Annotated in this window: 40 protein-coding genes (2 of these 40 only partly in view); 24 read left to right on the top strand and 16 right to left on the bottom strand. The window is 43.9% G+C overall.

The window, feature by feature from the left end; translation table 11 throughout:
- Positions 1–1,838, top strand: partial view of an FAD/NAD(P)-binding protein gene (locus tag DC487_RS09765; protein ID WP_116775789.1) — the 3' portion only. The gene continues 4 nt to the left of window position 1, outside the view; 1,838 of the gene's 1,842 nt are visible here — the last part of the coding sequence; its start codon lies off the left edge, out of view; its stop codon occupies positions 1,836–1,838.
- Positions 1,810–3,243 (top strand): alanine racemase, encoded by a 1,434-nt coding sequence (locus DC487_RS09770; RefSeq protein WP_116775790.1) that lies wholly within the window; start codon positions 1,810–1,812, stop codon positions 3,241–3,243. Before DC487_RS09765 ends, DC487_RS09770 begins: the two co-directional genes overlap by 29 nt.
- 336 nt (positions 3,244–3,579) lie before the next feature.
- On the opposite strand, the gene DC487_RS09775 is transcribed toward DC487_RS09770, so the two are convergent.
- Positions 3,580–3,978, bottom strand: coding sequence for a helix-turn-helix domain-containing protein (locus tag DC487_RS09775; protein ID WP_116775791.1), 399 nt, complete (start codon positions 3,976–3,978; stop codon positions 3,580–3,582).
- A 172-nt stretch (positions 3,979–4,150) separates the two neighbouring features.
- On the opposite strand from DC487_RS09775, the gene DC487_RS17420 reads away from it, so the two are divergent.
- Positions 4,151–4,357, top strand: a complete 207-nt coding sequence (locus tag DC487_RS17420; RefSeq protein ID WP_116775792.1) for a SymE family type I addiction module toxin — start codon at positions 4,151–4,153, stop codon at positions 4,355–4,357.
- A gap of 108 nt (positions 4,358–4,465) precedes the next feature.
- A complete protein-coding gene (locus tag DC487_RS09785; protein WP_133228482.1) occupies positions 4,466–5,113 on the top strand; it encodes a hypothetical protein in 648 nt (215 codons plus the stop codon).
- Positions 5,114–5,231: 118 nt separating this feature from the next.
- Here the strand turns inward: DC487_RS09785 and gdhA are convergent, their stop codons facing one another.
- The gene (gdhA, locus tag DC487_RS09790) at positions 5,232–6,566 is read right to left on the bottom strand and encodes an NADP-specific glutamate dehydrogenase (RefSeq protein ID WP_116775794.1); all 1,335 of its coding nucleotides are present in this window, start codon (positions 6,564–6,566) and stop codon (positions 5,232–5,234) included.
- Between the two features lie 330 nt (positions 6,567–6,896).
- On the opposite strand from gdhA, the gene DC487_RS09795 reads away from it, so the two are divergent.
- From DC487_RS09795 to DC487_RS09815, 5 genes are all read left to right on the top strand, one after another.
- A complete protein-coding gene (locus DC487_RS09795; protein WP_116775795.1) occupies positions 6,897–7,493 on the top strand; it encodes an RNA polymerase sigma factor in 597 nt (198 codons plus the stop codon).
- A gap of 78 nt (positions 7,494–7,571) precedes the next feature.
- Positions 7,572–8,681, top strand: coding sequence for a FecR family protein (locus tag DC487_RS09800; protein WP_116775796.1), 1,110 nt, complete (start codon positions 7,572–7,574; stop codon positions 8,679–8,681).
- A gap of 3 nt (positions 8,682–8,684) precedes the next feature.
- Positions 8,685–11,777, top strand: a complete 3,093-nt coding sequence (locus DC487_RS09805; RefSeq protein WP_207774358.1) for a SusC/RagA family TonB-linked outer membrane protein — start codon at positions 8,685–8,687, stop codon at positions 11,775–11,777.
- A 30-nt stretch (positions 11,778–11,807) separates the two neighbouring features.
- The gene (locus DC487_RS09810; protein WP_239016356.1) at positions 11,808–13,364 is read left to right on the top strand and encodes a RagB/SusD family nutrient uptake outer membrane protein; all 1,557 of its coding nucleotides are present in this window, start codon (positions 11,808–11,810) and stop codon (positions 13,362–13,364) included.
- 88 nt (positions 13,365–13,452) lie between these two features.
- Positions 13,453–15,369 carry an alkaline phosphatase gene (locus DC487_RS09815; protein ID WP_165799064.1) on the top strand — a complete coding sequence of 639 codons (1,917 nt, stop codon included), beginning with the start codon at positions 13,453–13,455 and terminating at the stop codon, positions 15,367–15,369.
- 641 nt (positions 15,370–16,010) lie between these two features.
- On the opposite strand, the gene DC487_RS09820 is transcribed toward DC487_RS09815, so the two are convergent.
- The gene (locus tag DC487_RS09820) at positions 16,011–17,651 is read right to left on the bottom strand and encodes a DUF4980 domain-containing protein (protein WP_116775800.1); all 1,641 of its coding nucleotides are present in this window, start codon (positions 17,649–17,651) and stop codon (positions 16,011–16,013) included.
- A 398-nt stretch (positions 17,652–18,049) separates the two neighbouring features.
- On the opposite strand from DC487_RS09820, the gene DC487_RS09825 reads away from it, so the two are divergent.
- The 3 genes from DC487_RS09825 (at position 18,050) to DC487_RS09835 (ending at position 21,275) form a co-directional block, all read left to right on the top strand.
- Entirely contained in the window at positions 18,050–18,976 is a 927-nt protein-coding gene (locus DC487_RS09825; protein ID WP_116775801.1) for a family 2A encapsulin nanocompartment shell protein, read from the top strand.
- Positions 18,977–19,007: 31 nt separating this feature from the next.
- The gene (locus tag DC487_RS09830; protein ID WP_116775802.1) at positions 19,008–20,765 is read left to right on the top strand and encodes a family 2A encapsulin nanocompartment cargo protein cysteine desulfurase; all 1,758 of its coding nucleotides are present in this window, start codon (positions 19,008–19,010) and stop codon (positions 20,763–20,765) included.
- Positions 20,766–20,828: 63 nt separating this feature from the next.
- Positions 20,829–21,275 (top strand): DUF4395 domain-containing protein, encoded by a 447-nt coding sequence (locus tag DC487_RS09835; RefSeq protein ID WP_116775803.1) that lies wholly within the window; start codon positions 20,829–20,831, stop codon positions 21,273–21,275.
- Positions 21,276–21,307: 32 nt separating this feature from the next.
- Here DC487_RS09835 and DC487_RS09840 read toward each other — a convergent pair whose 3' ends face one another.
- From DC487_RS09840 to DC487_RS09870, 7 genes are all read right to left on the bottom strand, one after another.
- Entirely contained in the window at positions 21,308–22,246 is a 939-nt protein-coding gene (locus DC487_RS09840) for an alpha/beta fold hydrolase (RefSeq protein WP_116775804.1), read from the bottom strand.
- A 67-nt stretch (positions 22,247–22,313) separates the two neighbouring features.
- Positions 22,314–23,087, bottom strand: coding sequence for an alpha/beta fold hydrolase (locus DC487_RS09845; protein WP_116775805.1), 774 nt, complete (start codon positions 23,085–23,087; stop codon positions 22,314–22,316).
- Positions 23,084–23,770, bottom strand: coding sequence for a VOC family protein (locus DC487_RS09850; RefSeq protein ID WP_116775806.1), 687 nt, complete (start codon positions 23,768–23,770; stop codon positions 23,084–23,086). The genes DC487_RS09845 and DC487_RS09850 overlap by 4 nt, the downstream gene beginning before the upstream one ends.
- Positions 23,771–23,778: 8 nt before the next feature.
- Complete coding sequence (locus DC487_RS09855) at positions 23,779–24,354, bottom strand: hypothetical protein (protein ID WP_116775807.1); 576 nt, start codon at positions 24,352–24,354, stop codon at positions 23,779–23,781.
- A 62-nt stretch (positions 24,355–24,416) separates the two neighbouring features.
- Entirely contained in the window at positions 24,417–26,201 is a 1,785-nt protein-coding gene (locus tag DC487_RS09860) for an MGH1-like glycoside hydrolase domain-containing protein (protein WP_116775808.1), read from the bottom strand.
- Positions 26,202–26,346: 145 nt separating this feature from the next.
- Complete coding sequence (locus tag DC487_RS09865) at positions 26,347–27,063, bottom strand: DUF2490 domain-containing protein (protein WP_116775809.1); 717 nt, start codon at positions 27,061–27,063, stop codon at positions 26,347–26,349.
- Between the two features lie 39 nt (positions 27,064–27,102).
- Positions 27,103–28,407 carry a CitMHS family transporter gene (locus DC487_RS09870; protein ID WP_116775810.1) on the bottom strand — a complete coding sequence of 435 codons (1,305 nt, stop codon included), beginning with the start codon at positions 28,405–28,407 and terminating at the stop codon, positions 27,103–27,105.
- Positions 28,408–28,591: 184 nt separating this feature from the next.
- Here DC487_RS09870 and DC487_RS09875 point away from each other — a divergent pair, with 184 nt between their 5' ends.
- From DC487_RS09875 to DC487_RS09895, 5 genes are all read left to right on the top strand, one after another.
- Positions 28,592–29,770, top strand: coding sequence for a hypothetical protein (locus DC487_RS09875; RefSeq protein ID WP_116775811.1), 1,179 nt, complete (start codon positions 28,592–28,594; stop codon positions 29,768–29,770).
- 415 nt (positions 29,771–30,185) lie between these two features.
- Positions 30,186–33,389 (top strand): SusC/RagA family TonB-linked outer membrane protein, encoded by a 3,204-nt coding sequence (locus tag DC487_RS09880; RefSeq protein ID WP_116775812.1) that lies wholly within the window; start codon positions 30,186–30,188, stop codon positions 33,387–33,389.
- A gap of 12 nt (positions 33,390–33,401) precedes the next feature.
- Complete coding sequence (locus tag DC487_RS09885) at positions 33,402–34,856, top strand: RagB/SusD family nutrient uptake outer membrane protein (protein WP_116775813.1); 1,455 nt, start codon at positions 33,402–33,404, stop codon at positions 34,854–34,856.
- 11 nt (positions 34,857–34,867) lie between these two features.
- Complete coding sequence (locus DC487_RS17240; RefSeq protein ID WP_165799065.1) at positions 34,868–37,108, top strand: redoxin domain-containing protein; 2,241 nt, start codon at positions 34,868–34,870, stop codon at positions 37,106–37,108.
- Positions 37,105–39,264, top strand: a complete 2,160-nt coding sequence (locus DC487_RS09895) for a S9 family peptidase (RefSeq protein WP_116775814.1) — start codon at positions 37,105–37,107, stop codon at positions 39,262–39,264. Before DC487_RS17240 ends, DC487_RS09895 begins: the two co-directional genes overlap by 4 nt.
- Before the next feature lie 14 nt (positions 39,265–39,278).
- On the opposite strand, the gene DC487_RS09900 is transcribed toward DC487_RS09895, so the two are convergent.
- Complete coding sequence (locus DC487_RS09900) at positions 39,279–41,834, bottom strand: DNA-binding transcriptional activator (RefSeq protein WP_133228487.1); 2,556 nt, start codon at positions 41,832–41,834, stop codon at positions 39,279–39,281.
- A 299-nt stretch (positions 41,835–42,133) separates the two neighbouring features.
- Here DC487_RS09900 and DC487_RS09905 point away from each other — a divergent pair, with 299 nt between their 5' ends.
- From DC487_RS09905 to DC487_RS09935, 7 genes are all read left to right on the top strand, one after another.
- Positions 42,134–43,618, top strand: coding sequence for a glycoside hydrolase family 76 protein (locus tag DC487_RS09905; RefSeq protein WP_116775816.1), 1,485 nt, complete (start codon positions 42,134–42,136; stop codon positions 43,616–43,618).
- Between the two features lie 67 nt (positions 43,619–43,685).
- Positions 43,686–46,862, top strand: coding sequence for a SusC/RagA family TonB-linked outer membrane protein (locus DC487_RS09910; RefSeq protein ID WP_116775817.1), 3,177 nt, complete (start codon positions 43,686–43,688; stop codon positions 46,860–46,862).
- A 27-nt stretch (positions 46,863–46,889) separates the two neighbouring features.
- Positions 46,890–48,953 (top strand): RagB/SusD family nutrient uptake outer membrane protein, encoded by a 2,064-nt coding sequence (locus DC487_RS09915; RefSeq protein WP_116775818.1) that lies wholly within the window; start codon positions 46,890–46,892, stop codon positions 48,951–48,953.
- 4 nt (positions 48,954–48,957) lie between these two features.
- Complete coding sequence (locus DC487_RS09920; RefSeq protein WP_116775819.1) at positions 48,958–49,788, top strand: DUF3823 domain-containing protein; 831 nt, start codon at positions 48,958–48,960, stop codon at positions 49,786–49,788.
- 22 nt (positions 49,789–49,810) lie between these two features.
- Complete coding sequence (locus tag DC487_RS09925) at positions 49,811–52,006, top strand: hypothetical protein (RefSeq protein ID WP_207774360.1); 2,196 nt, start codon at positions 49,811–49,813, stop codon at positions 52,004–52,006.
- 162 nt (positions 52,007–52,168) lie between these two features.
- A complete protein-coding gene (locus tag DC487_RS09930) occupies positions 52,169–52,801 on the top strand; it encodes a hypothetical protein (RefSeq protein WP_116775820.1) in 633 nt (210 codons plus the stop codon).
- Positions 52,802–53,067: 266 nt separating this feature from the next.
- Positions 53,068–53,637: an AAA family ATPase gene (locus tag DC487_RS09935; RefSeq protein WP_116775821.1), complete on the top strand. Its 570-nt coding sequence runs from the start codon at positions 53,068–53,070 to the stop codon at positions 53,635–53,637.
- A 44-nt stretch (positions 53,638–53,681) separates the two neighbouring features.
- Here the strand turns inward: DC487_RS09935 and gloA2 are convergent, their stop codons facing one another.
- The 5 genes in view from gloA2 to DC487_RS09960 are tightly spaced (at most 37 nt apart) and all read right to left on the bottom strand, a layout consistent with a single transcriptional unit that may run on beyond the window.
- A complete protein-coding gene (gene gloA2, locus DC487_RS09940; protein WP_116775822.1) occupies positions 53,682–54,068 on the bottom strand; it encodes an SMU1112c/YaeR family gloxylase I-like metalloprotein in 387 nt (128 codons plus the stop codon).
- 37 nt (positions 54,069–54,105) lie between these two features.
- Complete coding sequence (locus tag DC487_RS09945; RefSeq protein WP_116775823.1) at positions 54,106–54,837, bottom strand: HAD family hydrolase; 732 nt, start codon at positions 54,835–54,837, stop codon at positions 54,106–54,108.
- On the bottom strand, positions 54,830–55,870 hold the full coding sequence (locus tag DC487_RS09950) for a lysylphosphatidylglycerol synthase transmembrane domain-containing protein (protein ID WP_116775824.1): 1,041 nt from the start codon (positions 55,868–55,870) through the stop codon (positions 54,830–54,832). The genes DC487_RS09945 and DC487_RS09950 overlap by 8 nt, the downstream gene beginning before the upstream one ends.
- A complete protein-coding gene (locus tag DC487_RS09955) occupies positions 55,848–56,831 on the bottom strand; it encodes a CDP-alcohol phosphatidyltransferase family protein (RefSeq protein ID WP_116775825.1) in 984 nt (327 codons plus the stop codon). Before DC487_RS09955 ends, DC487_RS09950 begins: the two co-directional genes overlap by 23 nt.
- On the bottom strand, positions 56,791–57,671 hold the 3' portion of the coding sequence (locus tag DC487_RS09960; protein ID WP_116775826.1) for an ATP-grasp domain-containing protein. The gene runs 16 nt beyond the window's last position; only the last 881 of its 897 coding nucleotides appear in the window; the start codon falls outside the window, past its right edge — the gene reads right to left on this strand; its stop codon occupies positions 56,791–56,793. Before DC487_RS09960 ends, DC487_RS09955 begins: the two co-directional genes overlap by 41 nt.

Genomic DNA, 57,671 nt, shown 5'->3' on the forward strand with positions numbered 1-57,671 from the left:
TTTGGAAAAAAGAACATCTGTCTGCCGAAGCGAAACAGGCACCGAGCCTTATTAGCCATCTAATTACCAATATTGAGGAGCTCCATAGCCATACAAATCATAAAGACGCGAAACGTATTGGCATTGTTGGTGGTGGCCCAAAGGGGATGTATGCCTTGGAGCGCTTGCTACATACCGTGCAACAAGAGGCGTATGAAGAGCCTATACATGTTATCTGGTTTAATGAAAACCCACATTTTGGCAGTGGTAACAATTATTCGGTCTATCAACCTGATGATTTGCTCATTAATTACTGTATCGGCAATATTGATGGATGGCTACGTGATGACATCAATGAGCAGGTACGCGAACAGCTTTCTCTACGAGACTGGATCGCCAAATATCAGACAACCGATTCGGAAGTAACTCCTACGGATTTTGCTTCGCGCGGGTTAGTTGGTTTTTACTTACAGGATATCTTCATGCAGCTGCAGTCATCCCTGCCTCAGCAGGTCACTATATCGCTTATTGTGGCAGCTGTGCAAGACGTGTCATACACCAATCAATTCAAGATTTCTTTAGCAAATACCGATGACACTTTGTTAGTAGATTATCTCTTATTGGCAACGGGGCATTGTTACGAAAATGTTCCACCATTTAAGATCACAGGTGATACGGCGCCATTTGAGTATATGGCTAGCGCTTATCCGGTCAATCGCTTAGATGTTTTACCAAAAGGACAGTCAGTAGCTGTTATGGGACTCGGACTTACCTTTATAGATATCTGTTTGCAGCTGACCGAAGGGCGAGGTGGTGTTTTTAATGAGTTAGGCGAATACATTCCATCTGGCGAAGAGCCTGTTATTTATCCCTTTAGCCGAAGCAATTTACCTATTCAGCCGCGCGGTCCAATATACGGAGATTCGCGTTATGCCGTTCGTGCATACACGAAGCAAGTATTGCAAACTCTAGTGGATGAAAGATCCGATCGAAAAATTGACTTTCAGCAAGAAGTATTACCAATTATTAATGAAGAAATACAGTTTGCATACTACAGCACATTACTAGAAACATCTTCCGAAGAAAAAGTAAAACAATATATCAACGGTCTACTTGCTGATGAAATTTTCTCGATAGATCAGTTATTGTTTCCAGTAATGAAGTCCTTAGGAGACCGACACCAAAGCACTAAAGCTTATCTTGATGAAAGCATCAAAAGGGCAGAGGAGGGCGAGTTGCATCATCCATACATGGCGGCGACTGCTGTATGGCGCGAACTAACGCCGCAGATTGGTGAGTTATATAACTTTGGTGGATTCACAGCAGAAAGTCACCAATATCTAGATAAACAATTGTGGAGTGCATGCTGCCGCACCAGTTTTGGGCCACCAATCGCCAATATGAAAAAGATTAGCGCATTGGCCGAAGCTGGGATTATTCAGTTTACGATTCCTCCGCAATCACAGATTAGCTACGATACCGACAAACAAAATTTTGAAATCGGAACAGAAGAAGAGCAATACACTGTATCCTTTCTGATCGATGGCCGTATTGCGCGCAGCGAAATTGTTCGAAAAAATTCTCCATTGTACGATCGCTTACTTGAACGTGGATTGATCGAGATTTTTGAGAATGGTACTTACCAGCCAGGTTGCATTGCTATCAAGCAAGATGGTAGAACTACGGCTAAAATTGATAATCAGGAGATTCCGCTTTTCTTCTATGGTACGCCGACAGAAGGCATATTATTTGATAATGACTCTCTTTCTAGGGTTCGAAACAATTTGGCTAGCCCCTGGGCAGACCGGATTCTACAATTAATCGACACACATGACACTTACGCACAGCAAGAAAGATAATAATCACCTACCGCTTACACCGATCATACACCCATGGATCAAGGGTTTGGTGGCCAATGCATCATTATTACATGATGCTGTAGCAAAATTTAGTTCGCCACTTAACGTACAATCTTTAGTACCTTTTGAGGAAAATATTCGTGCCTTCAAGTCTATATTCGATAAATACCAGCTAAAACACCGTGTTTATTTTGCGCGCAAAGCGAATAAGTGCGTTACCTATACCAAACAGGCCGCAAAACTTGGCGAAGGAGTCGATACCGCTAGTTTTGAAGAGCTCGCGCAATGTCTGGAAGCAGGCATCAATCCGGCGCAACTAATATCAACCGCTGCCGTAAAAACGCAGCGATTGATGGAATTGGCGGTAGACAACCATGTGACGATCATCATCGATAATCTGGATGAACTTGCTTTGTTGGAAAAGGTCACCGAAAGTACGGGCAAGCAGGCCAACATTAGCCTGCGTGTAGGTGGTTTTACGATGGATGACCGTACATTGCACACACGATTTGGTTTCTCCATTTCGCATGCTCAAAAGTTGATATTGGAGAACTTAGCGCATCACCCGATGCTTAACTACGTGGGTTTACATTTCCATCTGAATGGCTATTCCATTCCAGAACGTGCCGCCGCTATCGGACAATGTATCCAGCTCATTGATTTGCTCGCAGCGCAAAACGTGAAAACTTTCCACTTGGATATTGGCGGTGGTTATCTCGTAAATTATTTGTCAGATCGCTCAGAATGGGAAAACTTTCATACCGAGCTCAAGCGCGCCCTACTAAATAAGCGCTCTGAATTGACGTATCGTAATGATCCTTTAGGAATCGTGAAGATCGAAGATACGCTACATGGCGAAGCCAAAGTGTATCCGTACTACAATGAAGTGCACAAAGAAGGATTTTTAGAAAGTGTATTGGCGAGTAACGTACAAGGATATGACCAGCCCATCCATCAGTTGTTGCGAGATCGCGAGATTGAAATGCGTATCGAACCAGGAAGATCACTTTTGGATCAGACGGGTATCACCGTAGCGCGCGTAGCATTTCGCAAACATGATTCTGATGGAAACCTACTAATCGGATTGGAGATGAATCGTACTCAGATGAAGAGTTCTAGCGCCGATTTTCTATTAGATCCGATTCATCTGCCGCAGAATTCAATCGACTCTTACGATGGTGAACAAGAAACCTTTGGTTATTTGGTAGGTGCTTATTGTTTGGAACAAGAATTTATTCTACTCCGCAAAATCAAGTTTCAAGCGATGCCAGTCGTAGGGGATCTACTAGTTTTTGTGAATACCGCCGGCTATATGATGCATTTCTTCGAATCGCAAGCGCATCAATTTGCACTAGCAGAGAATGTGTTTTACGAGGAAAATGAGAGGTTTAGCTTAGATAGTTGATCGGCTTCGCAAAGACGATACCTTCGTCATTATGAGGAGGCACGACATCCCCGTCATTACGAGGAGGTACGACGAAGTAATCTTCATTATTGTATAACACCTAGCATGGCAATAGATTGCCGCAGCCTCGTTCCTCAGCTTCGCAAAGACGATATCCCCATCATTACGAGGAGGCACGACGAAGTAATCTCCCTTGTAGAATAATGTGAAGAATGATACGAGATTGCCGCAGCCTCGTTCCTCGGCTTCGCAAAGACGTTGATTTAGTCATTTACGAGGATGAACGACGAACGCCCAAGGCAGCTCCGAAGGAAACCATTCTAGTACGACACAAAGCTACTTTCTATCGACTAATTTTTCCAATCGATCGATCATTTCCTGTTGCTGATGGAGCATCCGCTCGTACAGTTCCACAATTTTATCCAATGGATTAAATTGTGGAGGCTGATAAGTGGAATGGCTAATATGTTCTCGCGTCGCAAAGGTATTCGTAATGATCTCAAGAGCCGATTCATCATCCAGATTTTGAATAGCCTCCGTAGGAACTTTCAAAATCAGCGCTACCTGACTGACAGTTTCCAACGTAATAGTCTCTTTTTGTTCTAAAATAGAAACCTTCTTTTGATTCCACTCTTCGCCCAACGCAACTGCCAAGGCATCTTGCTTGATACCCAACATTTCGCGAAAACGCTTAATATTCCTGCCTTGATGTACATTCTTTACTTGATAACTCATAAAATATCTTCTCTTAGGTAGAGTATTGCTAAACAGCAATAATTGTATGAATGTAACCAAATAGCCTTCTAAATTATACGCCTATCGGCATAATATATTCTCAAATGTAGTTGGATAGCTATTAAAATACCTTTTAATTAGTCAGCATACATACCTATGTAATCTACTATATATGAAGAGCTCCAAAGATAGCGTCCATACAAGAAAACTTACCGTAAGTCGAAAATACGTTGCAAGCCAATTACGAAATGGACGTTATGATCCTAAAATCTTGATCGCTGGCCAATGGCTTTCCTCGTGCGGCTTTAATCCGGGGCATAAAATTGTATTAAAAGTTTCTCACCAAAAGATTGTGATTGAACAAGATAATAACCTGTAACTTCACTATCCTCAATGAGTTGCATACATTTAATACATAATTAATAAATTCCCTCGTCAAATCATTAAACTAAAGGGTTGAAAATAGAGTCGAAAAGAGAAATCGATTATGATGAAAAAACTCGCGCTAATCCTATTTCTCGCAGGTATAAATTGGGGACTATTTGCCCAAAGACAGGCAATAGATATCGATATATTTGGAGACCTAACGTATCGAAGCAATGACGGTGGTTATAGGGCAACATTAAAGAAAAACATCTTTGACGATCTCGTATTTAAGGATAATCAACGCAACGAAATCACCTACGAAAAGAAATACCTAGTGAATCAGTATCCTGGTATTCTATCCAATAACAATCAGAAACGTACGATATTTCTAGACTTGATCCGTGAGAATCGTAGGAGTGAAGATTACAAAGCCAAATACAAAATTGATATACTCGACAGACTTATTATTGAAGACAATCAAGGGTATAAACTAGAAGAGAAAAAGGATATTTTCGGTTCTATAGAGCGAAACGAGACCATCAACGGTCAGAACATACGCGTTCGCAGAACCTTCGGTGATGCATATGAATATACTAAGGGCTTAGATAGAGCTACATTAAAAAAGGGCATTGCCAACAAGCGCATTTATGAAGATAGCTTTGGCAATAAACTTGAATTTGCAGCAGAAACTTGGAAGCGATTGGTAGACCGATACGACTCCGAAGAAGATGCGTTTATTTTTTTAATAGATCAGTACTTCGTTCAGTAACTAAGTAGGTATGGGTATTTGAAAGAGCCGAAGCAGCATCGACGCCCCATAAAAAGTACAAAAGGCAGATTGTTCAATAACATAATCTGCCTTTTGTAGTAAAATGGTTTTTAATTTGCTAAACAGCGCCCTGATCCATCATTGCACCAGCGACTTTGATAAATCCGCCGATATTTGCTCCTTTTAAATAGTTGGGGATACTCGTTTTGCTATCCCCGTATTGGATACAGGTTTCATGAATATTTTGCATGATCTGCTTAAGTCGTTCGTCGACCTCTTCGCGTGACCAAGATTGACCGATCGAATTTTGTGACATTTCTAAACCAGAAACCGCCACGCCGCCGGCATTGGCCGCTTTTGCTGGCCCAAATAACACGTCATTTTCTTTAAACAAATGAATCGCTTTGGTCGTAGATGGCATATTAGCACCTTCTGCCACCAATATACATCCTGATTTTATTAAGCGCTCAGCATCTTCGCCATCTAGCTCGTTTTGCGTAGCACAAGGAAGCGCAATGTCGCAGGCGAATTGCCAAGGCTTCTCGTCCGCATGAAAAGTAGCCGATGGATATTTGGAGGTGTATTTTTCCAATTCGCGGCCCAATGTAGCAATATGGGCTAATTTTTCAGCGTCAAAACCGTCTTTATCATGCAGCGTTCCCGAACTATTAGATAGCGTAATTACTTTGGCACCTAATTCGATAGATTTTTCTGCGGCATATTGCGCGACGTTGCCGGCACCTGAGATACACACAACTAGTCCGCTAATATCTTTTTTCTGATGCGAAAGCATCTCTTGTACAAAATACAAAAGACCATAACCCGTTGCTTCCGGACGAATGTAAGAACCACCCCAAGCCGTATCTTTACCCGTCAGTACACCTGTGAAATGATTGCGCAAACGCTTGTACTGACCGAAAAGAAAACCAATCTCACGGCCGCCAACACCAATATCACCAGCAGGTACATCCGTATCCGAGCCGATATGTCGGTGCAGCTCTGTCATGAAGCTTTGGCAAAAACGCATAATCTCATTGTCCGATTTTCCCTTCGGGTTAAAATCAGAACCGCCCTTGCCGCCGCCCAGTGGCAATCCAGTCAAGCTATTTTTGAAAACCTGCTCAAACGCCAGAAACTTCAATATACTGAGATTAACCGTCGGGGAGAAGCGCAAGCCGCCTTTGTATGGGCCAATAGCACTGTTCATCTGTACACGATACCCACGGTTTACTTGTACTTGGTGATTATCATCCAACCACACCACACGAAAACTAACCACGCGTTCGGGTTCTGTAATACGTTCTACAATTTTCGCCTGCAACCAATCTTGGTGATTTTCTTGCATATAAGGGATCACGTCTTCCATGACCTCATCCACTGCTTGTAAAAATTCTGGCTGGTGTTGATTTCGTTCCGCAATGCTTTGAAGCATGCTTTCGTAAGTTTCTATCATCTATAACTTTATTTCTATGTTTTTGATTTGTACGGGAGTGTACACATAGCATCATAACAATATGCTATATGCAAATTAAGATTTATTCGATAAAAACCGCAAGGATTATCGGTATTAATTTCAAATTTTTAAATAGTTTCACAGCACATCTGCCAAAATTTTATTTTCTACCTAATAAAGGCGTAGTAAAGAAAAAATTTAGGGAGAAGGATGTCGTGAGCTACTTTCTTTTTTAATAATTTGATAACATAAGCAGCGGATGATCGCCCATCGTTTTTAGATATTTTTGTCCAAAATTCCCAACCCATTAGGGATTTTAGACACATCGGTATGAAAAGCGATTACCTAGAACAACAAGATGTACAACAACTGGTGTTAGGCGATGTAAGCGCCTTCAACCGTTTGTACGCGCATTACCACAAGCAGGTACACGCGAATATTTTGAAGTTGGTGCATTCGCCAGAACTGGCCAGTGAGTTGCTCCAAGATGTATTCGTATCCCTCTGGCAGAATCGTTTTAAGTTCGAATCCCGAGAATCCGTTGGCGGTTGGCTCTTTGTGGTGAGCTATAACAAATCCTTGAATAGCATTCGCCAGAAACTCAAAGAAACCGTCGAGTACGTAGCCGACTATCCACATCTGGCCATCATGGCCGATAGCGCCAACGACGATGAAGAACTCAACCGACAGCTAGCACTCATCGATGACGCTATTGAAATACTTCCTGCCCGCAAAAAAGAAGTATTTAAGCTGTGTCGCTACGAAGGTCGCTCCAAGGCAGATGTCGCAGCCCTGTTGGGCATCAGCCAGCAATCGGTGTCCGACTACCTGAAACAATCCAACAAAGCTATCAAGATGCACGTCATGCAGCACTATACATCCTATGTTCCAGAGGTAGTCTTACTGTTCTTTCTGTTGCAATTTTAAATATTCACTTTACAATTTGTTCATCATTACTTAACCTAAATAGGCATCCCCAAAGGGGCAACGTTGGTGTATTTACTCATGATGAAACACCAGATTGGAAAACGTATTACTGCTTTATGGAAAGGACTGTTGAGCCAGAGAGAGAAAGAAAATCTATTAGCAGATCTAGAGATACACGAAAGTGATCTGAAAAGTGATCTGAAGAAATCTTTTACCGAGGATAAGGAGCAAGAACAGGTCAATCTGCTATCCGATCCGGAATATGATGCCATATTGCGCCAAGTACATGCTAAGATTGATGTGCAAGAGCAGAAACCGCGTCGCATCTTCCAGCCATGGGCAGCTGCCGCAGCTATTTTGCTGCTAATTGGCGCCGCGGGAGTGATCTTCAACTATCAAAATCTGAAAGAGCCAAGTGCTTCATTCGCACAAGCGAATGCCCAACCAACAGATACGATCACCGTACGCAATACCACGTCACAGGATCGCATCGCCCGTCTTAAAGATGGTTCTGTGGTCACCTTATCCGCCGGTGCACAGCTCGCCTACGCTCGTCACTACGGTGAGTCAGATCGCGTACTTCATTTGCAAGGCAAGGCCACATTTGAGGTGGCACACGATACGGCTCGTCCATTCGTCGTGTGGACAGATAAGTACAGTACGACCGCATTGGGTACGGTCTTTATGATCGATGCCACATCGAAGCAACAAATTGATATCGCGCTCTTATCGGGCGAAATCGTGGTGAAGAAAGCAGCTCAAGCTGGTCGCGCCATGGCAGATCAATACCTAGCAGCTGGGGATAAGTTATCCATCGATCGCCAAAATGAAAGGTTTGTATTCATCCCAGCAAAGCAAATAAAGCCTACCAGTATACCACCAACAGTAGCACCAGAAGTCATACCCGTAGAACCCACCTTGGAATTTGCTGATGCACCACTACAATCGGTTTTTGAAACCATTGCGGTACGTAAACAAGTCCAAATTAGCACAACAGACTTAGATCTCGACGGATTGACATTTACTGGTGAGTTTCTAGAATCAGAGTCCGCTGCCGCAATGATTCGGGTGATCTGCCAGATGAACAATTTACACTGCGAAGAAACAACAAATGGCTTGATCATCAGTCATAAAAATCTTATAAATCAAACAGTTCCTACCGAAATAAAAAACCAAACAACAAATTAATAGATGAAAAAGAGAAGCATTTTTAGAAATGTTCGGCTAGCTATGAGTGGAGTTGCATTCTTCCTCGCTGCCAATGCTTGGGCACAATCTACCGGCCAACTACGCGGTACGATTATGGACAATACGGGCACGTACATTCCAGGCGCCAATGTGCAACTGGTAGACGCCAGCGGAAAAGCCGTGGCTCAGGTATCTACCGATGCCAAAGGTATGTTCGTCTTGGAAGGCGTGAACGCTACAACGCAATACCGCATTCGCGTGAGTATGGTGGGCTACCAATCGTATGAGATGGCGACCAAAGCGTTGAATGCAGGCGAGAGCAGCTCTATGTTGATCCGTTTAGAGCAACAACAATCCGAATTGGATGAGATTGTCGTGGTTGGTTACGGTCAGCAGCGTCGTGGTGATTTGACCACAGCCGTAAGTTCTTTGCCCAACGTTGCCGCTCAAGTCAATCGTCCGCTCAGCAATATCGCGGATATGATGCAGGGCAATGTGGCGGGTCTTACCGTCATGTCGCCAGGAGGTGATCCCAGCGCCAATCCAAAAGTAATGGTGCGGGGTATGGGTACGCTAAATGCAGAGGAGCCATTGTATGTAGTTGATGGAATGCCATATTACGGCGGCCCGATCAACCCGAATGATATTGAGAAAGTAGATATCTTAAAAGATGCGGCTGCTGCCGCAATTTATGGTGCGCAAGCATCTTCTGGTGTGATCGTGATTACCACGAAAAGTGGTAAATCTGGTGCGCCAAGATTGAATGTAGATCTTTACCGCGGCTGGCAAACAGCAAGCAACCTACCAACAGCGCTCAACGCAGAACAGTATTCGCAAGCCTACAATCAAGCATATGCTACTAGCGGCTTGAACTTGCAAGCGGGGCACGATGCGCAGCAAAACCCTTGGGGACAAGTAACGCGTACTAACTGGATGGACGAAATCTTCCAAACCGGAAATATCTTAAATGCCAATGCGCAGATCTCTGGTGGTGGCGAAAAGTCTACGTATAGCAGCTCATTCGGTTACCACGATCGCGAAGGGATGTTGCTAAACACCGGTTACAAGCGTTTTGCGTACCGTTTGAAATCCGAGTTCCAGTTGCATGATCGCGTCACCGTAGGACAAAACTTCTACGTGAACCAAACCACGACACGTGGTACAAACACGACCAGTAGCTATAGCGGTGCTATTATCAATGCGATTTATATGAATCCTGCCGCACCGGTTTATGATGAAGCAGGCAACTTCCACGGGACCGTACCAAGCGATTTGTCTGGTTTCTCTAGTATCTATGGTGACACCTACAATCCAGTAGCCTTGTTATTGCGACCTACGGTCAATAACCCAACCTTAAACCTGAACGGAAATGCTTTCGTGAAAGTGGATATCCTAGATGGATTGACCTTCAAATCCAACTTTGGATTGAACATGAGACGCTATTCGTTGAAACGTTTTGATCCAAAAATTCCAGAAATCGGGCGGGCTAACTTAAATAACTATTTGACGCACGAAGAATCCAAAGAAGACCGTTGGATCTGGGATCAGCAGTTGAACTACACCAAAAGCTTTGGTGATCACAACTTAGATGTGGTAGCGGTATATTCTGCGCAGAAAACGCGTTACGAGCAGTTCTACGTACAAGGAATGGGCTTTGAGCGTGAGGATGATTGGTATCAGTACATCGGTAACGCTGCATCATTGCCAACATTGCCTACCAGTGCCGTTTGGGAAGATGCCCTGACTTCGGCCATTGCGCGTGTAAACTACAACTATGCCAACCGCTATTTCATCGGAGCTAGTATTCGTAAAGATCGCACCTCTCGTTTGTCGTCGCAAAATCGCTCAGATGTATTCCCATCTGTATCGGGTGCGTGGAAAATCTCTTCCGAACCTTTCTTCAACAGTTCCATCATCAATGACTTAAAAGTGAGAGCATCATGGGGACAGATTGGTAACATTCAATCGGTAGATCGCTATGCGTTCAACATTCCATTGTCTACAGGTACGCTGACGCCAATAGGAGCAGATGGGCAGTTGGTTCGTCACTTTGCGGTGAACAAGCAATTTAATCCAAACTTGTTGTGGGAGACTTCCCAATCATTCGACATTGGTCTAGATATGACCATCATGGATAAGATTACCGTAGCAGCTGATTACTACGAAAAGAAAACCTTGGGTATGGTATACACCAATGATGCCAATCCACATGCTGGTTTCGCTCAAGGACCAACTTCTAACATTGGTGATATCTTAAACAAAGGATTTGAAGGATCGGTGCGTTATAACGATACTTTTGGTGAATGGCGCGTAGGCATGCAAACCAACATTAGTGTCAACACCAACAAAGTGCTGAACCTCGATGGTTACTTCAACGACTTTATCCAGCATGGTGATAATGTGCGTGGTGTGGTCTTGCCATACCGCTCTACACCGGGACAGCGTTTGTATTCTTACTACTTGATCCCAAGTGCCGGTATCTTTAATTCACAAGCCGAAGTAGATGCACATGCCGTGAATGGTCAGCTGATTCAGCCGCAGGCTCGCCCAGGCGATCTACGTTTTGTAGATACCAACGGTGATGGACGTATCAACGATGATGATCGCGTATACATGGGCAGCGCTATTCCTAAGTTCACCTATGGTTTCTCTTTCAACGTAGATTACAAGCGTTTTGATTTGAACGTGTTGACTTACGGTGTATCGGGCTCGAAGATTTTCAACGGATATAAATATACCGCGTACAATGCAGCCTCAAACGGTTACAACTTAGATAGCCGTGTGTTAGGTGCTTGGACACCACAAAATACCAATAGCGATATTCCAATTCTTTCCCGTCAGGATCCGAACAATAACTTCGGTACAGCATCCGACTGGTACTTAGAAAGTGGCGATTACTTCCGTATCAAAAACATCACGCTAGGTTATACCTTGCCATTAGGCAAATTCCAATCGCGCGTGTACATCGCGGCGGAAAATCCATTCACATTTACCTCGTATACGGGTATCGATCCAGAAGTAGGCAGCGTAGGATTGGATGTGGCTAACTACCCATTAGCGAAAACCTACACCGTTGGATTAAATGTTAACTTTTAACCTGTAGAATTACTCATCATGTCATTAAAAATGAATAAATATATCGTGTTGGCCTTACTAAGCATGGGCCCTACCGCGCAGTCTTGTTCGACTGACTTTACCGATCTTACCCCAGAAGGTACGATCACCGATGCCAATTATTGGAAAACAGAAGCAGACGCTATCTTTGCTTCGAATGGATTGTACGAGCACTTTACCGACGACGCTATGTTTGGCCGCGGATTATTCTGGTACGTCAATGCGTCAGACGATATGGTCACTGGACGTACCGATGCGGGTTCGGCTGCTGTGCGCAACTTCACGGCCAATGGTAACGAAAGCCGTGTGAATGCCATGTACAAGAAGTTTTACCAAATCATCCAACGGGCCAATACCATTATCAGTAAAGTGCCTGCGATGGAGATTCAAGAAGCGACCAAACAGCGCGTATTAGGCGAAGCTTACTTCATGCGTGGCTACGCTTACTTCTATTTAGCGCAATACTATGGCGATCAGCGTGCTGGGATTCCGATCGTGACCGAAGAAAACATGCTAGAGACTCGTTTTGAGCGTCCGGCACACGTGAGCGAAAACCTCGCTATGATCGAAGCAGATCTTTTGCGTGCCGCAGAGATGTTGCCATTAGTTACTACCTATGGATCAAGTGATTTGGGTCGCGCGAGTAAAGATGCGGCTTATGCGTATTTGGCCAAAGCCAATGTGCAATGGGCACGTTACGATGTAGCGAAATGGGCTGAAGTAGCGAAATACTGTGATCTAGTCACCAACTCAGGTTCTGGTCGCAAACTGATTGATACCGACAATCCTAAGGAAGATTTTGCTAGTGTTTTCTATATCGCTAATAATTACTCTTCAGAGTACATCTTCTCGGTCGTGTCCAACAAGGTGCGCGGTTCCATCTTGCCAGCAGTCTTGTTTGAAAACACCGGCTATGGTCTGTACAATGGTTGGGGATATTTTCACCCTACATTAGAATTGTACAATTCTTTTGAAGCTGGAGATGAGCGCAAGAAAGCCACTATTTTGGAGTTCAATGACACGTACACGCTATTTGGTGCGGAGCGCAAATATTATTCATCCAATTCACAAACTGGTTTTCAGTTCAAGAAATACATGGAGCCATTTCGATATCCTATTTCCCAGCATTTGAATCCGAATGGCGATTACCCGACCTCGGATCTAAATGTTCCTTTGGTACGCTACGCGGATATTTTGTTGATGAAATCGGAAGCTCAAATTATGCAAGGGCAGAATGGCGATGCAGGCATTAACCTCGTACGCAATCGTGCTGGTTTAGCGGCCATCACCGGCGCAACAATGGTCGATTTGAAACGCGAACGCCGCTCGGAGTTTGCCGGAGAATATACCGACCGTCACTCTGATCTAGTACGTTGGGGCGATGCGCAAGCCGCATATGCTAAGCCCGCAACAGGCAGACAGCACGTGACCAAGACTGATCCAGCATCTACTTTCACCACGATCACCGTGTGGCCGGCACGTAACTACAATCCTGCTGTGCACCACGTGTGGCCAATTCCGCCGCAAGATGTGAGCAATGCAGGCATTGCACAAAATGAAGGCTGGTAAACAAAATTAGAATCAATAACTTTAAGCTATGCAAACCCGAAAGTTTTACGACGTATCGGGTGCGCATAGCTTTTTAAGAATAATACACATGAGGAAGAATTTTTTGTGGATTGCATTAAGTTGGATTGCGGTAGGTAGTCAACAGCAGTTGGTGGCGCAAGAAGCGCCCGATATGCGCCAACGCTTCGAGCAATTGATGTTTGCGGATAAAGCCGCTGGGCCGTTAACGGTGTATGGCCACAGTCATAATGATTATGAGCAAGCCATCCCATTCTTGACGGCGTATCATGCCGGGATGGAATCCATCGAGGTGGATCTTTACTTGCGTAAGGATAGCCTGTATGCGGCGCACGACAAAGAAGATATTCAAGTAGGGCGTACACTGGAGCAATTGTATCTGCAACCCTTGGCAGCATTATACCGCGCCAATAACAATCATCCATTCGCCGATGCGAACAAAAATCTACAGCTCTTATTAGATTTCAAAGAAGATTACCAGCGATTGATGCCTGCATTGATCAAGCTATTGCAGCAGTACGACTTTATGTTCGACAATCATAAATCGGCGCATCCAGTACGTGTGGTAATTAGTGGCAATATGCCGTCAGCAGAATTATTCTCTCAGTTTCCATCTTGGATCTTGTTTGATGGTCGACCAAACGTAGACTACACCGAAGCGCAGCGTCAGCATTTGGGGATGATTAGTCAAGATTTGAAGGCTTACAGCCAATGGAATGGCAAAGCTGTTCCGCCAAAAGCCGAAATGCAAAAGATCATGGAAGATGCGCAACGTGCCAAAGCGTGGGGCATTTCTTTTCGCCTGTGGGGTACAGCAGATAATGTGAATACCTGGCTGGTACTGGAGAAAATGGGTGTGAGTTGGCTCAATACTGATCATCCAGCGAAGCTGAAAGTATACCTAGACGAGTTGAATGCTTCCCGTTTTCAGCTTGACAAGCCGTACGAGGTGTATACGCCCAACTACAAAAGTGATGGTACCAACAAAGAAATTCGCAATGTGATTTTGCTCATTGGCGATGGGATGGGATTAGGCCATCTGCAAACGGCTATAATTGCCAATCGTGGCCAATCCAATATCCACCATATGCGTCATATTGGATTTTCATCGACTACGTCGTATAGCCCAAGCAATACCGACTCCGGCGCCGGCGGCACGGCCATCGCGACAGGAACTAAAACCTATAATGGCTACCTGAGCGTAGATACCAACGGAACTGCCTTGCCCGCTATTCCAGATCGGATCAGAAGTTTGGGCATGCGTTCCGGAATTATTTCTACCGGCGATGTTTCGGATGCCACACCGGCCTCTTTTTATGCCAAAAATCCCGATCGCAATGCTTCGGAAGCCATTTCGCGTACGCTTTTGACGAATGCAACGGTAGATCTATTGATCGGCGGTACGCCCGAACCTTATCGCCTTAAACAGTCGTACGAACAATTCAAAAACGAGCTGACCAAAAACGGATTTAGCTTGGTAAATAGTGTGGCGGATTATCAGCAATCCGACGCCGAAAAGATCATTACCTTTTTGCCAGACTCACTCACACGCCCCGTAAAAGAGGGCAGAGGTGCTGTGCTGTCGCAATTGTTGAACCTCACGATCAATAAACTAGACAAGCGCGACAAAGGTTTCTTTATCATGGCCGAAAGTGCGCAGATCGACTATGGCGGTCATGCCCGTGATTTGACGTATGTAGCGACCGAAACATTGGATTTCGATCAAGCCGTAGGAGAGGCCTTGCGCTTCGCGGATGCCGATGGCCATACCTTGGTTTTGGTGACGGCCGACCATGAAACTGGTGCGTTGAGTTTACTGGATGCCGATGCCGCAACAGGTAGCATTCAAGGAAACTTCGCCTCCAACGATCATAGCAGTATGCTCGTACCCGTGATGGCGTACGGCCCCGGCGCGCAGTCGTTTATTGGTTTCTATGAGAACACGGAGATATTTCATCGCTTGATGAAATTGTTGGAGAAGCAGTAATAATAGGCTTTTTTTAATATGCCAAAGGTTGCCCGTTTGTATCATGGGCAACCTTTGATGTTTTTTGGGGCTTCATTAACCTTATTAACTAAAGGAAACGTCATTGCGAAGCCGAGGCACGAGGCTGCGGCAATCTATCGAGCTTATTAACCCTATCAACTCTCTCAACCTTATTAACTAAAAAACGAAGCTACGGCAATCTCTGATTTGTTTCCATTAAGTGGTTGAGATTACGTCGTCGTGTCACCTCGCAATGACGAAGAGAAGTAAGCGAGAATCTTACAAAACCACGTCATTGCGAAGCCGAGGCACGAGGCTGCGGCAATCTTAAAACTATGTTGTGTCGCAGGTTTAAATGTTTGTTGTCTATGATCCACTTTTAGATTGCGTCGTCGTACCTCCTCGCAATGACGGTGTGGAGGTAAGCCAAGACCGTCCATTGATCGGCATCTCCTTAACCTTAGATAGGCATGTATCTCTCGTTTGTAGGTATAGTTGTGATATAGTATCAATACAGTACCAATACGTAAAATGCCTATGTGAGTTACACTAACGATACAGAAAAGGTTAAGCAATGGTGAATCAATCCTGACTCAATGGCCCAGCAATCCCCTATAACTTACCCCAAAAAAGTGATGTATTTACTTCCAAATAGATTCCGCTTCAAATACCTCTAGGTTAGTCACATCAATATTATTTCCCCAGAAATGGAAACCTTCCGTATTCTTACGATCTGGTTTGCGCTCCATGGAGTACGAATATCGACCGCCATCGATGAACACCTCGATAGACGTATTGTCGATAAAGATATCCGCTGTTAGCTCCATACTCGTCATATCTTCGGGCGAATAGAAAACCCCATTGATCGTATTATGGTTCATGTCGTACCCGATGATGCGCTGTCCGAACAAGTTAAATCCCGCATCCGTCGCATGCGATAGCTTAAACGTGGTTTTGATGCGTAGTTGCTTGGCATCATAAAAGGATTTCAGCTTTTCATTGGCTTGATCAGATTTGAGATTAGACCATTGTTGTACGGGAGTAAATAGGCTTTCGACTTCCTTGACAGGCTGGCTGAACAGGCGAACTCCATTATTAGTCTTCTTCAGCGTTAGCTCCGTGGGCAAAAGAAACATGCCATTGAATGGCATGTCCGGATGCGCTACGCGCCCCCAACCAATCTGAATTCTACGGCCATCGCTTTCTGGAATATTGGAAAAGGTTTGCGCCGCGTAAATAGTTCCCGTTCCCAATTGATGCTTGCCGCTTTCCGGCGTAAATGTTTTGCCATCAAACGAACCAATCATATACGTGTTGGATGCACCGTACATTACCCATTTTTTATTGTTTTCATCCCCATCGATCGGCAATTCAAACAATTCCGGACATTCCCAAAAACCCGTGGTATGGCTTTCGTATTTCCAATCTTTCAGATTGGTAGAGGTGTAAATGGATTGACCATCACGCTCATTCAACACCATCACCCAGTGATTGCTCGGTGCGTACCAGATTATTTTTGGATCCCGGGTGTCGCGGCTATTCCATTTCTCCTTACTATCAATGACGGGATTGTTGGCATATTTCGTCCAAGTACGTCCATTGTCCAAGCTATACGCCATACATTGCACTTGTCTTTCGCCCGTTTCTGCTGTGTAAGATGCCACCATCGCAGGCTTTCCATCTTTTCCAAATCCAGAAGTATTATCATAATCAATCACGGCCGAACCCGAAAACATCGTGCCCACTTTGTCAGGATGCAATGCTACGGGCAGTTCCTCCCAATGCACTAGATCTTTGCTCACCGCATGTCCCCAAGACATGTTTTCCCATTCTTTCTCGTATGGATTATGCTGATAGAAGAGGTGGTATTCGCCCTCGTAAAATATCAGCCCATTTGGATCATTGACCCAACCACGTTTTGTGGTGTAATGAAATTGTGGCCGGTTAACTTCTTGATAGATGGAATCTTGTCCTGCGATCTTATCATCCTGATAAATTTGGCTAAGCGCACTTTCGTCCCCATCGTAACTCAAGGTAATTGTTTTGCCTTGGTAGGCCGATACATCTGTGAAAACCCAATATTCTGGATCTCCATTCGCTAGGCGGATATTGAACTTCCGATCCTCCTGACCATCGACCAACATCTTCATAACTTGCCGATCAACTTGCTGCGATATGGGGAAATTAATATAGCGTTTGGTCACTTTGATTTTGATGTCGGCTGCCTGCACGGAAAGTGCAAGACACAGGAAGGCAAGGGTACTGGAGGCTAGTTTATTCATAAGGATAGCGTTCGTCACGAAAGGGTTTATGTACGTATTTATCAAAACTGCACATTTTCAGGAAAGTTACCTATCATAATCGTCTCAATTTCGTGCAATATTCTATCAACCTACATACGGATCATCCAGTTTTTACTAATACTAGTCGTATGCTTTGGCATGAAAGAACCCCTGTAAGAAATATATTTATTTCTATATTAAATTGTTTTTTGTTTTTGAAAGAATAATTATTAACTTAGGTGAAGCTTGAGAGGATGTAATACGCTAGCCATAAGGGTATTGCTGTTACCACATACTGAACTTAGCGCGAAACTGAATAATGCAGCGGGGTAGCTGATCGTTGGTAAGCACACACACTATTAATTCAAATTAGTACGCCATTATTAAAATTAGATACGATGAGTGAACAATCAAAACAAGGGCAAACTGCATTAGGTGATGTAGCAGCAAGGCATTTAGCTATCGCTACCAGAACCGCTCCGCAATTAGAAAGCATTTCGCCGAGATGGCTAGTGCATCTGTTGGAATGGATTCCGGTCGAATCAGGCGTGTTTCGCCTCAATAAAGTGGTGGGCGAAGATAGCATCGAAGTGGATTGCTCCCGCAGGGATGAAAGCATCCTGCCACATACACATGTGGATTATGATGAGAATCCCCGAGAATACAACCTCAGCGCGGTAAATACCTTGGTCGATGTGCATACACGCGTTTCAGACTTATACAGCAAACCGTACAATCAGATCAGCGAACAGCTCCGTCTTACGATCGAAAAAATCAAAGAACGCCAAGAAAGTGAGTTAATAAACAACAAAGATTATGGTATTTTGAGCAATGTAGCGACCAAGCAGATTGTCAAGACCAGAGCGGGGGCGCCCACGCCCGACGATTTAGATGAGTTGCTGACCAAAGTATGGAAGCAACCCGGCTTTTTCTTATTGCATCCATTGGCTATCGCTGCTTTTGGTAGAGAATGTACGCGCCGTGGTGTGCCGCCGCCGACAGTTTCTTTGTTTGGCTCGCAGTTTCTGACTTGGCGTGGCGTGCCACTCATTCCAAGTGATAAGGTGCCCATTGTGAAAGGCAAAACTAAAGTGATCCTCATTAGAACGGGCGAATCGCGACAAGGTATTGTGGGGTTATTTCAGCCCAATTTGCCGGGCGAGCTGATCAGAGGATTGTCGGTCAAGTTTACTGGGATCAATGATAAGGCGATTGCTACGTATTTAATATCCCTGTATTGCTCTTTGGTGATTTTGGTGGATGATGCGGTGGCGGTGTTAGAGAATGTAGATATCACCAACTACCACGAATACAATTATAAATAGCACTGATGGCGTTAATAAATCGTAAATACATATGGCTAACTCTCCAAGTGATTTCGAAAAATTCTTAACTGCCGAAGCAAATAGGTACTTCAATGAGCTACCAACTGGTTCTCCGAAAAACGGGATGCCTGATGTAAAAGCGCCGGAGGTACTGCTACAGTCGCATGATGAAAAGCTGATTAACGTGAGCGATATCTCTGAGCCATTGCAGGCAAGACCAAGTCCGGAAACGATACAATGGACTAGTGATTTCGAAGATGTCGCGAATCAAGTGAATCCGACTGCTGGTGCAACGACGCATCATAGACCATCGTATGTAGGCCATGGAAATACGGGACTCGCAGATCCATTTGCTTTGAAACTTCCTTTTCAAGAAACCTACGAGCAACCAATCTGGCATTTAGCCGAAAGCTTGAAGAGAATTGATTCGGTCGGGCAGGCATCGTCGTTGCAGAAAGCAAGTCCGGAGACTGCTTTCTATTTCTTAACGCAGGAAGTCGCGAAGCATGTGCCCGCTAGCGGTGCTACACATAGTAATCAGCGAAAACCAACCACAACGTCGGAATTTGATGTGCACGCCATCCGGAATGACTTTCCTATTTTGCGGGAAAGTATCCGCGGTCACCAATTAATATGGTTGGATAATGCAGCGACCACTCAAAAGCCACAGGTCGTGATTGATCGAATAGCGAACTTTTATACCCACGAAAACTCTAATATCCATCGTGCGGCGCACGAACTAGCTGCGCGATCCACAGATGCATACGAAGATGCTCGCAATGTGGTGAAAGACTTTTTGCATGCACGATCTGTCAACGAAATCGTCTTCACGCGTGGCACAACGGAAGCTATTAATTTGGTCGCTAGTACGTGGGGCGAGGAAAATTTAGGGCCACAAGATGAGGTTATTCTTAGCAACTTAGAGCATCATGCGAACATTGTGCCTTGGCAACTCCTAAGTAAGCGTAAGGGTTTTAAGATTCGGGTGATTCCAGTCGATGATGATGGCAACTTGCTTGTCGAGGAGTATGTAAAGTTGCTGAATCTTAATACCAAATTAGTGGCGTTCACGCATGTTAGCAATGCCTTGGGAACGGTGACACCGGCCAAACGCATCATCGATCTGGCGCATCAGGCTGGAGCAAAAGTGCTATTGGATGGTGCGCAGTCGGTATCGCATATTGCTATCGATTTACAAGATCTCAATCCAGACTTCTTTGTGTTTTCTGGACATAAAATCTTTGGTCCTACGGGAATTGGAGTACTTTATGGTAAAGAAGAATTACTCAACGCCATTCCGCCTTACCAAGGCGGTGGCAATATGATTAAAGATGTTCGTTTTGAGCATACCACCTTCCATGACGCGCCCAATAAGTTTGAAGCCGGCACAGGCAATATTGCAGATGCGGTGGGATTAGGTGCTGCCTTGAGATATGTTCAAGGTATCGGACTGCCCGCTATTTGCCAGTACGAACATGAGTTGTTGCAATACGCTACCAAGTTACTACGACAAGTTCCCGGCGTGACGTTAATTGGTACAGCGCGAGAGAAAGCCAGTGTACTTTCTTTTACGCTGAAAGGCATAAGTAATGAAGCGGTGGGAGTGGCGCTCAATGATGTGGGTATTGCAGTACGCACAGGACATCATTGCGCACAGCCTATTCTTCGCCGACTCGGATATGAATCTTCTGTTCGGCCGTCAATTGCTTTCTACAATACGCATCGGGAGATTGATATTTTAGTAAATACCATAGAAAAGATAGTTTGGCAGGGTAGACGTTCTTACTAATAAGAAGAATATTTTCTAACTTGATCAGCAAACAGGCCTGATCAAATTAAAAAGATAGAAAATATGGGAGCAGTAAATGATAATGCAAAAAGGCTGTACGGTGATGCGGGAGTGATCCGATTAATTGCTGCGCAGGTATTGGTGTTGAGCATCTTGGCCTTATGGTCTGGATCACAGATTGTGATGGGCTTTCTAGTGATTGATTTTGCGATAAGGGCTTTTACGTATAGTATGTCACCACTAAAATGGTCTGCACAGAAGTTATCCAAAGGTCTCGGCAATACGCCGCGGCCTATCTTTTTGCCGCCCAAACGCTTTGCTGCCTTGTTGGGATTTATCTTTTCTACCTCGTGGTTGCTCTTTCTTTTGCTAAGCTGGCCAGTGGCCACTTTGGTTATTGGGGTTACCCTAATCGTAGCAGCCTCGCTTGAAGCATTTTTTGAAATTTGTTTAGGTTGCTATGTATACAATTGGGTCGTTTCTCCCTTGATGCAACGGCTAAAAAGTTAAAGACTTTTATTTTCTGAGATGACCATCTACTTTTAATTTCCTTTTACGATGTGCAGCAGCGTTTCTGTGAAAGCACCACGCTGATCAACAAAAGGATAATGTGAGCAATTATCGATCGTAAAAAAAGCATCTTGTCCAACTAGAGTTTGCAGATCCGCGATCTGTTTTTTAGAGAAAATACCATCTTGAAGACCGTAGATACCCGAAAGACGGACACCCGATTGTTTTATTTTTTGTAGTGTTCGTTTGGTGTCTATGTTTACACGTGTTTCATTCTTGTAGAATAATAACGGTGCTTCATCATTGCGGATATTGTCTTTCCCAAAAACACTATGTTCGTAAGCATCACGCAGCGCAATGGATTCGGGTGTAGGATTTGGCATACTGAAAAAGCGAAAATGAGAGGCTATTTCATAGGTTTTTTTGCGATAATCAGCCGTGTTCGTATCCAAATTTTTAATTTCCCCAATCTTATTCAATGCAGCCGTATCATTCGCCTTATTGGCCAATACAGTGCAGCTATCCAATATGTGGTCGTAGCTTTCCTGTTGAGCGAACAAAGCGCCTACTGAAACGAGATTTTCTACCTTTTTGGGATGCGCTTCGGTATATAGCGTCGCGACCAATCCGCCAAAGCTATGCCCAATCAAGCTAAAGCGTTTCAAATGATATTGCTTGGTGATTTTATTGATATCCTGCAATGCTTCTTGAAATGTAAGGGTGGCCTTTGGATCTCCAGAGCGACCTTCTCCGCGGCGATCATATACTATGACATACAATCCTTGTTCAGCCAAATGTTCTGCTGCCGTACCTTCAAACAAAGTGGAGTTGCCGCGTGGGCCACCATGTATGTAAATAACTGCGGGATCAGTTCTATTCCCATAAGCTTTGCTGTACAAAGTTTGGGCAGCAGTCTTTGATAAACCAAAACATACGCAGAATAAGCTCAATAATAGGGAGTGAAGGGCCATAAAATGGAATGGATAATAATGTTTTATGATTATAGATTAATATAGCAATCAAGTATACAAATATACACTAGTCATTCAAGTATTGATGCACTAAGTCTAATATCACTTTTCTTTCCTCAGCGTTGGCATCATCATCCATATTGCTGTGGTTAATGTTCGTAAATTGTATTTTTATGGCAAATTGGGTGGCTTCATGATCACTAGGAAGAACTCCCGCATCTGCTGGATAATCGTTCGATCTAATCGTATATATCCTAGGACTAGCTACGCGTGGCAATGGCATCCGTCGATTGTCAAGTGAGATCACTTTTTGAATCATTTCCGGATGTTGATGCGCAAAGAGTACCGACATATCACCACCATTGGAATGGCCAATCAACTTAACGTGATCGAAATCCAGCTTCTTGTTGGTCTTTTTCAATTCTGTTAGCACAAAGTGAATGTTTTCCATGCCACGGCGCCAATGCGGCATTCGATTTTCCATTATATTTCCTTCCGTAGCAATCAAATCGTCGGTGGGCAATTCGTGCTGAATGCTCACTACATAATAACCATCTTCAGCTAAGGAATTCGCAAGATAACTGTATAGCAAATAATCACCACCTCGGTTCATCCCATAACCATGGCTAATGATTACTATTTTTTGCGCACTAGATCTAGTCTTTTTACTGTTGGTGTAATAGGCTACGGGAATGTGACGATGACGACTAACGTCGAATAGCTCTTCTGCCAATACGGAGACCGAATTGGTTGTAGTTGCGCTTGTTAATGCGTTTCTCTTCGTTGCACAACTGTTTAGTAACATCAGTAAGCTGATCAATCCGCACAAATAGATTTTCATAATTTAATAGTTTTTAACTCGACGATCTGTCCATCAATATAGTCAAAACTGTACTCACTGCCTTTGTTTTCAAATACGATGGAGAATGGCGCGCGCTGTATATTGATATCGGTTGGAAACCAAATATCTTTTTTGCGGTAGTTGGGTAATAAGAATAGTCCTTCTTCTGATCCGCTAGCACCAAATCGTTCCATATCTCCGCGCCATAATGGAATACCACAGGTGTTTTGTAACTCCTTTACCGAAAATATGATATCGTCTGTCGGCATTCCAATCTCATTGACACAAAGTAAATCCGATAATCGAAAGGGTGAGGTGGAGGTATTGTCCAAATCGTGCCGTACAATACATTCTGCAATATTACCTGCGCCGTCATAGAAGTAAAAGGAGTGCGCATTCCATGTCTCGAAAAAAGTTATTTTTTCATTACCTCCCGTATCGATGATGTCCACTTTGGCTTCCATCCATTCCAACGCTTCTTCTAGTTTATTGCTGGGTATCAGGAAGCAATAATGATACAGATGCGCTTCTGCACTGGCTCGAAATTCAATTGTGGTCCAACCAACTTGCACACTGAATGCATTTTCAGACTCTTCGTCTATAACGAAGCCCAATACATTTTGGTAAAAATGCTTCTGCTCGGATAGGCGATTTGTATGTAGTATTAGATGTTTAATCTTCATTCTCGATTTTAATTATCACTTAAGTCCGCAATACATTGTTCTCTAATCTGCCATAGCTCTTCCAAAGAAAATGGAATTTCTGGCCTTTCCCATAGCCATTCTTGCAAAAAATCACGATGTATCTCAACTTTTCGCAGATGCACATCGTCAGGTTTGATCTCTATCTCGTACATTAAGTCATCGAGAAAATCTTCTGGAGCGGCATTTTCTCTCGTAAAATCAAAATAGTTTTGGTCGTATTTCAAATAAGTATGTGCTTCAGGAATGTACTCCAATCCATACTTAAAAAGTGTCGATCCAATCTTGGGCGTATTGAGCGCGTTCATTTTAAATATGCCTAACATCAGCGCAAAGCCAGCCAAGTTATTTTCTACCGTTAGCCGTTTTAACACCGCGTGCTTGGTACTACAAGTACCTTTATTATCATTGAAAACACATAGCAAATTAGATTTGTCGCTATTGCGTCCGTAGAGTAAATGACGGATAAATTCACAAGCTCCGTGAAAGGTCTTTATTTCCCGATTTAAAAATGCAGCGGAAATTTCTCCTTTGGCTACGATATTGAAGTCAGGCAATATTATCATCTTTCAAAAGTGATTCGGTCTCCATCTGTGTCAAAAATGCTTTGAATTTGTAATGTCTTTGATCATTTCTTTAACTTAACCGTAAGCTTACTATTCAGATTTTCACTTGTCGCGACCAACTTATTATCTACCCATACGCAGAGCATACTTTGATCGCCCGACTTAGCTTCGTCCCAATCTTTTTTCCAGACAATATCCACATCGTGATCGTGATAACGGAGCTTTCCGAGATAAAAGTGATCCCATTCTTCGGCAGGGATCAAAGGCTCAATCACGAATTGATCTTCGTGCATCGCCTTGAAACCAATTAAATCCTCAATTACAATATCGGGGTAGGTGGAGTGAAAATAATCCTGCTCGCCGCCAATTCGCTCTCCATCACTCGGTATATACCATTCGCCAATATTGGGTTTGGCCGGATCGTGCAACGTCGTGAGTTGGCTGATGTGATGATACAATAGTTGACGATCTGCTTCGGTAATCTTTTCTTTGTAATTACGCAAGTAGTTGGCAAATGCCTTATATACGACCGAATTTTGAAATGGCCACCCTCGACCATTCCAAGCATAAGCCTGCTCATTATAATACGGATGTTGTTTTTCGGCAGTCGTCATTCCTTTGTTTCCTGCAAAACCTTCGGCTGCGCCGAAAAGATCCCAAGCTTTAGCGTAATGTGCCTGTTCTTTTTCAGGAATCATATTAAAATACCAAGGTGTGTATCCGACGGATTCGCGTACGCGTGCCTCAAAATCACGAATTCCAAAAGCGTTATCTCCAGCGCTGTAGGTATTGAAAAACTGATCTTCCTCGTTCCATAATACGTCCATCACCTGTTGTTGCAGCGCGGTAGCGCGCTGCTTGTACACTTCCGATTTCCGCTGTGCTTCTGAGCCTCCCGATTTATCCAAAGCATGCAAAGTGCTTAATGCGTTTAGATTGCCATACGCATAACTGTTGACCGAAGGTCTGGCCAGATAAAAATCTGGATAACCTTTTCTATATGCGGTAGAGTATTGCTTTGCATAGTTCGATTCTGCAGCCTTACCGGTCGTATTCCATCCAAGATAATACTCTTTCCAATTGTCGCGCGTGTATAGATCGTAAGCTCCTTGGCTTTCGATTAATCCCAGCACGGCCGAGAGACTGAATTCCATCCCATCGTATAGATCTAGAATTTTGTACAAACCTTGCGTTTTTGCATCATCGGCTTGCACGGTAAATAAGCTATCCCACACGGCCTGATGGTGCTCCAAATGAGGAAGCATCTCGTGCATCCAATCGGCATTGGGATGGATACGCAAATACGCGTCAACACCATCCACCATCCAACTAGAGAAATGATGGCTTTCTGGCCGACTCATGTAGGTTAGAAAGTTTCCGTTTTCCCGTTGATTGAGTCGGGATGCCGAGCCAGCCATAAAATATTCTGCGTACGATTGCAGATATTTGGGATCGCGCAGCCAGCGCACATCATAAAATTGATGGCCAGCAGGGCAGGTGATCGCTCCGCTCAAGGAAGCCCAAGGTTTGTCGCCAAAGAACTCCGTCACTACCCAATAATCTTTACCATCCAGCGGATCCGAATATGGTCTAAGATGTTTGCTCATCATCCACCAGCGGTAATTGTATACACGATTGATATCTGTATTAGAGCTGCTGAACAACGGTATATTCTCCCGTAAAAAAGCTTCATTGTTCGTTGCATCAAAAGGTCCATCAGATGCTGGACGATCGGCATACGAGTTGAATTCTGCCACATTCGCAGAAAGATCTGTAGCAGCCAATTGTTGTAAACGCAGACGTTCATCTTCGTACGTTTGATACTTAGCGGAGCTACACGAAGACATGCCTATAACCAAGCCTATTGAGCATAAGGAAAAGGTTTTTAGCAGTTGATTACGGAATGAAAAGGGCATATGAAGATTTACGATGGTCTAAATTATCTTTCTAAATATAGGATTTAGATGGAGTAAAAGCAACCTAGCTCATCCATTAATCTGGCTTATACGTCTTGATTCTTCTTTTTAGACTTTTACGCACACTCACGGTCAAATAATAGTCAGTAGGTGCCGGATAGCCATTAAATTGTACAATTACGCCCGGCTCTATAGATAGCGTCGGACTCACCCTTTTCGCTAGAAGTGTAGAGATACGGTAACTATCGAAAGGTTGTTCTCTTTCCAAGTTCATTCGAATCTCGTGACGAAAGATGAGACCCCAAACCGAATTCTCCGCTCGATCCAGTTTCCAAAAGGAGTTAAATAAATAACGGGCTCGGAAGACAAAAAAATCACTATTGAACATATAGCGTTCTTCCAATCGAAAACGATGTGCAATGTTATAGCGGGGGCTCACGGTATTATTAAAAGTGATCTGTTGAAAGAGACGATGCTCTGGCCTAGAAAACTTTTCGCCTAGGCTATTATAGGGCTCTAAAAGTAAAAACATATAACCACCGCCCACATACGCATTGGGGTTAATACGGCGCTCTACCGAACCATTGATTAAACTCAGTCTACTGTTTTGAACGGGGACGTCGTAAAAACGCTGCTGTACGTTAGCAGAGAATCGCCAATTGTCGGAAATATCGCCCTGTAAGTTGAAGTGATACCAACTATTTAGGCCACCTGGTTGAGCGATCATGTGAGGCAAATTGGCAAAACATAGCATCACAAAAATGATCCATAACTTTTGATTGAATGTATGCATACGATAAGAATTTAGAATTGGTGTATGAAAAGAATCTGTTTATACAATTTGGAGTATGTACAGAAAGGCTATTAAAATCAAGCTGAAAGCCCACGTATAGAAAAATGAATAGCGAATATGCTTGCCCAAATCAAGGCCGGATAATCCTAATGCCAACCAAACTGCTGGCGATAATGGACTGACGAATGTGCCCACAATATTACCCACCATCATCACATGCATAGCCGACAATGGATCGACGCCGTAATGTGTCGTAACCTCTAAAATGACAGGAAATAGGGCAAAATAAGTCGCATCGGTACTGAGAATTAATTCCAGTGGTAAGCCCAGAAATCCGATAATGACATGTAAATAAGGAATAGACGCATCTGGAAGAATCTTTAACAAATCATGCGACATTGCTTCTAACATTCCTGTACCATTTAAAACACCTAATAGCACGCCCGCAGCAACAATGATGATAGCCATGAGTAAGCTGCCTGGCGCATGCTTTTGTATCACTTCCAATTGCATTTTCTTTGCCGGGTAATTGATGACAAGCGCGATGCTAGTACCAATCATAAATACTAAGCTCGATGGGAGAGCGTCGAAGAAAAGACTGGAAATCACCAAAATGGCTAACAGTAAGTTGATCCATAAAGGGATCTTGGTATTCCCAGTACCATGAATTCTTTCTTTCTGTCTGATCTGCTCTCCCACACCGTGCGCTTCGTGCAGTGGCGGGTTTTGGGCTGCACGTCGTTGCTCTCGGAGACCGAATATATAAGCGACTACAATCATTAGGAAAACACCTATTAATTGAATAGGTATCAGTGGTTTCCAAATGTCTGTCGGTTGCATACCCAACACAATAGCGGCGCGTCCAGTCGGGCCAGCCCAAGGAATCAGGTTGACAATACTTGCGCTAATACCAATGAGCATGAGCAATAAGTAGGGATTCATATTCAACCTGCGGTATAAAGGTAAAAGCGCTGGGATTGTAATGAGAAAAGTGGCAGCGCCGGATCCATCCAGATGTACTACGGCTGCGATCACTACGGTACCACAAGTAATCGCGATTCTGTTGGATTTGGTAAGCTGCAAAATCTTAGAGATCATCGGGTCGAACAAACCGATATCATTGAGTATTCCAAAGAAAATGATGGCGAAGATAAACATCACCGCAATCTCGAATACTTTCGCCACCCCCGCTTTGTAGTAATCGGTAATCTGTGCAAAATCAAATCCTGCTAATAGCGCCGCTATAATGGGAATGGTACATAATACGACAAATGGAGAAAAATATCTGCTCATCATCAGGGCAACAATAGAGACAAGCATGACAATACCAATAATACTTAGCATAGAGACAGGTGGTTAAAGTTTATAAAATGGTCTACTATTCTTGGCGAATATGGGGTAAAGCTACAGGGCTAAATACTAAATCAGTGTTTTTATATTATTTCGAAAAGTAATTTTTTTAACTACCGTTTTCCGAAAAATGATATTTTTTCGGAAATTGACAAAAAAGAACCGCTTGCTGTAGATTATGAAGATTTTATCGGGAAAAGAAGAAATATATTATCTAATTAGAAAGGTCATTGAGCAGTTTGAGCTTAGACACGAACAAAAAATAATATGTAATACCAATCGAGAAAATTATAGCGCTATCGCCAAAGAATTAAGCGCTATTACCGTCAACTTGCCTTATACCGCTCGAGAAAGACAACATCAAGATTACCCAGAACCTTCCGTACTAGAGCAGTCGGTGCAATACCCACATCGTAAATATGATCTTACGGGCGGTCAGATAAAAGATGTCTATTTTGGACAGGTAAAAAAGCCTAGAGCACACTTGGTGGATGCTTGCTATATTTATCTGTATGGCGTAGGTCGCTTAGGTTTTGAAAATGATCCTTCCGATCCGAATCTACTTCTTGCCGAAGCCCACCCTGAAGAAACCGTTGAAAAGAAAACAAACGAATCAAGACGAAAATTCCCGATCTATCTGAGTGGCCTTCTGATACTCTTTACAGGAATTAATATATACTTATGGATTTCAACAGGCCGAGCAAAGACTGAGACCATATGGACAACATATCAACCAACCGCCGAGGAAGTAGATGCGGTGACTGGCGTTTGGTTATATCAGACTGGTGCGCCACAAGCGCGATCTAATGAAGCCAATAGATTTCGCCGCTACGCAACGAATATCGTGGTCATCAAGCAAGTAGGGGATCGCCTGATGATGCAACGACACGGCGCCACCATAAATCATCAAGGTTATGTAGAATTCACCTCTCCAGGCACGCTTTCCATTCATTCCTATGTAGAGAAAGGGAAAGATGGTGCTCTAATAAATCCTAGTCATTCTTTGGCTAAACTGCATCCACAAGACAGTATTATGTATACTATATCTTCGACATGGAGCTTTGAGTCGGATGACAATAATGATATCATCGGTGCGCGGAATATCTATACTAAACTGGGAAAAGGAGGGATGTTACATCCCATCTTTAATACTCCTGAAAACGCAGCATGCCATTGCAAAATTGTGGAATGGAAAAGAAACGATGGCAGCAGCGAACGATTTAACCTAACGTATGAAACCATCCAACCGGGAAGTTTGACAGAAGATTTGGACGAATCGAGTTTGATATTACGAAGACCTAAGTCAGGAGTATTGTTGTCAAAACCGGCTAAGAATGACGAATCAGAGCATATCTAGCGCAACAATTCAGGAGGTAATCTATGCTTTAAGACAAAAATATTTTAAAAAACTACTAAAATGATAGAATATATAGGAAAATAATATATATTTGCTGCATGATATTCGATAGGTAGTCTATATGATGCTTATTGAAGTCTCACAAAATTGATAGATATGCAAACAGAAACATCACTACAATCTTACTTGAACACAATTATTTTTGCCATAAATACTTCGTGCCGCCCAAGCATGCGAATGTGTTGCTAATAAAGCACCCCAAACCATTTACCGTCTCCGCGATAGGGTAGTCCTATCCGTTCCGGATTCATCATTAATATTTTCTTAAACCGAGTGTCTTAATATCATTTGGTTATTTGCACAAAGCGAATAAACTTGGTTATTCTGCCTGCTCTCCAAATTCTTTATTGAAATTATGAAACATACAATTGTTTTGCGGTATGTATGTGGCGTACTGATTCTCCTACTGAGCGATCTCCCACAGGTACTGAAAGCGCAAGATTCGCCCCGCACCATCGTAAATGCCAACTTTAGAGGTGTCGTTGTCGATGCCCAGAATCGTACACCGATCGAAGGAGCTACGGTGACCTTATACGGTGTCACCCATTCGGTGACAACCAATCGCCAAGGTGTATTTACCTTTGTCACTGGACAAAATTTACCAGCCCGAGTCGTGATTTCTTCCATTGGTTATGACCAACAGACAGCTACCATCAATAATCCCGGCGATACCGTTAGACTAGTACGAAGCAATAGTACTTTAGATGAGGTGATCGTTGTCGGTTATGGTACGCAGAAAAAACGTGAATTTACCGGTGCTGCGGCCAACATTTCAGGAGAAAGTCTAAAAGATATTCCCGTACAAAGTTTTGATCAAGCCTTATTAGGAAAAGCGGCTGGCGTAAGTGTGTCATTGCCCAACGGGCTGCTCAACAATCCGCCCGTTATTCGTGTACGCGGTGTCAATTCGATTTCCTTAAGCTCGTATCCGTTGGTAGTAATCGACGGAATCCCGGTCGTAAGTGGTGACATCGGTACGACGAATTTGCCTAACAATCCATTGGCAGACATTAATCCGGCGGATATCGAATCCATCGATGTGTTGAAAGACGCAGCCTCTACATCAATCTACGGCTCTCGTGCGGCTGGTGGTGTATTATTAGTAACGACTAAAAAGGGCAAAGCAGGACGGACCAAAGTGAATTATGATGCTTGGGCTTCCGTCGTCACCGCTGCGCGATTACCTAAGCTACTCAACGCGACGCAATACATTGACATTAAAAATGAAGCCGTACGCAACAGTAAATTCCTGTCCGGAAATCAGAATAATCCAGCCGTGGCCGATGCACTTTTTTTTCCTCAATATGATGAGGCCGGCAACTTGGTAGAGACCAATTGGTATGATCACGTGTATAATACGGGATTCAGCCAAAATCACAGTTTGTCCATCAGCGGAGCTACTGAAAAAACGCAATACTATATGTCTGCTAACTTTTCTGATCAAGAAGGATTCTTTGCTCGGAATAAGTTTGATCGCCAAGGCTTACGCTTTAATATAGAGCACAAAGTGAATGATTGGTTTTCTGTAGGAAGTAACCTAAACTACAATAAAACCTTTAATCAAGCACAAAACTCGGGATCATTGGCCAATAGTCAATTGTTTTTGATTGGCGGAGCACGATTGGCCTTAGCCTTACCACCCAATGTATCTGCCTACAATCCAGATGGCACCTATAATCTGAGTACTACCGGACTTCTTGGGCCAGGAGCTAATCTTTTTGCTAATACATTATATAATCCAGAAGCTTTATTTGAGTACAGCAGATATACGACGGCAAATGATCATATCATCGGAAATATTCATGCACAGCTACAACTCGCACCGGGATTGAAGTTTACGAGTACCTACGCACTTGATCGAAACATCACCACCAACAAGACTTATTTGAGTCCTAATATCGGATCGGCATCGTATTCCAACGGTGGTACGGCTACCAATCTGAGTGGTCTGCGCAACAACTGGAATTTCACTAACACGCTGAATTACGATCGTACCTTCGGCACGAAACATGAGCTCGGCTTACTAGTAGGTTATGATATCCAGAAGTATGAGAATGATATTTGGAACACCACGCTTAACAATGCCGCTGATCCATTTTTCGAAAGCTTTCAAGGAAGTTGGGCCACCATATCTGCTGCTGGCGGGTTGCTGACCGAACAATTTTTCCGATCGACGTTCTCGAGGGCGTCCTATAATTATGATCGACGCTATTTCCTAACAGCCAACTTCCGTCGCGATGGCAACTCCGCTTTAGGTATCAATAATAAATACGGTGACTTCGGTGGAGTATCCGCCGGCTGGTCTATCTTCGAAGAAAGCTTTTACAGCGAGCGACTGGGTGATATTCTTGGGGATTTACGCGTTCGCGGAAGCTGGGGCAAAGTGGGTAATGGTAATCTGACCGCTTTTCAAGCCTTGAATTTATTTAACTCTGCCTTATATGGTGGTATATCTACATGGAATTTATTTCAAGCGGGAAATGAAAACCTGGGTTGGGAGACTTCTGAACAGACCAATGTTGGGTTGAGCGCGAGCTTATTCAAGCGTAGATTGAATGTGGAGATCGATTATTTCAGGAATAATGTCAATGGACTTATCTTAAGCGCTCCACAAGCGCCATCCAAAGGAATACCAAATAATAGCATTGCCCAGAATGTGGGTAGTATGTACAATCGAGGTCTGGAAGTTGCACTTCACGGTGATATTATCCGCAATCAGCATTTCTCTTGGAATGCAGCGTTCAACATTACATTCGTGAAAAACAGAGTTACTTCATTGGCCGAAGGCAATAGTGATATTATTGGTTATACACACACCACCACCGAAGCCAACAATGTTACGCGAGTCGGTTATTCTGTTGGAAGTCTATATGGTGCGCAAACCGATGGCGTGAATCCAGAAAATGGACGCAGAATATTTATCAATCGAGATGGAGAGCGTGTGCAATATAGTGCTGTAGTGGCGCCAGGACAGAGCAACTGGACGTATCTGGACGGCAGCAGAGCCAATCCAATTACGGTAGCAGATTATCAAGTGCTAGGCAATGCTTTACCGACTTATTATGGTGGTTTCAACAATAGCTTCCGCAATAAAGATTTTGATGCGACGGTACACTTCACTTATGGTGGTGGGAACAAATTGATGAATGGCACGCGTGGTACGTTACTAGATCAACGATTCTTTAACAACTCGACAGAAGTATTGAACAGATGGACAGAAGTAGGGCAACAGACCGATATTCCACGTTTGGTATACAATGACGTGATCTCCAATGGTTCGGCAGGATTCTCGATCTCGGACAACGCGGAGAAAGCCGATTTTCTACGACTACAGCAAGTGGTACTAGGATACACCATCCGTCCAGCTTCGTTTGCACGTTTAGGTCTGTCAAGCATTCGTCTTTACGCGCAAGCATCTAATTTATTTCTGATCACTGGATACACCGGTGCCGATCCAGAATCTTCTTCAAATGGTAACTCCGTCACCTCGATGGGTGTAGAGAAGAACTCCATCGGACAAGGCCGTACGTGGACCGCTGGACTCAATGTTTCATTTTAATAGCTAGAAAACATGCAACTCAAAATAAAAAATAACCTCAAGAAATATATTACAGGGATAGCTATCACCACCACTCTATTGCAGGCGTGTAAGAGTGAGTCTGGATTGTATCCTGTACCCGAAACCACCATATCTGATCGTAACGTGTTCGACACACCAGCACGGATTGAAGGATTGGTTAATGGTATTTACCGTAATCTTAAGGCGGCCAGTCTCTACGGCGGACGTTACCTGATGTATCAGGATGTGCGCGGAGAAGATTTTATCAATGTAACCTTGAATAGTTTTACAGGATTTGACAGTTGGAATAACTCCTATAGTTCAGGTTCCAACGACATCAACAACCTATGGTCGGCAGCTTATACTACTATTAATTCTGCTAATATCGTTATTCAAGGTTTAGAAAATACGACAGTCATTTCCGAAGCGGCCGCTGCCGCTTATGTTGGGGAAGCTAAATTCTTACGCGCATTATCTTATTTCAGTCTGATTACGGTGTTTGCGCAACCGTATGCCCTAGATCAAGGCGCTTCGCCCGGTATACCGTTGCGTTTGCAAGCGGAAACAAGTACGGCTAATAATGCGCTGGCTCGCAGTACGGTAGCAGAAGTATATGCACAAATCATACAAGATTTGAACGATGCAGAGTCGGCTCTGCCTGATAATTATACAACTGCCATGCTGAATACCACACGGGCTCATAAAAATACCGCTACCGCACTGAAAACGCGAGTGTATCTTACTACAGGAAACTTTCCAAAAGTAATCGAAGAAGCGGCGAAGATCGTTCCTCAAACCACCGCACCATTTTCGGCGCAACGCGGCGTAGCACATGCGCTTCAAAGCGATATCCAAGTTCTTTTTAGTAGTAATTACACGACAACGGAATCCATTCTTAGTATGCCGATGACACCGACAGATGCACTTTCTGGTCAATCTGCCATTGGTTTTGTATATTTGGTAAACCGGGAATATTATTTGAATCCTACTGGTATTTTAGGGAGTGCACAGTGGAGTGCAACGGATGTACGACGCAACTTGTTGCAAACGACTGCTGGTCGTCAATATTTGCGGAAATATGCCAAGGCATCGCCATTTGTAGATTACATTCCGGTGATCCGCTATGCGGAAGTTTTATTGAATTACGCGGAAGCAGCAGCAGAGGGCGGGCAGCTGGATTTAGCTAGCTCATTATTGCTAGCAGTGCACCGCCGCTCGGATCCCAGCTTTACTTTAGCAGCGGATATCGCCAATGATAAAAGTCGCCTACTTACTGCGATAGCGCATGAACGCAGAATTGAACTATTGGGAGAAGGATTTGGCGGGCAAGATCTGTTACGTAAACTACAAGCACTTCCAGCGAAGGGCGACGCGAATATTCAAACACCGCGTGTGGAGCCGAGTGCACAAAACTATATTTTTCCACCGCCCAACACGGAGATAGCAACAAATCCATTATTTAGATAAACACACTGACAATGAGAAAAAGTATATATACCATTTGTATCAGCTGCCTGACTGGCTTGAGTTTGGCAGGCTGGAATTCAGCGCAAGCACAAGATACTGCACTGAAATTAAAAGGAACGGTGAAAAATTCAGATAGCGAATACGTCTATCTGCATCGCTTTGAGAACAAAACTTTTACAGTGCTTGATTCGGCAAAAGTAAGCAAGAAGAAATATTCGTTCAGTACACGATTGCCGCTGCCTGATTTATATGGTGTTTCACTAAACCGTGATGATTTGCCGAGTTATGTATTTTTAGACAAAGGTGCCAATGTTATCGCATTGGATGGAGATGCTGCTAATGGCGAAAGCATAAAAGTGAGCGGATCGAAAAGTCAGGCACTTTTCGAATCCTACAAAAAGGAAAAGGATATCGACATTAGTAATTTTATCAAACAGCATCCCGATGAGATTGTGTCCAGTTACGTCTTGTACAGAGATTGGTCATATAAGCTGTCGCCCGAAGAGTTAGAGCGCAACATCTCTTTGCTGAGTCCGGCGCAACAGCAATCCCGCTATACCAACGATCTCCGCAAGATTATTGAAGTCGTGCGTCAGGTAGCGGTCGGTAAAAAAGCGCCAGCTATCGTGGCAGCAGATCAACAAGGAAAAGAGGTCGCACTGTACGACAATTTAGGAAAATACACACTGATCGACTTTTGGGCTTCCTGGTGTCCGCCATGTCGCCGGGAAAACCCAAATATCGTGGCTAATTATCAGAAATATAAGGATCAAGGTTTTCAGATCTATGCCGTCTCTTTAGACAAAAAGAAAGATGCTTGGCTGAAAGGCATTGAAGACGATAAACTCACTTGGTTGCATGTATCCGAATTGCGTTATTGGGATAGCGATATTGCGGCAGCATACGCCGTACGTGCAATTCCAGCCAACTTTCTGATTGACGACAAGGGAATCATCGTCGCGAAGAATGTAAAAGGTGAACGTTTGGGTGTGGTATTGGACAGCTTATTCAATGGCTCGCAGAACCAAGGCGGATCAAAAGTGGGTCTCGGTTGGTCGAATAATACCTTCAAAGGGCAAGATCCGATTGCGTTTGAATCAACTGAAAACCAGCCGGTAGACAAGCAACAAAAGCAGAGCTTCAGTAGCGATAAACGTGTATTTTTCAGTAACGAATCTGCAGGTGCGCGACTTAACGCGGTATCTAAATCCGACGATGGTATTTATCAATTACTGATTTCGCCAGAACGTACCCCGATCAATCAAAGTCCGTGGTACGGATTTGAGGTGTGGTCGGCCAAAGACACCACGATCAAAGTACAGATCAACTACGCCTCTGGTTTCTATCATCGCTATGACCCAAAGATCAGTCGTAACACAGATGTGTGGGAGAAAGTAAAGGACTTGGAGTTCATTAAGGAAGGTGATAAAACAAAGGCTGTTCGCTTCAGCTTAAATCTAAGTCCGAATCGCACTTGGATCGCCGCGCAAGAGAATATTCCTTCGCAGAAAGTCTACGCTTGGTTAGAGAATGTAAATCCAACCCTAAAACTCGTCAAAACGGAAGTGGGCAAAACGGCGCTGAATGCGCCGCTTTACGTTTATGGTGCTGGCAATCCAAATAGCAAGAAACGTGTGATCGTGATGGGGCGGCAACATCCACCTGAAATCACAGGGCATTATGCCTATGCTGGATTTGTCGATTATTTGTTGGGCGATACGCCCGATGCACGCGCGTTTCGCGAAGAGTTTTACCTGTATTTCATTCCAGTCGTTAATCCGGATGGGGTAGATAGCGGACATTGGCGCGCGAATGCTAATGGCGCTGATCTAAACCGAGATTGGGATGCATTTCACCAGCCAGAAACACAAGCGCTACGCGATTATTTCCAAAAAGAGATCAAAGCACAAGGTAGAGAATTGTATTTCGCGATAGATTTTCACTCAACCGCACGCGATATTTACTATACAGTAGATCCTCAATTAAAGAGTCGTTTTCCAGGTTTCGTGCCCGAATGGATTGCTACGTTGCGTAATGCCGTTCCCGGCTATGAGCCACATGTGAAACCATTGTACTACGAAGGACCGACTTTCACCGCTTATAGTTATTTTTATAAAAACTATAATGCCGAAGCCTTGGTTTATGAGATTGGCGACGATACAGAACCAAAGTTTATTGACCAGAAAGCTAGATTATCGGCGCAAACACTCATTCAGAAATTAACAGCAGCCGACACTAAACAATCATTATGATCCAAATCAAAACTTATCATCTATTCTACGTTATCATTGGTTTTGTACTTTGCCAACCATTAAATGCGCAAGAACAACCCATACGAATCAGCGATCTTACGAAGATTAAAAACATCACCGACCTACAAGTTCGTCCAGATGGGGGCGAGGTAGCGTATGCGGTCAAAGAGATTATTGCCGACACGGCTGCAACAGGTGGATACGCTTATCAAACGAAATGGTTTACACAAAATTTAAAAGACAAAAACAGCATAGAAGAACACGATAAACAGATTGATCAGATAAGCTACGGAAGCGACGGTAAACGGTGGGCGATCGTTAAAAGAAAAGGAAAAGACAAGCAACTGTATGCCTATCCAAATGCAACGATAGATACAGCGTCATTTCATCATCGCATTCCATATCCTGTGGAGCAGGTGCGATTTAGTGCCGATGGCAAGCAAGCTTTATTGGCCGTGCGATTGACCTTGCAAGATTTGGTAACGAGCAAAGATTTCAACCCAAAGGATTTGCTTCCTGAATGGTCATACGAACGACCTGGCGACACCAACAATCAATCTTTACGAAAACCTTCGGCTTCGCCGGATGCAGATGGCGATGCGCAACAGGTAGCAGCTTACCTGCTACAGAACGAAGAAAAAAACCTCGCCAAGCTGACCAATAAATTACAATTTCAGACGGAAAGTTCGACTACGGGTAAGTTATACTTCACGCATTGGTATACCGTTGATTTGACTGGTGAAAATGCTTCTAAACCGCTTACTTCGGATTTCCGCTCTTATCAACGCGTCGCTTTTCTATCATCGGATCAAGTGATTGCAAGTGTAGATCGCGATACTTTGGCGCATCCTGATCGGATAAATACCTCTGATATCGTGCTGATTAATATTAAAAATGGCACACAACAACGCATTATAGGTGATGGCGTATACCGTTATCAATTGGAAGCGGTCTCTCTATCCGGCAAGAAAATAGCCATCTCTCGGGTAGAAGCCAACTCACTAACACAAGGTCAATTGTATGTCTATGACACCAAAGATTGGAAAAGCCAAGCCATCGTGCATGACAGAAATCATGCGCAGGTACAATTTGGTGTGAAAGATTCCGAACTGTATTTCGTATCGTTCAGTAATGGAGGTAAGGTCGTGAATCGAGTGGATTTAGCTTCTGGTAAAGTTTCGGTGCTTACATCGGTCGATGAAGGTGTTAACGACTATTGGGTTGGAAAAAATCAGGCGGTTTTCGCCAAAACCACTTTTGCTAATCCTTCGGAATTGTATGTGGCTCAAGCAAATTTCGCAGCACCAAAAGTTATTACGGAGTTAAACTCCTCTTGGCTAGCTGGGAAATCCATTGCCAAACCTGAAAAGTTTACGTTTACCAATGAGCTTGGCCTGGAAGTAGAATATTGGTTGCTCAAACCGCAGGAAAGCAGCGCAACGGCGAAAAGTCCACTTTTAGTGCAAATTCATGGTGGCCCGGCTTCCATGTTTGGCCCAGGTGATGGCAGCATGTGGCACGAGTACCAGTATTTTGTAGCCAAAGGTTACGGCGTATTGTATGGCAATCCGCGTGGTTCCAACGGCTATGGTGAAGCATTTTTGCAAGCGAATTATCGGGATTGGGGCAAAGGTCCTTCTTCGGATGTATTTGCGGCAGTCGACAAAGTCGTATCCCAAGGTTGGGTAGATACCAATAATTTGTACGTGACTGGCGGTTCTTATGGCGCATTTCTAACGGCTTGGATCATTGCACATGATTCACGTTTCCGCGCGGCATCCAGTCAGCGTGGCGTATACGATTTATACACTTTCTTTGGCAGTGGTAATGTATGGCCGATGCTGAAACGCTATTTTGGCGGTTTCCCTTGGGAAGATGGCATTAAGGAAGTTTTGGAAGAGCAATCACCCATTACGTACGCCACTCAAATTCGTACACCATTGCTCATTTTCCATGGAGAAAATGACAATCGGACAGGGCCAACACAGAGCGATTACTTGTACAAAGAATTGAAATACCTCGGCAGAGATGTAGAATACGTACGCCATCCAGATGCCGATCACGAAATTACCCGTTCGGGAAATGTCGCTCAGCGTATCGATCAGATGCTGCGTACGTATGAGTTCTTCGAACGTTTTCGGAATACGGATCAATAACTCATTGGCAATGCCTATCTTGTTATTAACTCAGCAAAACTAACAGGATAGGTTTCCCCCAATAATTGCTGGTACTGATCCGTAAAACGACTATAGAAACGGCTGGCTTGTGTTGTTGAATTTAATTTTTGCAGTGCAGTCAGCCCTTTCTTTAACCCCATTTCATGAATAGGATCTAGTACCATTAATAGTTCGGCAGCAGCAAATAATGAATTCCAGTTTTCCTGCTGCTCCATCAAAAGCATTGTTTTTTGTAAGCGCATTGTGAGTTCGTTTTCCAATTTGCTTTTGGTCTCGTCAAACAGTGGATCGTCCGATCCCATCAGGAATGAGCCTCTTCGTATAAGCTGGCTGATATCTTGGGATATCAAGTCATGGTTATTAGACATTGCGTGACGTAAAACCGCGTAATCGCAATAACAAGGAGATGAAATAGCTACGCGATAATGTCCATTTTTATAAACAATCTCTACACCTTCTACGGTGTTTAGAGATTTTCTCAAATTATTGATAGTTACGCCTCTAGAAGTTTTTACTTTATCTTTAGGTTTATCTGGCCATACTAGGTGGCTCAATAAAGTAGAGCTGATGCCAGCCGCATCACTATGTATGAGAATCAAACAGAAGACCTGCCGCAATCTCGTGCTAAAGAGATGCGAGATATCATTACCTCGCCGATCGAGCACCGTAAAATCGCCAAATAAGAAGATACTATTTTTATCGGGGTGCTGCCAGCTGGGCGCTTTCATAGCAGTTTCTACGTCTATTTTTGGTAATGCCGTTTGGGAGACGTTTCTTTCTTCGGGCTGCAAAGCTTGTTTTGTAACATGCTTTTTTCGGTAAAGTAAGATAGTTCCCGCGGTAATAATGACGACACTGAAGCCAATCCACCAGCTAACCTCTGTTTTGGTCGACTTTGTAAAAGCATGTAGTTGCGATTGACTGATGGCGGGGAAATCCAATTCATACACCGAAACCTTGGATCGGATATCATCATCCGACTCCTGTACGATCGCGATTAATTTTTGCAGATTTTTATCATGATAGAGCTTGGCGCGTGTACTAATTTTATCAGAATAGATGGGTATAGAATCTCCCAACTGTTCATAACTGCCATCTGCTAACGAAAAACGCCGCAGCTGGATCAGCGAATGGGAAACATGCTCTGGATAGCCTAATAGATACAACCATCGGTCGTCGGGAATCACCAATCCGCGAGCAGGGACAAAATGATGTTCTTTCCAATCCAATTGCCATAGTTTTTTAGTCCGACCACCTGCTAAATCCAAGTCATAGAGATCATAGAAATACTTTCGACCGACAATATGCTGACCAGATTCATTCCCCATGCCGCCAAACAAGTACATCTTTTTAGTTACTTCACCATAACCCATCGAGGTGAAATATCGAGGTAGTATCTCGTCTTTTGAAATATTCTGCGCGGCAGTCCAATCAGAATTATCGATCTGGTAGCGTCTCATATCGTTGTTGTACAACATGTTTCCAAATCCGCCAAAAACAAACAAGGCACGCTGTTCGGCCAAGTAATGTGCGCCATGATGATTCAATTCCAAGCCCAGATAGGCATCACTCTCGACTCGCCAAGTATAATCGTCCAAACTCAGACTAGCAACCGTGGGACCTTCGTGCGGATGTTCGTAAAACGTCTCGTATACGTACAATCGATTTTCGGTAGAATCGATAAAACTATTGCCCAACTTAATCAATACCGGACAAGGACTGGTAAAGCGAATCGCTTCCGTAAAACCACCGCGTAGATGATGAATAAATAACGAATCGCTGTTAAAGTAATAGGCCAATTGCCGCTTTACATCATATTCCGATCCTGATTTTCGACTGGAGTACATTGCGCCGTTACGCTGCCAATGGTAGGCTCGGTTGAGTAACCAAGTCACATTGGATACTTTGCCATGTGCATTGCCCGAAGCATCATGCAAGATCGAACCAGTGCTTTCTCTCATGGGAAATCGAAGCTGTTGGCGATCATCTGCAATGACCAGCTCACGGATGGAAAAAGAAGGAACATCAATCAAGTAATCACTTTTTCCAAATATGATCGCTGGCGAATAGCTATTGAGCTGTCTTGCGCGAACGCTTTCCGTGGCTTGATTGTCTACCGTAAGCGAGATTTTTCCTTTCAGCAAGTCGTAAGCCACTTCAATGGGAAGCCATCTCTTCGCATGTAGCTTGTCTAAGCTAATAGCCAGCCGGATTAGACTACTTTTACCTTCCTCATTAAACCGAAAAACTGCCTCCTGATCTTCTTTATCAAAATAGAGATTGTAGGTCGGATTATGACCTTTATCTTTCAGCCGAATCAAATAACCAGAAGTGCCGTCATCGCGGATGTGTAGATCAAAGTTGATCTTCAAAACTCCCTCAAAGTTCGGATGATTTTGCTCGAATAGTCGGATGGAAGAACGCTGTTCTATGGGTTGATGATTGCCAGTCAACTCGATTCCCTGCGCAAAAATATTTTCCAAAAATAGAAAATTAGAAAGACACAAAAATAGAAATACGCGTAATGGTAGAGTAGTTGCTTTCATCATAGAGTTTATCGAGGACTTTTGAGCCCGCGGCATCGGTAGTGTTGTTACATCAAATGTAAATAAAAAACTCAATAAACGTTTTAGCAAAGATTACGTCAGGGATAAGATTAAGCTGGAAATTCTAGTATTTCGAACTTCTGATTTTGCATTATTTAGTAGGGTTAACACTTTATACAGATGTTATTAAGCCCATTTTAACCCATAAATTAACCCCTAGCGCTCTATATTGCTTACGTTATGATCGGCTCACTCTAACCAAGCGAGCTCTAACTAAAATTATAAACCAAATTCTCAACATCATGCAATTAAACCGTATTGCTCAAGTTGCTTTTCGTGTCGCGCTTATGGGTGTGGCGATGACTAGCAGTGGGATGTCATCCTGCTCTCAAAACACCGTACAGCCTGTCGAAGTCGAAGAGACTATAGACGACTCTGCTATGGAGATGGCCTTACGCAATTTGGAGCGTTCCATAGCACTAGTCGATATCACCATCGAAAAACAATTTGATCCACAAACTTTTGAGATGCGTCGCTTCTATAATCCATTCACGCAAGTAAAATCGGATGAACGTGGATCAGTCTGGATGTACACTGCTGGAATTGAATCGGTCAACGCCATATTAGCCGGCCTGAAGAAAGCAAAAGAAGCAGGCGAAACAACATTATACGATCAACATTATCAGCGCTATGTGCAGCTTTTGGACGATTTATATGATAACGCCGATTACTATTTGGGGACATTCGAATTGGTGTCTTATACTCAAACCAAAGAATGGTCTGTATACGCGGTAGATCGGGTGAGCCAGAAAGGACAAGCCAATGTAACCGGCGTACTCAATGTGTACGACGATCAGATGTGGCTAATTCGCGAACTGCTGGAATCGTACAAGCTCACAGGCAACGAAGCGTACTTGCAAAAAGCAGAATACTTAACAGAATATGTATTGGATGGCTGGGATACGACGATTGATGAGCAAGGTAGAGAAAATGGTGGAATTCCTTGGGGACCAGGCTACACCACCAAGCACGCTTGTAGCAATGGGCCACTCATCACACCTCTGGTCTGGTTGCATGATCTATACAAAGGAAAATCCGAACAGATTGAAAAGCGCTATATCGATCCGACCGACAAGCAAACGCGGTTGACAAAATCAGTAAACAAAGCCGATTATTACCTCGATTATGCGAAAGCAACCTACGCTTGGCAGAAATCCCATTTGCTCAATAATAATGGCGTGTACAGTGACATGATGGGCGGATGTGTGCCGAATTGTGATATTCAATACACGATGGTGAATGGCACGCGTTATCGCGCCCACACGCCGTTGAAGGATGCTGTTGGTGAAGCTTTTACCTACAATAGTGGCACCATGCTTTCGGGCGGAGCAGACCTTTACCGAGCTACGGGCGACGAAGCCTACGCTCGCGATGTGCGCGATCTTTCGCAGAAAAGTTTCACCAGCTTTGCAACATTGGGCAAAGATGTGCCCCAGTACCACAGTTTTGGTACGGATGGGTTCAAAAATTGGTTTAATGGCATTCTACTCCGTGGATACCAGGAATCTGCCGGATTGAATGAGCAAAATAGCGCATATCTCAACGCATTTCAACGTAACCTAGATTACGGTTTTGAGCGGTTCAATAACAATGGTTATCTGCCCACCAATTTACTGACCGGCTGGGGCAGTGATCGAGATGGCCAAGGCGTCGAAGGCATGTTTATGTTTACCTATGCCGCGCAATACGCTTTATTGAGCCAGCATCATCTCACTACGGCTGACTAAACATCAGTCAAAAAACCTAAAGACCTAATTTAAATAAGTGATATAACCAATTACAAACCAGTTAACCATGAAGGTAATCTCAAAAAGAGGCGTCGCTAAGGTGATGCAAGTTTTGATGCTGCTGGCTATGCTGTTGCCGCTCTTTTCTCGAGCCCAAACCGCTGTGCGCGGCGTGGTCTCCAATGCGCAGGGGCAGCCATTAGCCAGCGTATCAGTCGTCGTGAAAGGCACTACTCCGCAGATCGCAACGAGCACAGATGCGCAAGGGCGTTATGCGATAAACGTACCTGCCGATGCCGTTCTACAGTACAGCTACATCGGCTTTAAAACGGCAGAAACTGCCGTGAACAATCGCTCTACGATCAACATCAGCTTAGAAGCCGAAGATCAAAGTGTAGAAGAAGTCGTCGTAGTCGGCTACGGAACGCAACGAAAGCAGACATTGACAGGTGCGGTTTCTGGCGTGAAGGGAACGGAAATGCGCGCTACGCGAAATGAAAACCCACAAAATATGCTGACCGGCCGAATAGCGGGTGTGCGTGTATGGCAACAAAGTGCCGAACCGGGCGCATATCGTGCTAATTTTGATATCCGTGGTATGGGAGCGCCGTTAGTGATTATAGATGGAGTTCCACGCTCCATTCAGGATTTTCAACGCCTTAATCCCAACGATATCGAAGATGTGTCGGTATTGAAAGATGCATCAGCGTCCATTTACGGAGTTCGTTCGGCAAATGGTGTGATGTTGGTAACTACGCGTAAAGGAAAAGCAGGAACGGTGTCGGTTGGTTACAATGGATCATACACCTTTCAACGGCCGTCCAACATGCCATTTTTGGCCACCGCAGCAGAAGCTATGACCTTGTATAATGAGCGATCGATGAACAACATCAATGGTGGCAACTGGGTATATACCGAAAAAGATTTCGAAGATTTCCGCAACGGAACACGGCGTTCATCCGATTGGACTTCATTGATATTCTCCGAAGTTTCTCCGCAAACTGCGCATGATGTGAGCGTGTCGGGCGGATCGGAAAAAACCCAATACTATGTAGGTGCTGGCTATAATTTTCAGGAAGGATTCTTTCGCAGTGGCGATTTGAATTACCATAAATTCAACTTGCGTTCTAACCTGACGACCGAGATCACCAAAGGGCTTAAACTAGAGCTTAATTTGGCTGGCATGTCCGACGTGCAGAACAATCCTTACCATAGTGCCGTCGATATTATTCGCAATTACTGGGGGCAAGGCATGCTATTTCCAGCATTCGCCGATCCCGAAGAAACGTTGATCAATTACGAAGGCATCGGTTTAGAACAGAATACGGTGCCGATGATCTATTCGGACATCGCCGGTTATCGAAAGAATAAGATGAAGACTTTTCAATCATCCGCCGCGTTGAACTTTGATTTTGGTACCTTATCAGAATCCTTGCAGGGATTGACCGCCAGAGGATTATTGTCTTACGATTACCGCGGAGATAACAATAGCACATTTCGTCGCGAATATTACCAATATGCGCTAGATCCGATTACCGGAACGTACAACCAAAAGCTGTTTGATTTGAGTAGTCCGAACCGGATGCGTCGCGAGTTTTTCGAGAAGCAACAGATCCTAAGCCAGTTTACTCTAAACTTCGAGCGCTCCTTCGGCAATGGCCATACCTTAAACACCTTAATCGGTTGGGAAACTCAAAAGAACGATGGCGACAACTTTTTTGGCATGAAAAACTTGGCCTTCGGTTCCGACATCTTATTGACCGGTGTCGAAGAAGGGCAGATGACGGGTATGTCGGGTGGAATTACCGATTATTACAATGAAGCCAAGCAAGCGGCCTTCGGCCGGGTAAATTACGATCTCAAAGGACGTTATATTGCGGAGTTCTTATTCCGCTATGATGGCTCATCTCGCTTTGCGAAAGAGAATCAATGGGGATTTTTCCCATCAGGATCTGCCGCTTGGCGTATTTCTGAAGAGCCTTTTTTCAAGTCTTTAGATGGTTTGCGCTTCATTGACCAATTCAAAGTACGCGCGAGTTATGGTTTGCTAGGCGATGACTTGGCCGGAGATTGGGATTTTGGTTGGATTGCGGGGTATAATTACCCAGCGACCAGCGGCAATGCCGAAAACGGTTACTATAACCAATATGCACCGGGATATATTTTTGGCGATCAATTCGTCACCGGCGTAACTCGAAAAGCGATTGCCAACCGCATGCTAACTTGGTATCAAGCCAGAACTTTCAATATCGGTTTGGATATGGATATGTGGAATGGCAAGTTCGGTTTCACCTTAGATTACTTCGATCGTAGAAGAAGCGGCTTATTCCAACGCCGAACGGGTGATTTTCCAACCATTATTGGTATGACCGCACCACTGGAAAACGTGAATAGCGATCAGCATTACGGGATGGATTTAGAGATTCGCCACCGCAACCAGATCGGCGATTTTGGCTACAGCTTGAAAGCCATCGCCACCATTACACGGAACAAATATTTATTTGGCGCACAAAATGGACCGTACCGCAACTCCTACGACAAATGGCGCAATGACAATCTCAATCAGCGCTATCAAGGACAGCAATTTGGCTACGTTTCTGATGGTCGATTTATGGATTGGAATGATATCCGTACCTATCCGATCTACACCGAACGCGATCAGCTTCCTGGCGATTACAAGTACCTTGATTGGAACGGAGATGGTGAGATCAGTGGTTTGGATGAGCATCCTTTTGCTTTCGACCAAACACCGTGGATGAACTACAGTATGAATATTCAGGCCAACTACAAAAACTTTGATTTGGCGATGCTGTTCCAAGGTTCGGCTTTGGGATCCATGCAATACCAAGAACCGTTGTATTCTATTTGGGGCAGCAATGGCGGCGGTACGCTGACGCAATTTCTGGATCGCTGGCATCCACTAGATCCCACGGCAGATCCATACGATCCTTCGATCGAATGGGTACAAGGACATTATGGCTACACCGGAAGATACCCAAGACCAAACTCAGAGTTTAACCGCGTAAGCACCGCTTATCTACGTCTTAAAAGTTTGGAATTAGGCTATACATTACCCGCTTTTGCGCGCTATCCAAATATGCGTCTTCGTGTCTTTGCCAACACGTACAACGTGTTTACCATCACCGCAGTCAAATTTGTGGATCCAGAGCATCCAGACAGCGACTTAGGACGGATGTATCCGTTGAATAAGACCTACACGATGGGCGTATCCTTAAATTTTTAATGTAGAGCAGACCAAGAACTGAAGAATATGAAACGAATTATTTCATTTATAGCAATAGCACTGCTGGCTGCCTTGAGCCAATCCTGCGTGAAGCTAGACATTATCCCTAAAAACATCGTTACGGATAATGAATTGTTCAACACGCCGGCCAGTGTAGACATTTATATGGCGCGGATGTACAGCCGCATGCCTTTCGAAGATTTTAAATACATGGGCCAATGGGGTTTCGAGAATAACGGTTGGCTCAATTCTATCGGTATCGATGGTACCGGCGAAGCCGTAAACCGAGATGGCATCACGACCGCTTTCACGGGAGAACGCACCGCCTACTGGGGGCAAGCTTTTGAGCTCATTCGCGATGCCAATCACCTTTTAGAAACGCTGCCGCAATATCAGGCGAACTTTAGTGATGAATTGTATAATCACTATCTGGGCGAAGCTTATTATATCCGAGCGACTGTATTCTACACGATGGCGAAGCGTTTTGGAGGAATACCGTTGGTGACCAAAGTGATTCAGTATCCGGCCAATGATTCCGAGATTGAAGTAGCACGTGCTACCGAAGAAGAAACGTGGGATCAGGTATTGGCCGACTTCGACCAAGCGATCGAATTGCTACAAGAGCGTAGTCCGCAAGAAGGCTACGCTAACAAATACGTGGCTTTATCATTCAAAGCACAAGCCATGTTATACGCTGGCAGCGTGGCGAAGTACAATGAAACGGTATCCGGTCGATTGACGGGCATTGGACGCAAAACGCAAGTACGTGTTATTGGATTTGAAGAATCCCGCTGGCAAGCTGCTTCCCGTCGCTATTTCGAAGAATCGTATAAAGCGGCTCGTCGCGTCATGCAAGATGGCGGATTTGCACTATACCGTCGCCGTTGGATTGCAGGTGATAAGCAGGCGCAGTACCAGAATATGGTCGACATGTTTTCAGATTTAAGTAGTCCAGAGAACATCTATGTGAAACGCTATCTGTTTCCGACGCTCACCCATGCATTTGATGCCTACAATATGCCGTTTTCATTCCGAGCACCGCTATCTGCAGGTACTTGTCCGACGCTGGATTTTGTGGAACTTTTTGAAGGATTTCCACGATATCCCGATGGAAAGATTCGTGTCACCACGGGTAGCAACAATGCATCGGGCGATTATGTGATGTATGACAATCCGCTAGAGTTTTTCCAAGATGCAGAGCCACGTTTACGAGCTTATGTGATCTTTCCGTCCGACGAATTTCGTACGCGCAAGATCGATGTGCGCGCTGGCGTGTATACCGGAGAAACACCGATCAAACCATTTTTCTCCAACTATGCGTACAACACGGCCGATGAGCGGTATCAAAACTTACAGATCTTCAATGGATCTAACAAAACCTTGTACTTAAGCCCTCGTGAAGGCAACGGACAGCAAACCCTACAATACCAAGGGCAAACCATGACCGCAGCTGGACAGGATGGACCTTTTTTCGATAATGGGGAAGCGACTCTAACCGGCTTATACCTTCGCAAATGGTTGCAAACCACGACAAACATCGAAACAGGCGAAGGTAAATCAGCACAGCCGTTTATTCTGATGCGCTATGCGGAAATATTGCTCACGGCGGCAGAAGCAGCCATTGAATTAGAATTGGCTGGTGCACCATCGCCAGATGGAAGCAGTTTACTGCAAGTCGCAACCGATAATATCAATCAGATCAGAGAACGTGCTGGTGCGAGCTTGTTGATCGGTTCGCTAACTCCCGATAATGCTGGGCGCGATATCGTACGTAAAGAACGTCGTAAAGAACTTGCTTTCGAACATAAATCGAAATGGGATATTCGCCGCTGGCGCGTAAACCATTACGAAGGACGCGATGGCTTCTGGGGCGAAACGCGGGACAAAAACTTCTACAGTAACAACGAAAATTACCGCTTCCGAGGCTTATATCCTTTCTTCTCGACGCAAGAAGGCAAGTACTTCTTTGACACACGCTTTCAGTGGGTGTCATCCAAAACATTTGGTTACCAACCGATTGATTATTACTTCTCCATCCCGGGAGGCGAGGTAGCCAAATCTCCATTGATTGACCAACAACCTAACCGATAATTCGATGAGACGCATAAATATAAAATACAGTATAGGATTGGTGTTAATCACCATATTGATGAGCAATAGTGCATGCAGCTTTTTTGAGTTGGATAATTATGATGCACCCGATGTCACGTTAAACGGTGAGGTGGTCGACGTCCTAACGGGAAAACCCGTATTGACCGATCAAGGATCGGAAGGGACACGTGTACGGCTGACTGAATTGAGCTGGGGTGACAATGTAGAGCACAATCCAGATTTCTATTGCATGCCAGATGGCAAATTTCAGAACACCAAACTCTTTAAAGGTAATTACCATATCACCGTCGATGGTCCATTTATCCCCTTACAACGTCGCGGAACAGATGGTGCCATCATTGCCGATGAAAGCATCGTGATGGATCTGGAAAATACGCACAGTGTACGCATGGAAGTGCAGCCATTTTTGCAAGTAGAATGGGTGGGAGAGCCCACCGTGAGCAATGGTAAGATTACGGCACAAGTGCGCGTGACGCGCGGTGTGAATCCAGCCGATTTCAAAGCGAAAGTAGAGCCGATGGGCAACTACAACGACAATCTGCTCAACATGACGGATATTCAGTTTTTCGTGAGTTACTCGTCGAGTATTGGTTATCGCGCACGCGATGAGCGCTGGTCTACGCGTATTGATTATTCTGGTAGTGATTTCAATTCTCTATTTGGTCAAACTATTACTGTTACATCCAATGGACAGATCCCGAGCGGAAGAACGGTGTTTATTCGCGCTGCCGCGCGAATAAATTATGACACGCCGGTAGGTAGTGGTGTACGACGCTGGAACTATAATGAAGCCAAAGAAGTGTTGGTGAACTAAAACGTAATAAGGTATGCATAAAATGAATAAGCAAATCCGTTGGAAGCCTCTATCCTTGACTTTCGGAATCTTTCTCGCAGCGGCTAGTCCGCTGTGGGCGCAGCAAAAGCCCGATGGCGTAAAGACGACATTTCAAACATCGAGCGAATGGCGATCCACTATCGATAACCGCGCAGACGCCGTGATGATCTACGGTGTGAAAGGCAATCCTTCGGATAAACGCAAGAAATGGCCGTTTCCGCATCGTGTCAAATCGTGGAAAGACCGTGGTTATACCATTCACTTCATGACGGGAATCGCGTGGGGCGAATACCAAGACTATTTCACGGGCGCTTGGGATGGCAAAATGCATTTGGATGAAGGTCAGGTAACGCAAAAGCAAGATACCTTATGGCACGGACATATGGTGCCATACCTGGTGCCAACAGACAATTTCATTCAGTATATGAATGAGGAGCACATCAAGCCCGTAATCGATGCTGGGATTGATGCGATCTTCTTGGAAGAGCCAGAATTTTGGGCCAGAGCGGGCTACAGTGAAGCATTTAAGCGGGAATGGAAGAAATATTATGGTTTCGATTGGCGTGCACAGCACGAATCGCCCGAAAACACGTACCTCGCCAATAAATTGAAATATTGGCTGTATTATAATGCATTGGATAAGGTATTCACCTACGCCAAAGAATATGGAAAGAGCAAAGGTATGGATGTAAAATGCTATGTGCCGACGCATTCGCTGGTCAATTATTCGCAGTGGATGATTGTTTCGCCAGAAGCGAGTTTGGCTTCCTTACCTGTGGTTGATGGCTATATTGCACAAGTGTGGACAGGTACTTCGCGAGAGCCCAACTTCTTTGAAGGGAAAGAACGCGAACGCGTATTCGAAACCGCTTATCTGGAATATGGTTCGATGGAATCTATGACAGCGCCGACGGGACGTAAAATGTTTTTCTTGACCGATCCGATCGAAGATCGTGCAAAAGATTGGGATGATTATAAGCGCAACTATCAAGCGACGTTCACGGCACAATTGCTTTATCCGAACATTGCTGACTTTGAAATCATGCCATGGCCGGAGCGCATCTACGAAGGTTTGTATCGCGTATCTGCCAACAGCGAGGAGAAAGCCAAAATTCCAAAGCCATATGCTACGCAGATGCAGGTAATGGTCAATTCGTTGAATCATATGCCTAAAAGCGACAATAAATTGTCGGGAAGTGCAGGCGTCTCGGTCTTGATGGGCAATTCGTTGATGTTTCAGCGATTTCCAACCCATGCTGGATATGATGATCCGCAGCTAGCGAACTTCTACGGACTGACTTTGCCTTTTGTAAAAAAAGGCGTTCCAGTGAAAACCGTACATATCGAAAATCTGGGTTATCCAGCTGCTTTGGCAGAAACCAAGGTATTGCTCATGACTTATGCCAATATGAAGCCACTGGATGCTATTGCACACCAACAAATCGCAGATTGGGTGCAGCATGGTGGACAACTGGTATACAGTGGTCGTGATAATGACCCATTTCAAACGGTGCAAGAATGGTGGAATACAGAAGGAAATAATTATGCCGCTCCGTCCGATCATCTGATGGAGAAAATGGGAATCGAAGCTGGCGCTAAAGAAGGTGTTTATGTCTATGGAAAAGGTGCCGTGCATATCCTGCGTTACGATCCGAAAGAATATGTGCTTGCGGCAAATAAAGCGACGCCTTTGTTGAAAGCGGTAGAAGAGCGTTATAATGCAGCTACCAAAGCACAGCTCGCGTATAAAAATCATTTCTACCTACAACGTGGCATGTATGAGTTAGTGGCCGTCATGGACGAAAGTAATAGCACCGATTCGTATACCTTGGAAGGTCAATTGATTGATCTCTTTGATCCCACGCTTCCGGTATATACGAAGCGTACCATCGCCCCTAGCGAGCAAGGTTATTACCTCAATGTAGCGCTGGTAAAAGACAAAAATAGACCGCAGGTCTTGGCAGGAGCTAGTCGTGTTAGTGAGGAACGGGTGACTAAAAGTGCCTATAGCTATATCGCCAAAAGCCCGATAGAAACCACCAATATTTCCAGAGTACTTTTGCCAAAACAGCCTAAAAGCGTACTGGTGAATGGTCAGGAAACTTTTGATGTAAACAATTGGGATGCTGGCTCTAAAACCTATTTGTTAGGTTTTGAAAATAACCCCGATGGGGTAGAAGTAAAATTGTTGTGGTAAGCATCGTTTGATGTGGTTTAATTTGTGTTGTTCGACCGATCTCCGTGCAGGAGGTCGGTTTTTTTGTGCCATATCATGAACTCATATTTTCAATAAATACTGGTTTTCCAGTATTGAGGTGCAAGGTACATGAAGGTATATTTACATCTTAGTCTGAAGCTTATGTATAAGATTGGGTATTTTATGATTTGTCTTGCGTTTACACTAATCTCGTGTGGTAAAGAGAGCGACGACGCTATATCTAAAGATGATTTCGTCTCACGTACCTCAAAAGAAGCATACACAGGTACAGCAAAATCCGTCATGCATTTGCATGGTTACGAAACATTTCCATCTGTAGCAGGTACAGGCACTTTTAATGTGATTCAGACCAAGGGGGATAGCGTGACCTTAGCACTAACTTGTAATCTGTCAAGCGGAGATGGTTTTAGCTTTGGCATGCCTGGAATACAATTGGGCAACAGCTGGTCGGCAACCTTTCAAAATGGTGGTTTCGCTATTGATAATCAAGGCGATGTATCTGGCGCTATGCAAACGACGCAACAGGAAATCTCTTGGGATGGCCGGCTATTTGACGATAAAATTTTACTAGATGTCAAAATCAAATACCTGCAACAAGATCGTAATATTACCGCAGGGACTATCATCAATACCCATCTTGATTTGATTCGTGCAGACGCACCTGCATCAGAAAACATCAACGGTTGCAAGGTTATTGTTTGGGAAACTCGCGCTGTTCTGAATTTATATAGTTATGGTTCGGATTTGCTGCGCGTACCAGTTTGTCATGATTAGTAGACCTGAATATTTTTCATCGCACTAAGGTAGTGTACTGTTCACCCTGCTTTGTTTTTCGCATCTTAATGTCCATCTTTGTGTATCATTCTAGGTATTTATTTTTACCCCGTGCCTAATGATAGCTTTACCCAAACCAGTTCCAACTATAATTTGTAGCTGTTTATCTCAAAAACAAGCTTTTAGAATTCTATTAGAGACAATCCGTCTCATCTTTTCAGCATCGATAAAGTATCACATCTACTTAATTAAATCATTAAAATTCCATGAAATCAACATATTTCTATATTATAACGGGCGGACCAGGCGTCGGAAAAACTACACTCATCGAGGAACTAAATCGACAAGGATTCAGAACCGTGCCAGAAGATGCACGTCGAATTATTAAAGAGCAGATAGATTTGGGAGAAGATGGCCTCCCTTGGAAAGACAAGGAAAAATATGCTGAACTAATGTACCGTGCAGCCATACAAAGGTATGAGCAGGTGCTACATGACCTGGATTCTCGGGATTGTTTTTTTGATCGCGGTTTATTGGACACCATTTGCTACATGCGTATGCAAAATATCGCCATATCCACAAGCATATTGGATCAAGTAGCCAATTATCGATACGCTAAATCCGTATTTATCTTACCGCCTTGGCAAGAAATCTATCACACAGATGAAGAACGGAAACAAGATTGGAAGGAAGCGGAATTCACGTTCCAGCAGATGAAGGAAACGTATATAGCATTCGGATATGATGTCATTGAACTACCAAAAACATCAGTAAGGGAACGCGTGACATTTATTTTAAATTATATCGCAAAGAATAGGGATGAAGACCAGTACTAAACATAGGGCTTTACATGTGTGTAGTTTGCTTTTAGGTTTGCGGATTATCCTTCGTAAATCTCTACGGGTAAGTCATCTGGATCACTAAAAAAGGTAAATTTCTTACCCGTAAACTCGTCGATACGAATGGGTTCGGCGACGATATGTTTAGTAGCTAAATAGGCCACGGCTTCTTGTATATCATCTACTGCAAAGGCAATATGCCGCAACCCAGTGGCTTCTGGTCTGCTTGGTCGTGCGGGTGGATTGGGAAACGAAAAAAGCTCAATAAGATATTGTCCATTGATGGCTAAATCTAATTTGTAAGAATCTCGTTCTGCTCGATAAATCTCCTGCATGATTTCAAATCCGAGTACCTGCGTATAGAATTCTTTGGATCTTTCGTAATCGGAAGCGATGATGGCAATGTGATGTAAGGATTTGATTTTCATACGTAGCAATGGTTTACGATCTTTTTACGAATATAGATTATTTTTTCGTGGACAGATCCCCATCTTCAAATACAATGTCCAACACTTCGTTAATATCCGAAATCGTATACGTTGGCTTAACGTCCGAATCCACATCATGCTCCAGGCTATTGCCTTTGAGCCAAGCCGTCTGGCAACCACAACTATTTCCCGGTTCAATATCTTTGGATAGCGAATCGCCAATCACTAAGCATTCTTTTGCTTCCAACTTTATCGCGTCTATTCCTAATCGATAAATCTGAGGATCAGGCTTACGTACACCGACCACTGCAGATTCGATAACAGTATCAAAGAAATGATCTATTTTATAATCTTCGAGTACAGTCTGTAAATTACCATAGAAGTTAGAGACCATCACCATAGGAATCTTATTCGCTAGTAAAGAAAGTACAATCTTCGCTTTTGCAATATGGTGTTTAGCAAAGTCATATCCACTAGTGGCAATTGAATTGATCAGATCATCATCTAAACGGTAGTTTAGGGCTTTCAAAAACTCAAATTGTGTTGCTACTTTCGCTAGAAGCACTTGCTCCATGTTGAAATCTGGCAGAATTATTCTTTCCAGTGCCGCTTTGCGTTCTGCATGCACATAAGCTTGATAAAATGCCTCTTGCGTCACGTTTATTTCCAGCCTTACGTAGAGATCCCATAAGATGGTAGACCAATGATCTCCTTTAGAATCTAAGGTACCACCGAAATCGAAAAGCAGGCCTTTAATAGTATTATTCATGTGATAGTTCTTTGAGATTTTCTTCCACTTCTAGTGGAGCGGTTTTATTTCTCACGAGTAAAGTAAGTAGCAATCCGATAACAATCCAAATTAATTCTCTGATACGCGTAGCCAATCCGATAAATACGCCGGCGCTAGCCGAAAAGCCCACAACAGACATAGCCAATGCCATGCCTCCTTCTCGTGTGCCCAGTTGCATAGGGAAGAAGAATATCAAGTTAGCAAATAGGGAAGATCCTGAGCTTACAATGATGGCCTCTATATAATTCATCTCCAATCCTAGCGCTCGCGCTATCAGATAAATCTCTACACAGCCAATCACTCTTGCGAAGAATTCCCAAAATAGGGAGGAGTAAAATTTTGGTTTTCGATGCTGATACAAATCGTTGATCTGCATATCGATCTCGGTAAATAAAGTTTCATTCTTCTGCTGCAAGCGCTTGGCCGCTTTGCCAATGAACGGTAATTTGGTTGCCACTCGAAATACACTGGTTAGAATACCGCTCTTTGAAATCCGTGATACCCACAACAGTAATCCACCAGCTAAAGCAATAATAACGGCGCAAGTCGCGATTACTGTGGCGCTAACAGGTAAATAAAAAATAATTAAGCCGATAGATAACACCCAAAACACCAAATGCGAAAGGATATGCATCATACCATACAGCAACACGGAAGAGCTGGCTTTTGCCTTTCCGAGTGCAGGCGTGAGCGACATGATGCGATAGGGTTCGCCACCAAGTGCGACAAAAGGCGTGATATAGTTGATCGCGTATCCGGAGATCGTAAGCTGAAGAATGCGACCAAAATTGATCTTAGCACCTTCGTGATTTTTTTCTCGAATAATGTCGCGAAAAGCCAATGCATTCATGAAATAAATGACAAACCAGCTTAATAAGACCGGAACAAACCAAATACCGGTCTGTTGCAAATTAGCCCAAATATTCTCGATACCTAATGCATACACCATGTAGACCAAACTACCGATGCCCAGTAGGATAAATACGACTTTATAAAGCGTTTTCGTGCTCATACATGCTTTTACGTTCGATCGCTGAAAAGAAATATTTGCTAACGCGCTCCTGTCTATACACCATATAAATAAGAATGGGAGTAAGTACCAGAATATCAAATACGAAATATAGCCAAACCTGATCGATAAAAATCCATAAAAACAGAAATATCACCCGCGTGTTGAACTGCACGATGTTGGTGTATTTCATCAATGGCTTATTTTGCGCTCTGAAATCTCGAATAAGATTTAGCGGCAATCCATTTTTATACTTGCTTTTGATGACGGCTAATAGCTTTTGTAACCAAGGAGAAAGCCGTTCCTGCATGCGCGTGTAGCCCATATATCCGTTCAACACGAACTTCGAGAAAGTATCTTTTTTCCAACTCAATTTTTCAAAATCTATTTGTAGATCATGCACATTGTCCAGCTCACTTCCATTCTCACCTTTGATAAAGAAAAGGTGGACGTTGCGATAATAATCGGCCATGGCCGATTGGAAAACATGTGCTACACCCGCCAAAACTCCCGGTATCCAGATCCAGGCAGACCAGCCTTGATCCATCAGCCGAAGGCATAAAGCAATATGAATAGCCGCAAACCAAAAATCTCCGGCGAAGCCGTCGAGAATGCGTCCAAAGCGGCTTTTCTGGTTGGTCAATCGCGCTAGTTGCCCATCCGCAGAATCCAACGAGTTGGCAAATACAAGCAGCAACATGCCGATGATATTGATCCAAAGATCTTGGTAGTAAAAAAGAATACCAGCTGCAACGCCGATGAAAATACTGGTAATGGTGACCGCATTGGGACTAATGCCTGCACGTGCACATATTTTGGCGATGAATAAGCCAATTGGACGATAAAACCAGATATCGATACGCTCTTCGGTATCGGAAGATTTGAGTGATTGCTCGAATTCGGACTCGATAGGTTGGTCAATATTATGATTTCCCACTAAATGTTGCGGATTTTTTTGTTCCATTCTGGGTAGATAGTTTCTTAAATAAGAAGTTAGCAATGACTTTTGCAGCTTCTTCTCTGCATGGCGCAAAGCTTGGCCAATCGTTTAGGTCAATGATATGTATGCTACCATCATTCTGGATAATGGCATCCCCACCGTATATTTCCACACCTAAAACTTCGGCCGAATGATCGGCCAATTGATGAAGCTGTTCGGCATCGTAGTTATAATGATTCGTACGGCCGTTAATTTGTTCATATTCCTCATACTTATGATGCTTCACTTCGTATGGATAGAAACTGTAAAAAAACGACGTTCCCCGAACTGCATAAAATTTAACGAGGTCACCACGCAGATGACGCGATATGACCGCTTCTTTGATATTCCGCAAGGCATATTCTTCAATAATATTCTGTGCTTGCGCAATGGTGGCTGCAAATGTCACATCTTCTTTGTGAATGGCATGAAAATCCCCACGTTTGATCCACAGACCATCCGCAGCCAATGATAAAACATCAGTAGATAAAGGCTGATGTGTCTGCTGCACAATGCTCGCTGGATAAGAAATACCATTTGCCACTAGTAACTCCGTCATATTTTTCCGAAAGCAATTTCGGATGCTATGCGACGAATTGAAGATAGGCATTCCGCTATCTTCCAATTGCTGTAAGCGTAATAATAACGACCTACTACGACCCATGCTAATGATACCATCGATATCAGTGATGCCCATTTGCATAAAAGATTCTTCATCGCATAATCTAACTTCAGCACCGAATGAGATCAGTTCATCGCAAACAAGGCGCATGATTGCGGCATCATTGCCAATGTGGTTAGGAGAGAAGTTCTTCCTTCTATTTA

Origin of the sequence: Sphingobacterium corticibacter, from assembly GCF_003076635.1 — a bacterium.
Taxonomy (GTDB): Bacteria; Bacteroidota; Bacteroidia; order Sphingobacteriales; family Sphingobacteriaceae; genus Sphingobacterium; species Sphingobacterium corticibacter.

Coding starts and splice junctions, on each gene's coding strand:
- DC487_RS09850 (WP_116775806.1), bottom strand. CDS start 23,770: ATGAAGATTAAACATCTAATACTACATACAAATCGCCTATCCGAGCAG.
- DC487_RS09920 (WP_116775819.1), top strand. CDS start 48,958: ATGAGACGCATAAATATAAAATACAGTATAGGATTGGTGTTAATCACC.
- DC487_RS09800 (WP_116775796.1), top strand. CDS start 7,572: ATGATGAAACACCAGATTGGAAAACGTATTACTGCTTTATGGAAAGGA.
- gloA2 (WP_116775822.1), bottom strand. CDS start 54,068: ATGAAAATCAAATCCTTACATCACATTGCCATCATCGCTTCCGATTAC.
- DC487_RS09945 (WP_116775823.1), bottom strand. CDS start 54,837: ATGAATAATACTATTAAAGGCCTGCTTTTCGATTTCGGTGGTACCTTA.
- DC487_RS09795 (WP_116775795.1), top strand. CDS start 6,897: ATGAAAAGCGATTACCTAGAACAACAAGATGTACAACAACTGGTGTTA.
- DC487_RS09825 (WP_116775801.1), top strand. CDS start 18,050: ATGAGTGAACAATCAAAACAAGGGCAAACTGCATTAGGTGATGTAGCA.
- DC487_RS09935 (WP_116775821.1), top strand. CDS start 53,068: ATGAAATCAACATATTTCTATATTATAACGGGCGGACCAGGCGTCGGA.
- DC487_RS09820 (WP_116775800.1), bottom strand. CDS start 17,651: ATGAATAAACTAGCCTCCAGTACCCTTGCCTTCCTGTGTCTTGCACTT.
- DC487_RS09810 (WP_239016356.1), top strand. CDS start 11,808: ATGAATAAATATATCGTGTTGGCCTTACTAAGCATGGGCCCTACCGCG.
- DC487_RS09925 (WP_207774360.1), top strand. CDS start 49,811: ATGAATAAGCAAATCCGTTGGAAGCCTCTATCCTTGACTTTCGGAATC.
- DC487_RS09955 (WP_116775825.1), bottom strand. CDS start 56,831: ATGGAACAAAAAAATCCGCAACATTTAGTGGGAAATCATAATATTGAC.
- DC487_RS09805 (WP_207774358.1), top strand. CDS start 8,685: ATGAAAAAGAGAAGCATTTTTAGAAATGTTCGGCTAGCTATGAGTGGA.
- gdhA (WP_116775794.1), bottom strand. CDS start 6,566: ATGATAGAAACTTACGAAAGCATGCTTCAAAGCATTGCGGAACGAAAT.
- DC487_RS09905 (WP_116775816.1), top strand. CDS start 42,134: ATGCAATTAAACCGTATTGCTCAAGTTGCTTTTCGTGTCGCGCTTATG.
- DC487_RS09830 (WP_116775802.1), top strand. CDS start 19,008: ATGGCTAACTCTCCAAGTGATTTCGAAAAATTCTTAACTGCCGAAGCA.
- DC487_RS09865 (WP_116775809.1), bottom strand. CDS start 27,063: ATGCATACATTCAATCAAAAGTTATGGATCATTTTTGTGATGCTATGT.
- DC487_RS17240 (WP_165799065.1), top strand. CDS start 34,868: ATGAGAAAAAGTATATATACCATTTGTATCAGCTGCCTGACTGGCTTG.
- DC487_RS09770 (WP_116775790.1), top strand. CDS start 1,810: ATGACACTTACGCACAGCAAGAAAGATAATAATCACCTACCGCTTACA.
- DC487_RS09900 (WP_133228487.1), bottom strand. CDS start 41,834: ATGATGAAAGCAACTACTCTACCATTACGCGTATTTCTATTTTTGTGT.
- DC487_RS09835 (WP_116775803.1), top strand. CDS start 20,829: ATGGGAGCAGTAAATGATAATGCAAAAAGGCTGTACGGTGATGCGGGA.
- DC487_RS09860 (WP_116775808.1), bottom strand. CDS start 26,201: ATGTCTTCGTGTAGCTCCGCTAAGTATCAAACGTACGAAGATGAACGT.
- DC487_RS09785 (WP_133228482.1), top strand. CDS start 4,466: ATGATGAAAAAACTCGCGCTAATCCTATTTCTCGCAGGTATAAATTGG.
- DC487_RS09775 (WP_116775791.1), bottom strand. CDS start 3,978: ATGAGTTATCAAGTAAAGAATGTACATCAAGGCAGGAATATTAAGCGT.
- DC487_RS09915 (WP_116775818.1), top strand. CDS start 46,890: ATGAAACGAATTATTTCATTTATAGCAATAGCACTGCTGGCTGCCTTG.
- DC487_RS09875 (WP_116775811.1), top strand. CDS start 28,592: ATGAAGATTTTATCGGGAAAAGAAGAAATATATTATCTAATTAGAAAG.
- DC487_RS09885 (WP_116775813.1), top strand. CDS start 33,402: ATGCAACTCAAAATAAAAAATAACCTCAAGAAATATATTACAGGGATA.
- DC487_RS09910 (WP_116775817.1), top strand. CDS start 43,686: ATGAAGGTAATCTCAAAAAGAGGCGTCGCTAAGGTGATGCAAGTTTTG.
- DC487_RS09950 (WP_116775824.1), bottom strand. CDS start 55,870: ATGAGCACGAAAACGCTTTATAAAGTCGTATTTATCCTACTGGGCATC.
- DC487_RS09870 (WP_116775810.1), bottom strand. CDS start 28,407: ATGCTAAGTATTATTGGTATTGTCATGCTTGTCTCTATTGTTGCCCTG.
- DC487_RS09845 (WP_116775805.1), bottom strand. CDS start 23,087: ATGAAAATCTATTTGTGCGGATTGATCAGCTTACTGATGTTACTAAAC.
- DC487_RS09930 (WP_116775820.1), top strand. CDS start 52,169: ATGTATAAGATTGGGTATTTTATGATTTGTCTTGCGTTTACACTAATC.
- DC487_RS09840 (WP_116775804.1), bottom strand. CDS start 22,246: ATGGCCCTTCACTCCCTATTATTGAGCTTATTCTGCGTATGTTTTGGT.
- DC487_RS09880 (WP_116775812.1), top strand. CDS start 30,186: ATGAAACATACAATTGTTTTGCGGTATGTATGTGGCGTACTGATTCTC.
- DC487_RS09895 (WP_116775814.1), top strand. CDS start 37,105: ATGATCCAAATCAAAACTTATCATCTATTCTACGTTATCATTGGTTTT.
- DC487_RS17420 (WP_116775792.1), top strand. CDS start 4,151: ATGAAGAGCTCCAAAGATAGCGTCCATACAAGAAAACTTACCGTAAGT.
- DC487_RS09815 (WP_165799064.1), top strand. CDS start 13,453: ATGAGGAAGAATTTTTTGTGGATTGCATTAAGTTGGATTGCGGTAGGT.
- DC487_RS09855 (WP_116775807.1), bottom strand. CDS start 24,354: ATGATAATATTGCCTGACTTCAATATCGTAGCCAAAGGAGAAATTTCC.